Annotated in this window: 49 protein-coding genes and 2 riboswitches; of the genes, 13 read left to right on the top strand and 36 right to left on the bottom strand. The window is 40.0% G+C overall.

Translation table 11 applies throughout. The annotated features are described in order from the left end of the window. On the top strand, positions 1-249 hold a 249-nt coding region (locus BUB05_RS15510), incomplete at its 5' end, for an IS3 family transposase (RefSeq protein WP_139258038.1). A gap of 106 nt (positions 250-355) precedes the next feature. Here BUB05_RS15510 and BUB05_RS15515 read toward each other — a convergent pair. The 3 genes from BUB05_RS15515 to BUB05_RS15525 all read right to left on the bottom strand — a co-directional run bounded on the left by BUB05_RS15515 (position 356) and on the right by BUB05_RS15525 (position 4,153). Then, a complete protein-coding gene (locus BUB05_RS15515) occupies positions 356-1,333 on the bottom strand; it encodes an LCP family protein (protein ID WP_073050529.1) in 978 nt (325 codons plus the stop codon). 266 nt (positions 1,334-1,599) lie between these two features. Further along, positions 1,600-2,892 carry a tyrosine-type recombinase/integrase gene (locus tag BUB05_RS15520; RefSeq protein ID WP_073050530.1) on the bottom strand — a complete coding sequence of 431 codons (1,293 nt, stop codon included), beginning with the start codon at positions 2,890-2,892 and terminating at the stop codon, positions 1,600-1,602. Beyond that, positions 2,864-4,153: a hypothetical protein gene (locus BUB05_RS15525; protein ID WP_073050531.1), complete on the bottom strand. Its 1,290-nt coding sequence runs from the start codon at positions 4,151-4,153 to the stop codon at positions 2,864-2,866. Before BUB05_RS15525 ends, BUB05_RS15520 begins: the two co-directional genes overlap by 29 nt. Before the next feature lie 227 nt (positions 4,154-4,380). Between BUB05_RS15525 and BUB05_RS15530 the strand changes: the two genes are divergently transcribed. The 9 genes from BUB05_RS15530 to BUB05_RS15570 all read left to right on the top strand — a co-directional run bounded on the left by BUB05_RS15530 (position 4,381) and on the right by BUB05_RS15570 (position 9,431). After that, positions 4,381-4,785 (top strand): helix-turn-helix domain-containing protein, encoded by a 405-nt coding sequence (locus tag BUB05_RS15530; protein ID WP_073050532.1) that lies wholly within the window; start codon positions 4,381-4,383, stop codon positions 4,783-4,785. Further along, a complete protein-coding gene (locus BUB05_RS15535; RefSeq protein WP_073050533.1) occupies positions 4,785-5,162 on the top strand; it encodes a hypothetical protein in 378 nt (125 codons plus the stop codon). The genes BUB05_RS15530 and BUB05_RS15535 overlap by 1 nt, the downstream gene beginning before the upstream one ends. Before the next feature lie 21 nt (positions 5,163-5,183). Next, positions 5,184-5,387, top strand: coding sequence for a hypothetical protein (locus tag BUB05_RS18585; protein WP_139258040.1), 204 nt, complete (start codon positions 5,184-5,186; stop codon positions 5,385-5,387). A gap of 77 nt (positions 5,388-5,464) precedes the next feature. Continuing rightward, positions 5,465-6,352 carry a hypothetical protein gene (locus BUB05_RS15545; protein ID WP_073050535.1) on the top strand — a complete coding sequence of 296 codons (888 nt, stop codon included), beginning with the start codon at positions 5,465-5,467 and terminating at the stop codon, positions 6,350-6,352. A gap of 15 nt (positions 6,353-6,367) precedes the next feature. Beyond that, positions 6,368-7,675, top strand: coding sequence for a DnaB-like helicase C-terminal domain-containing protein (locus tag BUB05_RS15550; RefSeq protein ID WP_073050536.1), 1,308 nt, complete (start codon positions 6,368-6,370; stop codon positions 7,673-7,675). Positions 7,676-7,686: 11 nt separating this feature from the next. Continuing rightward, positions 7,687-7,896: a hypothetical protein gene (locus BUB05_RS15555; protein WP_073050537.1), complete on the top strand. Its 210-nt coding sequence runs from the start codon at positions 7,687-7,689 to the stop codon at positions 7,894-7,896. A gap of 36 nt (positions 7,897-7,932) precedes the next feature. Then, a complete protein-coding gene (locus BUB05_RS15560) occupies positions 7,933-8,418 on the top strand; it encodes a sigma-70 RNA polymerase sigma factor region 4 domain-containing protein (protein WP_073050538.1) in 486 nt (161 codons plus the stop codon). A gap of 27 nt (positions 8,419-8,445) precedes the next feature. Next, on the top strand, positions 8,446-8,934 hold the full coding sequence (locus BUB05_RS15565; RefSeq protein WP_073050539.1) for a hypothetical protein: 489 nt from the start codon (positions 8,446-8,448) through the stop codon (positions 8,932-8,934). Positions 8,935-9,212: 278 nt separating this feature from the next. Then, positions 9,213-9,431: a hypothetical protein gene (locus BUB05_RS15570; RefSeq protein WP_073050540.1), complete on the top strand. Its 219-nt coding sequence runs from the start codon at positions 9,213-9,215 to the stop codon at positions 9,429-9,431. Positions 9,432-9,624: 193 nt separating this feature from the next. Here the strand turns inward: BUB05_RS15570 and BUB05_RS15575 are convergent, their stop codons facing one another. The 4 genes from BUB05_RS15575 to BUB05_RS15590 form a co-directional block, all read right to left on the bottom strand. After that, positions 9,625-9,804 (bottom strand): hypothetical protein, encoded by a 180-nt coding sequence (locus BUB05_RS15575; protein WP_073050541.1) that lies wholly within the window; start codon positions 9,802-9,804, stop codon positions 9,625-9,627. Between the two features lie 40 nt (positions 9,805-9,844). Beyond that, positions 9,845-10,096 carry a hypothetical protein gene (locus BUB05_RS15580; RefSeq protein ID WP_073050542.1) on the bottom strand — a complete coding sequence of 84 codons (252 nt, stop codon included), beginning with the start codon at positions 10,094-10,096 and terminating at the stop codon, positions 9,845-9,847. Between the two features lie 335 nt (positions 10,097-10,431). Then, a complete protein-coding gene (locus tag BUB05_RS15585; protein ID WP_073050543.1) occupies positions 10,432-10,842 on the bottom strand; it encodes a hypothetical protein in 411 nt (136 codons plus the stop codon). A 362-nt stretch (positions 10,843-11,204) separates the two neighbouring features. Continuing rightward, entirely contained in the window at positions 11,205-16,838 is a 5,634-nt protein-coding gene (locus BUB05_RS15590; RefSeq protein WP_073050544.1) for an LPD38 domain-containing protein, read from the bottom strand. 928 nt (positions 16,839-17,766) lie between these two features. Between BUB05_RS15590 and BUB05_RS15595 the strand changes: the two genes are divergently transcribed. Continuing rightward, a complete protein-coding gene (locus BUB05_RS15595; RefSeq protein ID WP_073050545.1) occupies positions 17,767-18,231 on the top strand; it encodes a hypothetical protein in 465 nt (154 codons plus the stop codon). A 95-nt stretch (positions 18,232-18,326) separates the two neighbouring features. Here BUB05_RS15595 and BUB05_RS15600 read toward each other — a convergent pair whose 3' ends face one another. The 14 genes from BUB05_RS15600 to BUB05_RS15660 form a co-directional block, all read right to left on the bottom strand. Continuing rightward, on the bottom strand, positions 18,327-18,797 hold the full coding sequence (locus tag BUB05_RS15600) for a hypothetical protein (RefSeq protein WP_073050546.1): 471 nt from the start codon (positions 18,795-18,797) through the stop codon (positions 18,327-18,329). A 277-nt stretch (positions 18,798-19,074) separates the two neighbouring features. After that, complete coding sequence (locus BUB05_RS15605) at positions 19,075-19,260, bottom strand: hypothetical protein (protein WP_073050547.1); 186 nt, start codon at positions 19,258-19,260, stop codon at positions 19,075-19,077. A 39-nt stretch (positions 19,261-19,299) separates the two neighbouring features. Continuing rightward, a complete protein-coding gene (locus BUB05_RS18750; RefSeq protein ID WP_175548581.1) occupies positions 19,300-19,470 on the bottom strand; it encodes a hypothetical protein in 171 nt (56 codons plus the stop codon). 382 nt (positions 19,471-19,852) lie between these two features. Further along, entirely contained in the window at positions 19,853-20,302 is a 450-nt protein-coding gene (locus BUB05_RS15610; protein WP_073050548.1) for an MOSC domain-containing protein, read from the bottom strand. After that, positions 20,299-20,793: a cyclic pyranopterin monophosphate synthase MoaC gene (moaC, locus tag BUB05_RS15615; RefSeq protein ID WP_073050549.1), complete on the bottom strand. Its 495-nt coding sequence runs from the start codon at positions 20,791-20,793 to the stop codon at positions 20,299-20,301. The genes BUB05_RS15610 and moaC overlap by 4 nt, the downstream gene beginning before the upstream one ends. A gap of 1 nt (position 20,794) precedes the next feature. After that, positions 20,795-21,754, bottom strand: a complete 960-nt coding sequence (gene moaA, locus BUB05_RS15620; RefSeq protein ID WP_073050550.1) for a GTP 3',8-cyclase MoaA — start codon at positions 21,752-21,754, stop codon at positions 20,795-20,797. Further along, positions 21,751-23,670, bottom strand: a complete 1,920-nt coding sequence (locus BUB05_RS15625) for a molybdopterin biosynthesis protein (protein ID WP_073050551.1) — start codon at positions 23,668-23,670, stop codon at positions 21,751-21,753. The genes moaA and BUB05_RS15625 overlap by 4 nt, the downstream gene beginning before the upstream one ends. Before the next feature lie 11 nt (positions 23,671-23,681). Further along, positions 23,682-24,911 (bottom strand): molybdopterin molybdotransferase MoeA, encoded by a 1,230-nt coding sequence (locus BUB05_RS15630; RefSeq protein ID WP_073050552.1) that lies wholly within the window; start codon positions 24,909-24,911, stop codon positions 23,682-23,684. A gap of 89 nt (positions 24,912-25,000) precedes the next feature. Beyond that, a riboswitch (molybdenum cofactor riboswitch) is annotated at positions 25,001-25,110 on the bottom strand. A 185-nt stretch (positions 25,111-25,295) separates the two neighbouring features. Continuing rightward, positions 25,296-26,357 carry a butyrate kinase gene (gene buk / locus BUB05_RS15635; RefSeq protein ID WP_073050553.1) on the bottom strand — a complete coding sequence of 354 codons (1,062 nt, stop codon included), beginning with the start codon at positions 26,355-26,357 and terminating at the stop codon, positions 25,296-25,298. Between the two features lie 91 nt (positions 26,358-26,448). Then, positions 26,449-27,342, bottom strand: coding sequence for a phosphate butyryltransferase (ptb, locus tag BUB05_RS15640; RefSeq protein ID WP_073050554.1), 894 nt, complete (start codon positions 27,340-27,342; stop codon positions 26,449-26,451). A 161-nt stretch (positions 27,343-27,503) separates the two neighbouring features. After that, complete coding sequence (locus BUB05_RS15645; RefSeq protein WP_073050555.1) at positions 27,504-28,454, bottom strand: thiamine pyrophosphate-dependent enzyme; 951 nt, start codon at positions 28,452-28,454, stop codon at positions 27,504-27,506. A gap of 10 nt (positions 28,455-28,464) precedes the next feature. After that, a complete protein-coding gene (gene porA, locus BUB05_RS15650) occupies positions 28,465-29,646 on the bottom strand; it encodes a pyruvate ferredoxin oxidoreductase (protein WP_073050556.1) in 1,182 nt (393 codons plus the stop codon). Next, positions 29,646-29,960: a 4Fe-4S binding protein gene (locus BUB05_RS15655; RefSeq protein WP_073050557.1), complete on the bottom strand. Its 315-nt coding sequence runs from the start codon at positions 29,958-29,960 to the stop codon at positions 29,646-29,648. Before BUB05_RS15655 ends, porA begins: the two co-directional genes overlap by 1 nt. Then, a complete protein-coding gene (locus BUB05_RS15660) occupies positions 29,957-30,535 on the bottom strand; it encodes a 2-oxoacid:acceptor oxidoreductase subunit gamma family protein (protein WP_073050558.1) in 579 nt (192 codons plus the stop codon). Before BUB05_RS15660 ends, BUB05_RS15655 begins: the two co-directional genes overlap by 4 nt. A gap of 331 nt (positions 30,536-30,866) precedes the next feature. Beyond that, positions 30,867-30,950, top strand: a riboswitch (Fluoride riboswitch). A gap of 80 nt (positions 30,951-31,030) precedes the next feature. Between BUB05_RS15660 and BUB05_RS15665 the strand changes: the two genes are divergently transcribed. Then, positions 31,031-32,218 carry a cation:proton antiporter domain-containing protein gene (locus tag BUB05_RS15665; RefSeq protein WP_073050574.1) on the top strand — a complete coding sequence of 396 codons (1,188 nt, stop codon included), beginning with the start codon at positions 31,031-31,033 and terminating at the stop codon, positions 32,216-32,218. 109 nt (positions 32,219-32,327) lie between these two features. On the opposite strand, the gene BUB05_RS15670 is transcribed toward BUB05_RS15665, so the two are convergent. The 6 genes from BUB05_RS15670 to BUB05_RS15695 form a co-directional block, all read right to left on the bottom strand. After that, positions 32,328-33,110 carry a short-chain-enoyl-CoA hydratase gene (locus BUB05_RS15670; RefSeq protein WP_073050559.1) on the bottom strand — a complete coding sequence of 261 codons (783 nt, stop codon included), beginning with the start codon at positions 33,108-33,110 and terminating at the stop codon, positions 32,328-32,330. Between the two features lie 206 nt (positions 33,111-33,316). After that, positions 33,317-34,858 carry a sodium:solute symporter family protein gene (locus BUB05_RS15675; RefSeq protein ID WP_073050560.1) on the bottom strand — a complete coding sequence of 514 codons (1,542 nt, stop codon included), beginning with the start codon at positions 34,856-34,858 and terminating at the stop codon, positions 33,317-33,319. Positions 34,859-34,876: 18 nt separating this feature from the next. Continuing rightward, on the bottom strand, positions 34,877-35,074 hold the full coding sequence (locus tag BUB05_RS15680; protein ID WP_073050561.1) for a hypothetical protein: 198 nt from the start codon (positions 35,072-35,074) through the stop codon (positions 34,877-34,879). A 189-nt stretch (positions 35,075-35,263) separates the two neighbouring features. Continuing rightward, on the bottom strand, positions 35,264-36,727 hold the full coding sequence (locus BUB05_RS15685) for a trimethylamine methyltransferase family protein (RefSeq protein WP_073050562.1): 1,464 nt from the start codon (positions 36,725-36,727) through the stop codon (positions 35,264-35,266). Positions 36,728-36,754: 27 nt separating this feature from the next. After that, complete coding sequence (locus BUB05_RS15690; RefSeq protein ID WP_073050563.1) at positions 36,755-37,393, bottom strand: corrinoid protein; 639 nt, start codon at positions 37,391-37,393, stop codon at positions 36,755-36,757. Positions 37,394-37,595: 202 nt separating this feature from the next. Then, the gene (locus tag BUB05_RS15695) at positions 37,596-38,237 is read right to left on the bottom strand and encodes a cobalamin-dependent protein (RefSeq protein ID WP_073050564.1); all 642 of its coding nucleotides are present in this window, start codon (positions 38,235-38,237) and stop codon (positions 37,596-37,598) included. A 350-nt stretch (positions 38,238-38,587) separates the two neighbouring features. On the opposite strand from BUB05_RS15695, the gene BUB05_RS15700 reads away from it, so the two are divergent. Beyond that, positions 38,588-39,826, top strand: coding sequence for a PocR ligand-binding domain-containing protein (locus BUB05_RS15700; RefSeq protein WP_073050565.1), 1,239 nt, complete (start codon positions 38,588-38,590; stop codon positions 39,824-39,826). A gap of 77 nt (positions 39,827-39,903) precedes the next feature. Here the strand turns inward: BUB05_RS15700 and modA are convergent, their stop codons facing one another. The 9 genes from modA to BUB05_RS18755 all read right to left on the bottom strand — a co-directional run. Then, complete coding sequence (gene modA, locus BUB05_RS15705; protein ID WP_073050566.1) at positions 39,904-40,662, bottom strand: molybdate ABC transporter substrate-binding protein; 759 nt, start codon at positions 40,660-40,662, stop codon at positions 39,904-39,906. A gap of 26 nt (positions 40,663-40,688) precedes the next feature. Then, positions 40,689-41,486: an XdhC family protein gene (locus BUB05_RS15710; RefSeq protein ID WP_073050567.1), complete on the bottom strand. Its 798-nt coding sequence runs from the start codon at positions 41,484-41,486 to the stop codon at positions 40,689-40,691. A gap of 113 nt (positions 41,487-41,599) precedes the next feature. Further along, positions 41,600-42,337: an ATP-binding cassette domain-containing protein gene (locus BUB05_RS15715; RefSeq protein WP_073050568.1), complete on the bottom strand. Its 738-nt coding sequence runs from the start codon at positions 42,335-42,337 to the stop codon at positions 41,600-41,602. Positions 42,338-42,364: 27 nt separating this feature from the next. Further along, a complete protein-coding gene (locus tag BUB05_RS15720) occupies positions 42,365-43,153 on the bottom strand; it encodes a molybdate ABC transporter permease subunit (protein ID WP_073050569.1) in 789 nt (262 codons plus the stop codon). Position 43,154: 1 nt separating this feature from the next. Continuing rightward, a complete protein-coding gene (locus tag BUB05_RS15725; RefSeq protein WP_073050570.1) occupies positions 43,155-44,171 on the bottom strand; it encodes a molybdopterin-binding protein in 1,017 nt (338 codons plus the stop codon). Between the two features lie 18 nt (positions 44,172-44,189). After that, on the bottom strand, positions 44,190-44,993 hold the full coding sequence (yqeB, locus tag BUB05_RS15730) for a selenium-dependent molybdenum cofactor biosynthesis protein YqeB (RefSeq protein ID WP_073050571.1): 804 nt from the start codon (positions 44,991-44,993) through the stop codon (positions 44,190-44,192). 110 nt (positions 44,994-45,103) lie between these two features. After that, complete coding sequence (locus BUB05_RS15735; protein WP_073050572.1) at positions 45,104-45,301, bottom strand: hypothetical protein; 198 nt, start codon at positions 45,299-45,301, stop codon at positions 45,104-45,106. 182 nt (positions 45,302-45,483) lie between these two features. Further along, positions 45,484-46,860, bottom strand: a complete 1,377-nt coding sequence (locus BUB05_RS15740) for a pyruvate carboxylase subunit B (RefSeq protein WP_073050573.1) — start codon at positions 46,858-46,860, stop codon at positions 45,484-45,486. Between the two features lie 135 nt (positions 46,861-46,995). Further along, positions 46,996-47,413, bottom strand: a 418-nt coding sequence (locus BUB05_RS18755; RefSeq protein ID WP_342747114.1) for a molybdopterin-dependent oxidoreductase, incomplete at its 5' end; no start/stop codon positions are given.

Below are 47,413 nucleotides of genomic sequence, written 5' to 3' on the forward strand. Positions count from 1 at the left end.
CTTAATGACGCTGAAATGATCCAAAGCATGTCCAGAGTAGCTAGGTGTATTGATAATGGTCCTATGGAAGCCTTCTGGGGAATGTTAAAATCAGAAATGTACTATTTGAAGAAATTCAATACTTACGATGAGCTGGAAGCAGCAATTAAGGATTATATATTTTATTACAACAACAATCGATATCAGAAGAGATTAAACTGTATGACACCATTGGAATATAGACAATATCTCATGGATAATGCTGCATAAAAATACCGCCAACTAATTAGTTGACGGTACTAAATTTTTTGTTTTTTCTACTGTCTACTTGACAGGGGGCACTTCAGATTAGGATAACATGCTTTAAGTATCTTGGTTAATTCTCTTCTTCCGCTTTTTCAAAGGGAATATCGTACATCGTGTATATGAGTTCCTTAAGCTCTTCATCATCGGCGATGAAAAAGGATGTTTTGCCTATATACTCATCTGTTCCCGGCAAGGTGTAAAAGGTAACGTCATCCATGGACATCCCTGCGGCACCGGAGGCATATCCAACCATATCCGCCAGACCTACATCTGTCCTGAAGCAGCCGAATATTTCATCCACTATGAAGGGAAGTCTGTAGCTCAAGGCCTTGTCTATGGCCCTGTTCATGAATTCCTGCTGCTTCCGTATACGCTGCAGGTCGCCGTAGCTCACAGTACCGTCGCTGCTCTTTCTGAACCTCAGAAACTGTACTGCCTCTTCTCCGTCCAAAACCTGGTTCCCGGCCTTCAAATCTATGAGAAGGGGAGGCTCATCGTAGGGATCCTCGTAATACATGTCAAAGGGCACGTTTATTTCAACTCCATTGAGGGCGTCAATGACATCCTCAACACCTTCAAGGGTAACTATTGCATAATGGTGTACGGGAAGATTCATTGCATCTTCAACAGCCTTTACCAATCCTTCTATGCCTTCATCTCCGTACACTGCATTGATCTTGTATTCAGCTGGATCCTCAAAGCCGCTTCTGAAGCCTTCCTTATAGTAATATGTATCCCTTGGTATGGATATCATATCGACCTTGTTAGTATCCCTGTCATAGCTTGCGAATATGATTGTGTCCGTTCTCACATATTCCAGTCCCACCAGCAGGAAATTGACCCTGTTGCTGCTTGAAACGTATGCTTCATATGTTTCAAGGGTCACAAGATTCGAATCCTGATCGAATCCGTCAAGCCAATGCTCGTCGTAGTTTGGTTCCCTGTTGTTTTTCTCTTCAATTGTCTTATATGTACTATATACCTTCACTCCCGCTATGGACATGAACATAACCATGGCAAGAGAGAATACCTTCAAAAAATGTTTCATTTTTCCCTCCAATATATCATATTAAATAATAGTACATATTATACAAATTTTCAATTAAATTTTCCTTATGATTTGGCACTTTTTTGTGAATTTATAGTAACAATTAACGTTGATATCATGCGATATCAAAAGTTAATGTTGTTTTCTTATCAAATATCGAATGATAGTTTCGTAGGTCAGTAGTAGTCATTTAGTAATCATCAAAAAGTTTATACATTTTTTATGCATTATCCTTCTGATCTATTTAAATCAATGCGTTCATCTATTTAGCATTCGTGTTTAATACTCAATTCTTGGTCCGTATTGTCAGTAAATAATCTGTTCAATTTATCTGATGCTTCTCTGTCTTTTGAATTTAACCCATGAACATAAATATTCATAGTAGTTGTTGTATTTGAATGTCCCAATCTCATTGAAACTGTCTTTATATCTGTATTTTCACCTATCAACAGCGTCGCTGATGTATGTCTCAATGCATGAAATCCATAAACCGGCAAAAGCTTGTTTTTCTTATCCTTATCGCTCAACTTCTTATCCGCATTGATTCTCTTATTATATTTCTTTATTACATTCTTAAGCCAGTTTGTTAGAGTCGAATACCCCAATCCTGTTCCATCTTTCTTTGTCATCAACCAAGGAGTTCTGTTCCATTCATCATCCCACGAAGGCCCCATAAATGCCTTTTCTGCATTTTGACTTAACTTGTATTCCCTTAAAATTGGGTTGAGTGCACTTGGATATGAAATAACTCTTAATGAGCCTGCAGTCTTGGGAATCTTAGTGAACAACCCTTTTTCAGGAGTATAGGATCTAGCGGTATTAATATCAATCGTTTGTTCCTTGAAATCTATGTCATTCCAAGTCAATCCAAGAACTTCTCCCATCCTCATTCCACAAAACAGGGCAAGAAAGAAAGCAACTCTTCTCTGAAGCAACTCACCACTTATTTCATCCATCAATACACCAATCTGTTCTTCATTGAAATGCTTTATTTTTCTGTTTTTTAATTCTTCCAAACTCTTCTTGTGTTTAGGCACCTTTACTCTTTTGCATGGGTTGTCATACAATACACCCCAATAAACCGCCTGCTGCATAAGGGAACTCAATATCCCGAAAATTAACCCTATGGTACTGTCGGAATAACCACCCGTCTTTCCTTCTCCCTTTACACCATCTTCCATAAGGTTATTAAGAAATTGAAGAATATGAGTAGGTTGAACTTCATATAACTTCTTATGTCCAAGTACCGGAAGTATCTTGGTATCCAATCCGGTTTTATAGGCAGACTGGGATTTGTAGGAAAGTGTTGAATTAACATAATCCTTCATCCATCTTTCTGAAAATTGCTTGAGCGTTATGCTTCTATCAACGTACCTGCCACTTTCTACTTCCAACTCAAATTCTATTACAAGCTTTTGGAGCTTCTTGTCCCATTGTTTCTCAGACACATTTCCCGGCTTTTTAAATGACCTTCTTTGGGAAATTTTCTTGCCATCGATGTCATAACCACCTGAAACAGTCACCTGGTAACTATTCCCTCTTTTTCTTACGCTTGCCATTCATTTCCATCTCCTTTCTTACTTCTTTAATTAGTTCTTCAATACTCGCCTCATCATAATAATTCTCCAAAAGCCTTTCATCTTTAATTAATCTTTTATATACTTCAATGGAAATCACCCCTTTCTTTGCTTTATTCTTTAACAGGTTATTATTATCTTTCCATAACAAAAATCCCCTTTCTTTCTCATATGATATTACCTTATTATCTTCATCTCTATTGCCGTTATAATATTTTTTATACACTCTTGTACTCTCAACCTCGATGGGATCTTGTTTCTTTTTCTGGTTACTCTTTTTCTTCGCACCTTTGCCTCCAGGTCTGCACACATCACAAAACTTCTTTCCCGCATGCCCCTTCACTACAAAATACTTCCCGCAAGCAGGGTTTTGACACTTTTCAACTTTAATACCGAGAGACGCTATCTTAACAAGCTCGAAATAACATGCTTCGTCAATATCTACATCCAAGATTTCCACCTCCCTTAAATCATTAAAATACTTCGAATAATCTTCTTTCTCGTTAACATCATGTATATTAATATTTAGGTCGTATGTAACGTCATTTATGCCACTCGAAATCGAATACGTTGTTTTTATGTTCTTTTTTGCAAATGATTTATTAAAAAGTCCATATAAATAAATACTTTTCTTATCAACAATATTAAATTTATGTTGTTCCTTTCCTTTAGATCTTTTTCTCACATCATATGAAAAATCTAATATTTTTCTATATTTATCTGCAATATCTTTGCATTTTTTTAAGTTTTCAATTATTTGATTTAATACATCTTTTTTGAAGTCATGCCCAAAATCGAATGTTCCTCCGTAAATATCAGGAGTTTCAATACGAATTTTAGATATTCTACGATACTCTAACAATATTTCTCTAAATACATCTGAAAACTCCAGTAAAAAAACATGCTTTCTTATCAAATAAAAATAGAGCGTTGCGATATTAGCCTCTGCAACACCAATACAAGGCGGTTCAATAGCCAACGTATCATTTGCATGTTGAATTAATTCATCAAAATCAAGCTCAATAAAAGAAATTAACGATTCGCCAACGCCATAAAAAAATGGGAATAAATATTCATTAAGATTGCAATGCTTTCTTATTAAATCTAAGTCTTCCTCATTGTATCCATTTAGTTCAACTATAAATTTTTCAGGCTCCAAACCAGTTAAAGATTTATCCATTATTTCATAAATTTTATATAGTAAAATATTAATTTTCTTACTTCTGTCATAAACTAATTTCATAACCCCTCCGTTCTTGAAGTATATTTTTTTAATAGATTTCACTTAAACAATCATGTACTTGCTTATATAGTGACCTTATTATATCATGATAGCAAGATAAATATCAAGACGAATTTGAGTGATGTCAACGATGTACCGCTATTTACGTCACAATAGCTTATAACATCAATTGTTTCACGCTTTAAATTTGAAGTATACTTTATCAAAACTACAAGGATGGTGATGTCATGAACAGCAACCTAAAGCAAATCCTGGAGGAAAGAAAAATCCCTGGATGGAAATTGTCGCAATTATCAAAGATTCCCCCTTCAAAAATCTCAAAAATGAAAAACGGAACACTAGCAATTGGACCAAAGCAATTAAACCAATTGGCAAAAGCACTCAATGTCGAAGAGACTGATATTTGTCCCAGAGGCGCTTACTCAACCTATTTCCCCAAAAACAATCTAAAAACTATTAGAGGCGATAAGTCCCAACTAAGCCTTGCGTATGATACAGGCTTACACCCTGCTGTAATATCTCAGATTGAATTACGTAAAATCCCCGGAAATAAAGAAGCACGAAAAAAAATTGCCAAAGCATTATCAGTAAAAGTATCTGACATTTGGCCGGAAGATAAGGAGGAAGAATAATGCAAAGTAGAAACTTGAGTTATGAAGACATATCAATAATCACCGATAAAGTGGCTATCGAACTTATGCGAAGATTGGGACTTTCAAACAACCTACCCCCAGTAATAAAAGAAAGTGAAACGTCCGAATCAAATACAAGCTGCAAATCAATCAAAATAGTAGGCGTGAAAGAATTCAGCAAGGAGACAAACACACCTGAATGCGAAGTGAGAAGGCTCTGCAAGATAGGTGTAATAACCAGCAACCGGGCCGGCCACAGTGCGAAAGGTCGAATAATAATGGACCTCGAAACAGCCAAGGAAGAACTATACGATTTCTTGAGTGGTAAAACAAAGGTTCCCGGACCACCAAAAGGAAATCTCAGGAGAATTGATTAAACAAAGGCAGGTGATGCATTCATGGAAAAATTAGATCCTTCAGCAGAATACTTTATCCATGCACACTCAGAGCTCCTATTGAAATTAAATGCTGGTCCTCACTATGCATGTCAAGGCAATAAAGAAGCTCTTGAGTCAGAAATCAATTGCAGGCCTGATAGAAAATCCATTTACAAAGCATCTTGGAAAGAATACCAGGAAAAAGCAAGCAAAAGAAAGAGGTGATAGTATGACACAATATGTAATAAAAATCTTCATTCCATCAAGCGTTTTCAACGACGTTGGTATAGAAGGTGATTGAAGTGAATGAAGGATGGGCAGCAATTCAAAGAGCTTTAATTGATCACTGGTTATGGCAAGATAAACCCTTCACCAAAGGACAAGCATGGGTAGATATTATTCTGATGGTAAACCACGAGGACAATAAAGTTTTAATTGGCAATGATGTAGTACCTATTCCAAGAGGTGGCAGAATAACCTCTATCAGGAAATTAGAAAAAAGATGGGGTTGGTCTAATACTAAGGTAAAGTCATTCTTAGATTTATTAAAGAAAGAGGGAATGATTGATTATCAAAGCGACACTAAGAAAACAGTCATAACTGTTATAAATTACAGCATTTACCAATTTGATAAAAAAGAAAAAACATCACCCACTATTCCCGATACACCAATTGAAGGTGATAAAAAGCATCATGAAAACGACGCCAGTACAGGAGAATCAAACCTAGGCAGTGACAGCGATTCGACATCTAATGTTGCAGGGAAATCAAAGGAAAAACATCACGAAAACACTGCAAAAACATCTCGTGAACATACAAACAATAATGTTTACAATGATGATAAGTATAAAGATATATATGATTATTATTTATCTCTAGATTTAATCAATCACAGAAGCTATTCGGAAGACATGATAAAAGGAATGAAAAAAGCAGAAAAAGAGCTAAACCTTGATACCGAACATATGAAGCGAATGCTTAAACGGCATGAAGAAAAGGTTGAATCAACTAAAAAGAATGGTCAGTATGCCACAAGAAAAAGATCTTTAGCAGATTTCTTCGGACAACGAAAAAATAAAAGCACCAGCCTCATATGCTCTGATTATCTTGACGAACGATACGAAGAACAAGAACAGAAAAGAAATCGTAAACCTTTTGAACCAGAGTTTGTTTACATAGACGAAGACTAGAAAGAGAGGTGAAAAATGTTAGAAAAAGAAATACTAGGAGCTTGCCTGCTTGACACCAAAGCTGCAGACATAGCCATAACGGAACTTAATAAAAGCAACTTCACTGGCGAGAGCCAAGAGATATTTGAAGTGATATGCAATTTGAGAGAACAAGGCAAGGAAGCAGACGTAATAACCGTAAATACAATACTAAAAAACGCTCCCTATCTGTTCAAGCTAACGGATAATATAGCTACTACCAGACTAATCAAGCAGCATTGCAAAGACCTTAAGAAGCAAGTTCTCAAAAGAGATTTGCGGACCAAGCTTATTGAGATAGTCAACGCAAGTGAAGAGCTAGAGCCAGAAGACATAAAGACAAGACTTGCAGAACTGGACAAGGAAATCGAGGTTGAAGATATCCAAACAGAAATAAGGGACCTGGACCTTAAGCCATACAAAGGGATTGTCGAGGTTCAGAACAAGTTCATTTCAACTGGATTGCCAACAATAGATTATGCCTTGAATGATTTGGTCGGTGGATTAACAACTCTTGTGGCAGGCAGAAACAATGGCGGTAAGACAACTTTTTGTAATCAGGTGATTGCAAATGCAATAGACAAAGGCCATAAAGTTCTTGTTGTTAACGGCGAAGAAAAGCAGGAAGTTACAGTTAACAAACTGTATACGGCGGTTATAGGCAGGGATGAAGAACATTTTAATTCTATCAAAATAAATAGGCGTTTCAAGAAAGAGCCTAAGAAAGAAACGTTGAGGGCTTTGCAAAAATGGCATAGAGGAAAACTAAAAGTGTTCAGTAAGGGTGAAAGCAACCTGAAAACAACAGACCAGTTATTCATGTTGATGCGAAAAGAATTGAAAAAATCACAACAAGATTTAATAGTCCTGGATAATCTCATGAGCTTACTTACGGTAACGTCCGACACAGAAAAGAACGGCAAACAGGCAGAATTCATGCAAAAGTGCTGCGATATGGCGAAAGAAAACAATGTACATATAATCGTGGTGCTGCATCCTAATAAAACATACCGTAAGGGTGACGAAATGGAGAGCGAACAGATTGCAGGAACTTCGGACCTTGCCAATAAAGCGGATAATATCATCACCGTTATCAGAGAGTACGACGAAGGTAAAATAGTGAAAGGTATTAACGGTTACATTAAAGTCCAAAAGAATAGGGATTATTCGGATCTTCCGAAAGCGGAGGTTTACTTTGACCCGAATACTGGATTGCTATTGGAAAGAGAGTCAGAAACAGGGAAAGTGAAGGCTTATACATTCAAATGGCAACAATATTTAAATGCTGCTCCCTGGGACGATTAAAGGAGGTATCCATGGAAAAATACCAAGAAGAATACGATAAGCTCCTTGCAAGAGAAAAGAAAGCAGTAAACTGGCTTGATTCTCCTGAAAGGGCACCTGGAGAAATCGAAAAGCACTTACCAAACTATGAAAACATCCTGGACAATCTCAATATGCTGATATCTAAGCATAACATATCCGGGAAAGAAATCCTTCAAGGCTTCACCGAAGTCAACAGCTAAGTTGCAGCAATCCATGTATATCAGGAGGTTACTTGTTTGACTAGCAGAAAAAAGCTTGAAAAAGATTTTAAGAAAGTAGATCTCTTCCTGAGAAAGTATATTCCGATTACTAGAGAAATTAAATTCTGCCAGGAGCAACTTTATGAACTTGAGTCAGAGGATATGGATACCTTAAGAGCCTACAATCCAAGTGGAGTCAGGGTACAAACTTCAAATATTTTCAATGCTATTGAAGATGCTGTAATAAGAAAAGAAATTGCCACCGAGGAATTGAACAGTCAAATCATGAAACTGGCAAAGAAGAAAGACAAAATAGATAAATTCATTGAGTGGCTTAACTATGACAAATATATTGACCGTTACACAGTTATTAGAAAGTATTATTGTAACGATATGAGAACATCTGAAATAGCCAAGGATATGGGCATCACAATAAGTACTGTCAGTAAGATAAAGAAACTCGCAATACGTTACTTAATCAATGTTTACGATGATTCCAGAGAAGTATGGGACCTGATATAAGAAATTCAACAATAGAGGAGGAACAGCATGTGTGCTGCATTTAGACGCTCACAAGTCTATCTTAACGTTGAAGATATCCTGGAAAGCTATATTCTAATAATTGAAAGTATAGATTACTACATGCGGGTTATGGAAAAAATGAGAGAAGAGCTCGAATTATCAAGCTTTACTTCACTGGCCTGTAAACTCATAAAAATTCAAGCTTCTGATAGCAGTAATTCCATTATAACTCCAATTCTAAACCAGGTAAGCAAGCTGATTCAATTAGAAAGAAAGATAAATAAAAAACGACAGGAGATAGACACAATAATTAAATTTATGGAATGCCTGAAAGATGTCCCGGACCAGGATCAACTCGAAGTTATCAAACTTCGTTATGTTGAAGGTTTAAGAACCTGTGATATAGCCGAAAGATGGAATAAGGATTCTAGGATAGTTCGACGAAAGAAAGAGAAGGCAATACTTAACCTTCTGAAGGTTTATAATAAGCGCGGAGAAGAGTTTGGATTCAAATAGCCAAACACCATAAATTGGTATGTTGAATATGGCAGTAATACAAAGCATAATACTTAAAACTATGTATTGGGGAATACATATTCTATTCATATTTCCATAAGATTCTATTTGATATCAAATAGATGCAAATAGATTCAAAGCGATGGCAAAGCGACGTCACTTTGACGTCAAAACGACTCCTAGGCATTGAATTTACTACATTTCTTTATTGACATAAACCACAAATAGGCGTATGCTAAAAAAGAAGCAAAATTCATAAAAGGACTGGGTATATTAAAATGAAAAGAGAAACAATTGACGGACAGCAGTACATCGTCGAGAGAATCGGCGATACTAAGGTGATTCATGTAGGTTTAGAAGACTTGCCATTTGTAGACAAGCTTGTAATGACCGATGGGACTATTATTCAAAATATGAAGTTCGAACGAATAGCAGTGCCACCAATTCATGAAGTAAAGCAACAGCTTGAATCAAATAACAATCTACAGTATTCATAATTAACTAAAGCTCCCTTTCGAGGAGCTTTTTATATTGGAATTTTGTACATTCATGTTACATTTAAGCATCTATTTGTAACACAAATGTTACATAGCAAAATCGATGTTTTATTGTAATTTTCAACACTTTTAAGGATTCAGCTGTGACGAGACACCCCGGGTGTTGAACTAATTGGAATTATCGAACAGTTACTTACTCTACTTCCAAGAGAGGAGCTTCATTACCCTTGTGAGTAAAGATAACAACCTTGTCCATCTTCTCCTTTAAGCGACCATACATGGTCTTATCCGCTTCATTTTCGCTCATAGCTTCCAATGTCTTGCAACCTTCAAACAAAAGCTTATAATCCTCATATGTTAGTTCTATTTTCATTGCACATACCTCCGTTATCTGATTAGTTTACTCCCAAAATTTAAGGATAAATATTTAGCTCTATTCCTAGAAAATCTGCACCTAAAATCACAATTGTTCCTATGACTGCTGCAATTACTAGTAAAATAGCAAATAGCATTCCTGCGCCATTTACGAACAGTATTAAAAATGCAGATACTTTATTTAGGATTTTTACAAAAAGTCTTGGATTCTTCTCGTCCTCGATATTCATAGTAGTTATTACCCAAACTGCAAAAACAAAGAAACACAATAACCAAATTGCCCATCTCATATCGTCTACTCCTTTATTTTGTTCTTTCCTTTTCTTAATCTTTTCATAATATTTTTAAATGAATCTAATATGAATTGAAAGCCGCCTTAAGAGAAATTATATTTTTTGTGAGACAGGAAACGCATATATAACAAGGGGCCCTTTTACCCCCTACCTTTGTTTCTATGGGGAGCGATTGGGTACTTGTGTGTAGGTGAGAGTAAAGGTAAATCCTGCGAGCGCCGGTAATTTCCGCCTACCCCCCACCCCCTATCTTCCTTTTCTGATATGGGCTTCCTGTGGAAATAGTTCTCTCAAAAAATAAGCCAGGTGAACTTGATTCAAAGTCCCCCTTTTCATCTAAGCAGATTCATCCACCATTCCCGAGGTGGATCATACCACTCCAGTTGTTCCATCTGTTCTATCAGATAATTCAGAAGGTGGTCCCTTAACTCGTCCATGCTCTTGCAGACCTTCATCGATTCCAGGGTCAAAGGAAATAAATCTCGTTCCTCATCTTCCTCTGTGAACATTTCCAGTATCATTTTATAAGTCCAGATCGCTTCCATGGTATTGATATGCTCAATCGTTTGGGCCTTACTTCTGTTTTCCTTGTCCCAATCATCAAGCTCCTCTATTCTCTCCTTTATGACCTGCAGAATAGGAACCGTATCCCAATATTTACCAGGGAACTTTTCCATTATGTACTGATTCAAAGGATGCTGCATCACTTCTTCCAAGTCTTTTGGATAACTGTACTTCTTCATGGACTCACCTCATTCGATTTATTATCACCCATTTCCCGGTGAAACAACTTGTCACACCCCGAAAAGTTTTGTCGCAAAATTACATTTTTTAGACAAAACCGAATTTTGACAGTATATTTATACTTCTGCTTATTTAAGAAAAATGCCATGGTTCAAATTATATTTATACTATCAAAGTTGATGCATCATAGTATTTTCAACGTTTTGAACTCATGGCATTGATTCAGGGCTCAATTATTCTGTGCAATTTATAGATTTGTAAATATACACTCAATGTTGCTACTTAAGTATATTCTATCATATTTTTGAATATATGCATTCTTATTTCTGCATAAGTCATACAAATTTTATGCAATTTCTGCCTATTTCTTATGCTTTTCATAATATTCAATGGCTTTATCGGCATAAGCAACAATTTTCTTTCGGTAGTCTCTGATTTTCTTTTCCTTCTCTGCATCGGTGTAATTCTTACTTGCTTCTACTCTCTTAATCAGATCCCAATACTTGTTGATTCTGCTATACATTCCACTGAAATATGTCTGCGCTGCAGGATTGTAATCATCTGTCTTGATTCTCTCCGCCTTGTACAGGGTGCTTGCTTCATCCAGTCTTTCCTTAAGTTCATAGAAATCATTGACTTTATCATTGCTGTAAACGACATCCGTTGTAACCCTGCTTGTAATAACCTTCTTCACTGGATCCTCGGAAGGTGTTGTAAGCGGAAGAACTATATCTCCTACTATTCCTGACATCTGGTCTATAAGATAGTCAATGTTCTTCGGCGAACTGTACGGTCCAAGGATATTCGGCATAGCCTTCCCTATCATAATGGCAAACTTACTAGTCTTGTCATCGTACTGATAATCAAGAGGTTTGCTCTGCAGGTTATAAGGAACAATTGGAGCTCCGGTCCAGGATTTATTCATGGCCACTTCCATCAAGGGCCATCCAACAGGTTTGATTGGTGGAACGAAAACATTCATGAAACTATCATCAAGCTTTTCAAAGGCATCGTCTTCACCGGCCAAGAATCTTATCATTCTATCCTCAATAGTAGAAAACACAAAGGCAAGCTCTCTCGGTTTAGGTATCCTTATGAATTTGCCATCTGCATACTTGATTAACCAATAGTTGTCCCTAATTCCCTTTGAAACATTCTTGTAGTCATCATCATCCCTGTAATGCCATGCCAACATGATAGTCGGAAGAGTCAAGGTTACAAGCCCCTTGATTAGTGCTGCCTTCCTGGTTTCCTTGTCTTGTGTCATCCTGTACATTTTATCAAGGCCCTGAAGTCCGGCATTGAAGAAGGGTATCACCTGGAAGAAAGGATAATTCATAATTTGGCCTTTCTTCATGAAATTGAGTGTAACATCAGAGGACTCATAAAGGGCCTTTAGAACTGCATCCTGCTGCTTCATGCCTTTATCTATAGCCTGGTTATACATCTTGTAGAATTCAACCTGCCTTGGTGCGGACTCTATAGCATCGTTGAACTTCTCAAGGCCCATCAAGAGTTTATGCCCTTTCCCTGACTTCTCAAAGCCAAGCTTGTTGCGGACCTCTTTCATCATGTTACGCTGTGAACCTGATATACTGGAACCGAAACCACCACCAAGAATCCTGTATGTCTGATTAGCTTCATCATGGAATATAACAGACTTGAAGCTTTCCCCAAGCTCTCCAACATACTTCACTGGATTATTCTCATGTCCCTGGATGAATCCGGTCTGAATATCTCTTGGAAGGTTGGACAAGGTACCAAACACGGGGTTTCCTGATGTTATAAGGTCCGTGAATACTCTCTTAAGCTTCACCCAAGCCTTAAAGAATCCGTCAAGCTGCATAGGATTAAAGCTCGTCAAAGCTTCATGCAAAAACCTGTCGTTTATCTTATAGAAATGGACCTTGCTTTCACGATCTATTACAGTCAAGACTTCATCATCCTTGCTGTAGTTTGATGCCGTAAACCACTCAATCTGGTTGTCGATATATCTTTCCATGACATCTATAGGTGAATACTTGCCGTCAAGGTAATCTCCCATTATTTCATGTATCTCCGCCTGGTCATCTGCATTGTTCAGGAAATGTTGCTCGACATCCCCAAGTACGTTCTTTATCTCTTCTATGTCCGCTCCTGCTTCTTCAAGCTTATCAAAGAGCTTTTCCTTTGTTTTGTCAGTCCTGAAAAGAAGAGTAGCCAGTTCCTTGTCTGATAATCTAAGACCATGGTTCTGTGCTATATAATCATTCAAATAGCCTATTGCCATGGAGTTTTTAAGCTGCGTTGCATCATAAGTATGGTAATCCATGGGCCTGTTTATCTTGTGATAAAATTCCCCTATTCCTTCAACCTTCTTTGTGTACAGGTTGTGCATAGAAAGCATTACTTCCCTCTTAAGCTGTGCATCAACAATCTTGAACATCTGCAGGACCATACTTTCAAGCGGATTGTATGTATCGAAGCCGCTTCCCTTTTCGCTCAACTTCTGTATAGGTGCTTTCTGGCTGCCAATACCTTTCTTGTTCCCGGTCTTTACCAAGTTTCCATTAGGATCTATGGAATAACCTTCATCCACCCTGAACATTGGAACATAGTTGGGATACCTTTCAAGCATGTTCTCCCAAGCTTCTTCACTGATGAATCCTGTATCAACCATCCATGATTCCATGAACTTGTTCCACCACTCATGAAGTTCTTTGGCTGTTTCAACAAACTCGGGATGTCTGGCTTCTGAAGCTGCAATGTGTTCTTTAACCATTCCAATGGTAAACTGGGGAGAATAAACCCGATGCCCTTTCTCCATAAGGTCATATGCATGCTTGTTCTTCAGGTAGACTGCAAAATCTTTTTCGTTCTCAGATATCGGTGCCAGTATGTCAGCAAAGTTTCTGTTGTCTATGAGATTGGATTGAGGGTCTATCATGCCAGTTGCATTACCTGATTTCACACCGCCCACCATTGCTGCTGCTATCTGTTGTGACCTTGATGTGTGCAAGGCAAGTATATAAGGGTTCTTACTGGGATTCAATTCCTTTGCAGTCGCATTCTCCACGTACTTGGACAGGTTTAAAAGTCCCAATTTATCCTCAAACAATAGGCTGTGCAATCTCATTGAAAGATATTTCTTTTTATCCTTGAAGGACCTGTAATCCCCTTTATCTGTATAACTTTGAATCGTGCTTCCAATCATTTCCGTTATTCCTGCTGCAGTGAAGCTGCTCATATCCTGTTGAGTTGCCTGGACCGCTTTCAAATCCTCGCTATCCAACAAATCCTCAAAGATATCATAAAATGCCGGTCCGAATTCCTTAGCTGCTTCGGGATCTACTATGTACATCTTGAAGAATTCCGCAATTGCTTCACCTGGTAATTCCTTCTGCTTATAATTCTTAATGAATGCTGCAGGTAGGTTCTTGACCATTTCCTTCGTGGCTGCAGGGTTCGCTTCACTCAAATCATATTTACTGTCAAGGTGATGACCAATCTCGTGCATTACAACTTCAATGTCGTTGTCGTACTTGATTCTTACAGTCTTGGGAACAATCTCATAATATCCGGTTGCCTTTCTCTTCCTGAACTGCCTGCTGTCCACCGGAAGTTTAAAGTGGCTGGAAAGCTCCGATATCATTTGATTGAAACTCTTAATCTGTTTCTTATCTCCCTTTGCTGCAATGTTCTCCACCATTTCATGAAACATTGATTTCCCTGAATATCCATAGTTGTTCACTTCCTGGGCCTTGTCTACTTCCTCATTAACACTTGATTCAACTGTAATTGATGGTTTGATATCCTCAACGTTCTTCCTTGCCATCTTTGCCAGTTTCTTCTTTCCAATTGAAAACTCCTGCCCTTTTAGGTTCTGAACCCTTACAGTGGTTTCATCCTTCTCTTCCACGACATTCAACAGACCATACACATTCGTTTCAAGCCATCCATTTTCTACTTTTTCAATCTTATCTGCTTCCTTCATTGCCGCATCGGCCACATCATGCTGTTCAAGAGCTTCCTGTTTTCTGCTCGTTTCCATGTTCTGCAATGCTGTTTCTATTTCCTGGCTGCTTTCAATCTTCTTCCCTTCAATGACCATATCATCAAGCGATTTGAAAATACCATCAAACAAGGCTATCTCCTTGCTGTATTGGTCCCCTTTACCGTCCTTCTTCAAGGTTTCAATAATGGCCTGTCCCGCTTCCTGGGCTTCAATTATGTCATCATTGGCAAAATAACTGTAATCATTTGATATAACCACGTCATAAACCTGTCTGCCATATCTTGTGAGTTGAGCCATATTAACCTTGTCTATTCCGTCCAAGGCCATTTCCTTTATGGTCCCGACATCTGTGTTGGTAGCAATGCTTTTCAGGCTATCAACAAAGGCCTTGTTATCTTCAATATTTGCACCATCGGGTACCATTGAATTAACGGCAAGAACTTGACTTATATTTTCAGAAAGCTGCCCTTCTGTCTTTTTAATTTTATTATTCCTGCTTAAATTAGATCCTGTTTGAATGACATTGCCGGGACCTACCATGATAGGCATAGCCTTAAGGGTTTGCGTTGCAGTCTGAACAAGTCTAGCTCCATTCTCGGCAGTGAAGGGAGTATAATCCTTGTTACCCATCCTCTTTTGAGCAACAGTCTCACCTATGATATTAGTTGTTTCCTGGGCAACCTCTTCTGCTGTCTCCGATGCTATATCCTTGGCAAACTCTTTTAAGCCTGTCATGATAGTTTTCCCGGAGGTGTTTCTTATATACTTTTGTGCAACTTCCTCTGCCCCTTCACTTATACCTGCAGAAAGGACCTTTCCTACAACCGGAAGTTTCTTGGCGATAGTTCCAACCTGGGCAACTTCTATTCCTGCATTGGCAAGACCGACATATGTTGCAACCTGTGAAGCGATATCAGAAGATATTCCTTGCTCTATCATATCGGCATATGCAAAGCCGGCTTCCAGTTGATAACTTGCCATAGCAGAGCCCATGGCCGAACCCATCTTAAAACCTATTGCTGCCGCTCCGGGAACTGTTACTATTTCCTCCGGTGTTGCTATTTGTGGTCCCATTTGACCGCCAAGGGCTGCTGCGCTTCCTGCTCCTATAGCTCCGGCTAGACCTGTTTCCGCTCCACCCTTCATTGTTTCTACCATGAAAGGCACCATTTCTGCGGATGCAAGTCCCATCTGTCCAAGTAGGTTTTCATTGTCTTGATTAAATATTTCAGGATGAAGCTGTGCATAGTCCTTAACTTTTGCCCTCATCCATACCATATCGCTATCTTGCCCAGTCATATCCTTGTATGCTTCATAGGCATACTGGATATTAAGCTTGTTGAAATCATAAGTGTTTTTCACCTTATCTGAATATGACTGCTTTTCATTGTAATCCATCATTAAGTTCTTAACACTGTTCGGTGCATCCTGATAATCGTTGATGTCAATCTTGTAATTGGCTGCACTCGATACATTTGTAGTGGTTCCTGGACTGTATTTCTGCATTATTGCATCAGAGAGTGTTGTCTCTTTTTCCTTCTCTATTCCTGAATTCGCCCATTCCTGTGCCTTTGTTGCCCTCGGAGAACCAATTGCTTGATTGTTTACTCCGTCAATCTGAGACTGATTCACGCCCATGGCCCTTGCTGCTCTGGGATTGTTCTGCATAGTCTCTGTCGTTCCGATACTCCTATTATCGTCAAGATCTATACTTGGTATATGACTCTTGATAGTCTCCGATACACTTGAAATACCTTCTTTGAGTTTATCTACAAATGAAGTTTCTTCAGGCTTTTCTTGAACAACTGCCTTTGAAGTTCCATATTGCTCGTAGCCCTTGGGAAGACTTTCGTTGTATTTCTCACAATAATCTACTAAAGCATCTATTCCCTTTTCCGTTACCTTTGAACCGGTCCTTTCAACAAAACCGGTCCTTATACCACTTAAAACTTGCGCTCCTGGATGATTGTTATAATTGTATTTTGAAAAATCTGTACTCATTGCTTATTGCACCACCTTTCCGTTTATCGTCTCGGCAACATTTCCGCTTCGTCATGGTGCTTTTTCCCCTTCAAGATATCATTACATATCCAGATACACTAACACGCCTTAAAACCGAAATATTGACTTATTTTTCTTCTGATTCAATTATATCATTAAGAAGGCACAATTTATGCATATTTTCTTTGATTTTATTCACTGAAAAAAAGAATAATTGTCTATAAACTATTGAACACATCAGATGTAGGATAATATGAACGTCAAGTAATATTATTTGCACAACACAGAAGAATAGCTATATTACTCCATTTCAAGAAATACGCATGCATGTATAGTATGTAACCTCATTGGTGTTATCTCGTCTACCCTAGAAGAAAGCAAACGACACACCCAAATGTATAAATACACATACAAACAAGCAATATACACAAAATCCGCACTTTTTAGAATGAATCCCCATCTCTACGACTCAATCACTACAACCGTTCATTAAACTCATATCAAGCCATTCTACGGTACTCAGATAACACCAAACATAAAAAAGTACTCATCACCAAGTATAGGTTTGCATAATTTGCAAAACAGGACAACCTTAAGTCATATGAACTGCTGCAATTCAACCAATTCAAAACCATTTATACTAATTCACAGGCTAGAATCTCAACAGCATTATCACCCATATAGTGTCACAATAAACTAAAATTTTATGCTGCCTTTCCTGATGTTCCTGGAAAAACACCTCAATACTTTCAGATGATATTCACTTTCCAAACCTTCGAATATCTTTCAATAACTCATCATAATTTGCGTTTCTTTATTGTCATATGCCATATTGCTTGATATAATATTAATAACTCGGTTAATCAATATTCATTTAACAAAATGATTAAATTCATATTACTAAAATCTATCTTAGAAGGAGGTTGTTATGTACTCAATAACAATAACTGTAATTTTAATCATTTTTTACGGAATATCAAACTGGTTGGTATGGCAAGACCTTAAGGAAAACACATCCTTGCCTCGTGGTTCGTTTCCACGCAAACACGGATTTGCGGTAGGATGGTTTTTGAAGTTTTTAATCTTAGGGGAAATAATATCTCTCTGCATTAATTACGGATGGCTGCATTTAATAATTTTACCGATAGCCTGGTTCTTTGGTGGATGGACTGCAACTCTATTAGAACGAAAAGCATACATGAACCGAATGTTAGAAGAAATAAAAAAAATAAATATGTCTCGGTTAGATTCCGCTTATGACTATAAGTTAACAGTTATGATGCTAGATTTCCCGGAATGGTGGGTATCGTTAATGTCTACCGAGTTTAAAAGAGAACTTTTCAATAAAAGAGAAGAGTTAATGCGACATGGAATAAGGTTGGGTTTTAAGTAAATTGAGGATGAATGCAATGTTCATCCTCTTTGTTTGCCAACAATGCTCTGGTAAGGATTCTTTTACTTGAATATCCCAACACCTCAAAATATTATTTATAGCTCATTGTTTGATACATCATTGCTCTTCAAAGCTTTCTTAGACTTCTCTCTTCTATTCAATCTCATGCTTAGGATTAAGGAATGGCACAAAACAAACAACGATAAAACCGCTTGTATCAAATACGAAAAGAAAAAATCAACCGAAGCACTGTTAATATATGCTCCATATAGTACTAATCCCCGAAATGCACCGTCAAGCAGTAACCACAACACAATAATTATTGATGTAAGTTTAGAAGGTGCCATTATATAGCTAGCGACAAAGACACCAGTTATAACAAGCATAACAATACGACTTCCTTCAATTTGATTTCCAGGAAGAATAAAAGCATATACCCCTGTACAAACCAAGAAACCTAGATAGCCCTTTAATAGCGATAAATCCTTGTCTCTGTTCCTCTTCTCATTAAAATGATAGATAATGAGTATTATCAACAGACTTACTCCGACACTAATTAATACCATGGCAATTCTCCTTTCGATTTGAAATATAATAAAAACCCTGCTCAAATCTGAACAGGGCAATAAAACCTCTACAAAAAATATTTAAATACACCAACCCCAATTCAACATATCCCAATAACTATTTTATCACTTTCCATATCACCCTACAACTACAAATCAACATTTACTTATGAGGTTGTTACTTTTCATTCAACTGTCAAATTATCTTCAACCGAAATTGGCGAAGTGCTGCATTATCCGTTTTTCCAAAATATAAACTAAAACTATATCCATTTTCTCATAACCTAAACTTTTTCCGCTTAAATTCTTCAAGCTTTTCTTTCTTAAGATTCATAAAATGATCTACTGCTTTTTGAGTCAACATATGATCAATCGCTTTGTCTGGTTCCTTGTCAATCTCAACTTCTTCTGTTCTTATTACTTTCCCAGTCTTTAAATCTATTGTTACTTTAACACCTTGCATAATAGGCCCTCCCTTTATAAAAAACAGACCACATCATTTCTATTTTTTCAACTTCTTTAACTGCTCAGCATCAAGGCTTTTCAATCTTTGTATAGTCATTTCAACCAACACTTTGTCGATTCTCTTATCTGGTTCACTTTGAAGTTCGACTTCTCCTATCTTTTTTACCTTTAACGTTTTACGGTCAAGGGTAACTTCAACCCCTCTCATAGTATATCCTCCTTCAATAAAAATTGACCACCAGGACTTAAATGCAAATCCGGTGGTCGTACTCTTATTATACACTATTTTATTTCTTTGAATGTGATTAAAAATATGTCGTAGTAGTCATTTAGTAGTCATTTTGCATTTTTTGTAAATTTTTGACTACATGCCCAACCCATGAAACCGTGCTATATCAATACCGCTATCAATTCAACAAAATTGCCTCAATCAAATTTCAATTAAATTTTCCTTAACAATTTCATATTCCATGAAAATCAGATCATCCAAGCTTGAAGAAAGCTTCCCCAAAGCTTAAACCATACAAGCAATCATTTAAAAACAAAAGGAATTCTTCATTAATCAAAGCAAAAATCCGGAATACCGGATTTTAGTCTTCAAGTACCTCTATAACGTCTCCAGGCTTAATCTTTCCACCCTTCAACACTCTTGTAAATATTCCTTCCAGGGGCATGACGCACTTTCCTACCTGGTTTCTTATGGCACAACCTTCATGACACTCCTTCCCTATTTGTGTCACTTCCATGAGAACATCGCCAATCTTCAGTTTTGTTCCTACAGGCAGTTCGTAAAGTATAATCCCTTCAGTTGTAAGATTTTCTGCAAAAATCCCTCTGCAGTCGTCATAGCCCTTACCTTTGAGCATTTCTTCCATCTTCTTTACACTTTCATTTCCCAGAAGACTTACCTGCCTGTGCCATTTCCCTGCATGAGCATCTCCCTCAAGGCCAAATTCCTCTATGAAGTTTCCTTCATCTATTGTGGTCTTTGTGATTCCTTTCTTGTCGCTAATATTTACAGCTATTATCCTGCCTTTCATTTTCTATCCTCATTTACTTCCCTGTTGAAGTCTCCAGACTTGCCGCCGGATTTCTTCATCAGCTTCACATCGGAAATTATCATGCTTCTGTCTACAGCCTTGCACATGTCGTATATGGTAAGAGCTGCAACAGATACCGCAGTGAGAACTTCCATTTCTATACCGGTTTTTCCTCTTGTTGTTGCCCTGGCACCTATGTGTATGCAATTCTTTTCAACATCGGGCTCGAACTTCATGTCTATTCCGTTCATGAGGATATTGTGGCACATGGGGATTATATCCCATGTTTTTTTTGCTGCCATAATTCCCGCAACCTGTGCCGTTGCAATTACATCTCCCTTTTTATGCTTTCCACCGGTAATCATTTCAAGGGTTTTTCCATCCATGTATATGCAGCCATAAGCTTCTCCTATCCTGAGAGTATCCTCCTTGTCTCCCACATCAACCATTTTAGGTCTTCCATCTTCGTTAATATGCGTCAACTTTTCCATCTCAGCCTCCTATATTGTTCATATCCCTTGTTATGGGCTTGTAGTCCTTGTCGTTAATGTGGTGCGCCTTTGGCTTCATTTCTATCGTATCGACTATTATTTTCTTGATTTCTTCCTTGTCTCCAAGACCTTTCTTCACATCTATCTCCTTGTCTGAATGAAGGCAGGGCTTCAGCTTTCCATCGGCAGTAAGCCTCAATCTGTTGCAGGTGTTGCAGAAATGCTGTGATATTGGATTTATCAATCCTATTGTCCCCTTTGCTCCAGGCATCTTGTATGTCCTGGCCGGAGATCCGTCCTCATTCTCGAGAGGAATCAGATTCTCAAGTCTTTCAAGTACCGTTTCATTTGGTATGAATTTTTCCTTTGACCAGTCAGCCGCATGTCCTATGGGCATCAGTTCAATGAATCTTACATGGATGTCGTGGTTTAGTGTCAATTCCGCAAGGTCTTCTATTTCATCATCGTTGAATCCTCCTATGAGGACAGTGTTGATTTTTATGGGAGTCAATCCGTGATTCAGGGCAGCCTTTATTCCCTCGAGCACCCTTTCTATGTCTCCACCCCTTGTTATTTCCCTAAACTTTTCCACATCCAGTGTATCAAGGCTGATATTCACCCTGTTTAACCCTGCATCCTTGAGTTTCTCTGCATATTCGGCCAGAAGAATTCCGTTGGTTGTCATGGCTATGTCCTTGATTCCCTCAAGCTCGGCGGTTTTCTTCACAAGCCATTCTATGTTTTTCCTTACAAGAGGCTCTCCTCCCGTAATCCTTATCTTGTCGAATCCCATTTCTGCGGATGCTTCAATTATCTGATAGATTTCCTCCAGGGAAAGCATGTCAGGGTGGGTCTTCTTGCAGACTCCCTCCTCAGGCATGCAGTACATGCATCTCAGATTGCATCTGTCAGTTACCGAAACCCTTAAATATCTGATGTTCCTTCCATATGTATCCTTCATATCTTCACCACTTTTCCTGTATTTTCAAAGGTGTACCCTCCAAGCTCCTTCAATTCTTCCTTGAGTTTTCTGGATTTGATTACCTTCAAAAATGTTTTTATTTTCGGATTGTTCATTTCTTCCTTCAGCATTGCAAAGTCGTATTCCTCTTCGGCCAGGGGTATGAAGTCAAGGTTCATGGTTTTCGCTGCAGAATACACACCAAGGCCAACGTCTGCCGTTCCCGAAGAAACCGCTGCAGCCACCGCCATGTGGGTCGTCATTTCCCTTTCATATCCCGTTATATCGTTTCTGTCCATTCCTTCCTGCTTCAACCTGTAGTCTAGAAGCACCCTAGTGCCTGAACCCTTTTGCCTGTTGACAAAGGATACGTCATCCCTTGAAAGGTCCCTCAAAGATTTTATATTCCTGGGATTCCCCTTCTGTACCATGAATCCCTGCGTCCTTCCAAATCCCTTTACAAGAACAACATCAGTCCCTCTCAAATACTTCTGCAGTACGGGAACATTGTAGATCCCGGTTTTCTCGTCGAGAAGGTGGATTGGCGCCAGGTGGCATTCACCCTTTCTCAGTGCCATTATTCCGCCCATGCTTCCCGTATGGGCGGAAGACAGGTCAACCATTGAATCCATCATATGTATATGATTGTTTACTATGTCCATTACCAGGTCGTGGCTTCCTATGGAAACAACCGTATTCTCTATTTTAGAATAGTCCTTCAGCAGTTCTATCTGAACAAGTTCGCTTGCTTCAAAGCCTTCCTTCTCCTTGGGTATTACAAGTATTCCGTCGCATCTAACCAGGGACATTAGCACCCCTGCTCCTCTGTTGAGAGGAGTAGCTATAATCTTGCCTCCAAGTTTTCCCAGCTTCACCCGTACAAATTCCTTGTATTTGTAGGAGGATACAATCCTCTTTGACAGATAGGCCTGTATAACTGCTGGTTTTTCCCTATGAAGACTCATGAATTCCATGATTATTTCCCGGGCAATATTCCTGAACACCATGTATGCCGAAACGGGATATCCGGGAATTCCTATTACAGGCTTTCCTTTTACCTTCCCAAGAATGGCGGGCTTTCCCGGCTTGATTGAAAGGCCGTGGTAGCACACCTCTCCCAGTTCCTCAACTATGCTTTTAGTATAGTCCTCCGTACCGGCTGAAGATCCTGCATTGATGATAGTTATATCGTTTTTCTCAACGGAATCCATTACGGTTTTCTTTATTTCCTCATAGTCGTCCCTTACTACCTGGTACCTTGAAGGGATTGCTCCGCATTCAAGAGTCAATCCTTCAAACATCCTCGAATTGGACTCTATGATGTCGCCCCTTTTAAGTATTGTTCCCGGCTCCACTATTTCCGTCCCTGTTGGGATTATTCCTACTTTCGTCCTTGCATAAACTTGAATCTCGTCGATTCCTCCGTTTATCAATGATGCCAGGTCCACAGGTCTTATCTTATGGTTTGCAGAAACTATCATTTCTCCCGCCACTATATCCTCACCTACAGGCCTTACATGCTGCCAGGGAGATGCCGGTGTCATGATCTGAACCTCTTCTTCGCTTAACTCGTTAAGGTCTTCTATCATTATCACGGCATTGTATTCCCCGTCAATTGGATCTCCCGTGTCAACGACCTTGTAGTCCCTTCCCTTTACCAGGGTCAAGGGTTTACCCTCTCTGGCCCCAAAGGTATTTTCAGATTTCACTGCAATTCCGTCCATAGCCGATGCATTGAAGTTTGGAGATGAATATTTGGCAAAATATGGCCGGGCGGTAACTCTTCCCAGGGAATCCACAACACTTATTGTTTCAACCGGTTTGTTTTCAAGCTCTTCCTCGAACCTTTCAAGATATCCCTTCAGGGCAACCTCAAGGTCTGTATTTTCAAGATATATGTTTCTTTCCTTTTTCATGGCTACCTCCCTCATTCAGTATATACTCTTACGGTATTTCCTTTATTTATTCCTTCAGTCCCGGACTTTATTACTACATATCCTTCACTCCTGGAAAGCTGTGATATCGCTGCAGATTTCTTTATGAGGGGATTGAAAAGGTATTTTCCGTCCCTGTTCTCCAGAGTCCCCATAACATAGGTTTCCTTTCCCGGGGCTCCTGCCAGGCTGTAGGTAAGCTCTGCTTCAACAAAGGACTCAATGGCATCTTCCTTTTCAAGAAGTATCTTGAAAAGCTCCTTGCCGAATATTGTGAATATTATAGACGATGATCCAGGGTGACCGGGCAGTCCTATCAGCGCAGTGTCCCTGGCACAGGACATTATCGTAGGCTTGCCGGGCTTCACTGCCGCTCCGTGTACGAAAAGCCCCGGCTTCCCAAAGCTGTCCAGCACCTCTGCCGTAACATCCTTTATACCTGCCGAACTTCCTCCGGACACTATTACTATGTCCGCCCTGTCTATCCATTTTTCAACTTCATTGTAAAGGCTTCCCTCATCGTCATCGACTATGGTCTTGTGTATCACTTCACCGCCGTATTTTTCAATAAGGGCTCCTACAACAAAGCTGTTGATATCCCTTACCTCGCCGGGCTTTATATCTTCTTCGGGTCTTCTTATCTCGTCACCGGAGGATATGATTACAGTTCTCGGCTTTTTGAATACGGATATCTCTGATACTCCTATGGCACTTAAGGCACCTGTATCGAAGGCTGTAATCTTCCTGCCCTTTTTCACAATCACATCGTCTACGCTTATATCTTCACCGATGTATATAATATTTTCTCCGGGATGCATGGCCATGTTAACGGCAACGGTCTCTTCATCAAGCTTCTCAGTATATTCAATCATGACAACTGCATCGGCACCCTTTGGCAACATTCCCCCTGTGGGAACGTATACACAGGTATTTTCAACTACCTCCGTTTCAGCTTCAGTTCCCATTAGAACCTCCCCTGAAACATCCAGAAATACAGGCATGCTTTCCGAAGCCCCTCTCGTATCCGAAGACATGAGGGCATACCCGTCGACAGTAGATTTGTTGAAGTCCGGAATGTTGACAGAACTCTTGATGTCTTTGGCCGAGTACCTGTCCAGTGCTTCACTTATATGGACAATCTCTGTTCCTATATCAATGTCTCCAAAATATTCCTTCATCATTTCTCTAATTTTATAAGGTTCGTATGCTTTTAGAAATTTCATCATTCCTCCATCCAAGGTGTCCAAAAATTTACTTAAGGCCATTTTACTATTTCTCACAAGACAATTTCATACAAAAAAAAACCGTCCGTTTGGACAGTTATAGTTCTCCTTTCCAAACCGGGAGGCGCAATCTTCACAAATTGCACCCATAGGCTAAGTCCTCTCATTAAGACAATTTAGCTCGGAGTATTTCCATTTTACACCTTTTTTGGCTGTTTATCAATGTTTTTATTGCCAAACCAACGATTACTAAGCAATTGATAAACAAATCCGAATTATTCAATATTCACTTTTGCAAGAAAGGAGCTACGTTTTGACCTTATTAGACTATAAAAAAAGAAAAGCACTCCATACAATGGACATTGTGCTTTTCTGATCGCGATACTAATATACCTTTGCTTCCTCTTCACCTGTCAACACTCTCAAACCGCCTTCAGCCAGTGCTTCAAGCTCATCTTCCCCAGGGAATACAATGATATCGGCAATAAATCCTACCCTTTTTTCTATCCACGACACAAATTCCTTGTCGTAGGCTATTCCGCCGGTAATTACTATGGCATCCACCCTGCCTTCAAGTACTACGGAATAGGCTCCTATGTCCTTTGCCACCTGGTATGCCATTCCTTCATATATGAGTCGGGCATTTTCGTCACCTTTTTCGCACATGCCGCTGATGGCTCTGGCATCGTTGGTTCCAAGATATGCAGTTAGACCGCCGCTTCCCTTTATCATCTTCTTGACTTCATCAATGCCTGCCTCTCCTGAGAATGACAGTTTTACAAGATCACCTGAAGGCAACGTGCCGCTTCTTTCAGGAGAATATGGCCCCTCTCCGTCAAGGGCATTGTTTACATCAATGATTCTTCCTGCCTTGTGGGCCCCTACGGATATTCCTCCGCCAAGATGGGCAACTACAAGATTAACTTCTTCATATTTCCTGCCCAGTTCCCTGGCAGCCCTTCTGCCTACTGCCTTCTGATTAAGAGCATGGAAGATGCTCTTCCTTTCAAACCTTGGATGTCCTGCCAGCCTTGATATCGGCTCCATTTCATCAACCACGACAGGGTCCACAATGAATGACGGCAGATTCTCTTCACCGGCAATTTCATGTGCAAGGACTCCCCCAAGATTTGATGCATGCTCTCCCCTGGATGCGGACTTAAGGTCTTCAAGCATTTCAGGCGAAACTGCATATGTTCCTCCGGCTATGGGTTTCAGAAGTCCTCCTCTTCCCACTACTGCCGCAAGATCCTTCACCTCAATGTCGTTTTCCTTCAATGCATCCAGAATTATATTCTTTCTAAATTCAAATTCGTCTATTATCTTTTCATACTTGCCGAGTTCCTCCACCGAATGCCTCAATGTTTTTTCGAATATCATGCTTGTATTGTCAAAAACCGCAATCTTCGTGGAAGTGGAACCTGGGTTAATCACCAGTTGCTTCATCAATTATGCTCCTCCGCACTTGTTTTTCATTAAGCTTCCTTAGCTTCAATGTAAAAAGTATACTGTACTTCTTAAAATTCTCTCTATATTTTTATGAATGTATTGCAGCAAGTGCTATGGAATTTAGCTTTGCCTCTTCGGAATCAGCCCTTGAAGTCAACACTATTGGAGCCGCCGCTCCAAGAATAACACCTGCAGATTCAGAATTGGACATGAAGGACAGCGCCTTGTAGAGGATGTTTCCCGCCTCAATGTTAGGCATCAGAAGGATATCTGCATCTCCTGCAACTTCATGGTCTATTCCCTTGTGAATGGCCGCTTCCTTTGATATTGCATTATCAAGAGCAAAAGGTCCTCCTACGATACATCCCTTGATCTGTCCTTCCTCGTTGAGCTTAACAAGTTCACCTGCATCTACCGTATGGATCATGGCAGGATTCACCTTTTCCTTGGCGCATACCACCGCACACTTTGGATTGTCTATTCCTAGAGAGTGTGCAAATTCAACTGAATTCTCGAGTATTTCCCTTTTCTTGTCAAGGTCCGGTGCAATATTCATTGCCGCATCGGTAATTATCAACATCTTGTGGTATTTTTCAGCAAAGAAAACGGCTACATGACTCAGCGTCTTCCCGGTCCTCAGTCCCACTTCCTTGTCGAGAACGGCCTTCAGCAGGATTGACGTGTCAACCATTCCCTTCATCAGGAAATCCGCCTTTTTGGAGCTTACAAGTTCCACTGCCTTAAGGGATGCATCCTTTATATCCTCAACATCAATGACCTCTACACCATCAAGCTCAAATCCTATTTCCTCGGATATCTTTCTTATTTCATCTTCCCTACCTACAAGTATGGGCTTGACTATCCCCTTTTCCACTGCAGCCTTTACCGCCATAAGCACTCCCTTGTCGTTTGCCGCTGCAACGGACAGGGTTTTTTTCCCCTTGGACTTCACATGTTCAATAACTTCATTAAAATCTTTCACACTACACCTCTCATAACCCGATTTATAAAGAAAAAGGAGCCTGAACTCCTTTTCATATTACATTATATCATACTTTATTGCCATACTACATCTGTATATTATAGCTGCAGAAAATTATTTGACGCCTCTATCTTCCTTTAACAACAGCTGTGAAGCTGACGCTAAATAGCCACTCTACTTGCTTCACCACATTTCTGAAGAAGTTCTTCCCACTTCCTGTCGACTTCAGCCTGGAATTCTTCTATCATCCATTCATTCCCTTTCTGGAAAAGATGCTTGAACCTGCCCTGGGGCTTGAGGAATTCCTCTATCGGAAGCTTGTTCTTGGGCTTGTAGTTAAGTGTATATACTCCGTTCTCAACTTCAAACATTGGCCAGAAGCATGTTTCCACTGCAAGCTTCGTGATTTCCATAAGCTTTGGCGTGTCGTATCTCCATCCCCTGGGGCAAGGTGCCATTACGTTCATGAATGCAGCTCCCTCGGTATATATCGCCTTTTTAGCCTTTACATGAAGGTCTTTCATATTTCCCATGAATGTTGTCTGCGCCACGTATGGTATGTTGTGGGCTATCATAATGTCAGTAAGGTTTTTCTTGTTCTGCTGTTTTCCTGGAACAGCCGTTCCTGCAGGTGAAGTTGTAGTGTCTGCAAATCTTGATGTACCTGAAGATCTTTGGATTCCAGTATTCATGTATGCTTCGTTGTCATAGCATACGTAGGTGATGTCGTGGCCTCTTTCCATTGCTCCGGACAGCGACTGGAATCCTATATCGTAAGTTCCCCCGTCTCCACCGAATGCTATTGTCTTGAATGTGCTCTTGACCTTTCCTCTTTTCTTAAGGGCCAGATATGTCGCCGCCACACCGCTGGCGCTTGCTCCTGCATTCTCAAATGCACTGTGGAGCCATGAATCTTCCCAGGCAGTGTATGGGTATGGGAATGTAGCTGCCTCAAGACATCCGGTTGCATTCACAATCGCCGCCTTGTCATCCTCTTCAAGAGCCCTTAGCACTGTTCTAACCACTACGGGTGCTCCACATCCTGCACACATTCTATGTCCGCCTGAAAAACGTTCAGGTTTGTTCATTTCTTCCTTAAAATTATATTTCATCAGCTCACCCCTATCCTCTTACACCATGATATCTATATGTCTCCAGCTCTTGTCCGGAATCCATGCCGGACTTCAACTCTCCAAATACAGCCATTACATCTTCAGGTTTGAAGTCTCTTCCACCAAGTCCATAAATATAATTGACCATGAACGGTTTGTCCTTCATGTTGCACATGGATGCACAAATGTCGGCAAATACCGGTCCGCCAATGCCGGAAAGTCCTTCCGCCCTGTCCATTACTGCAACTATTTTTGCATTCTTGAGTTCCTTTGCTATTTCAATTGCAGGGAAAGGTCTGTATACTCTTATCTTTACAAGGCCGACTTTTTCCCCCTTTGCTCTCAGTTCATTCACTGCATATTTAGCAGTTCCCGCTGAAGAACCTATGATAACCATTATTCTTTCTGCATCTTCTGTTTTGTAAGACTCTATGATGTCGTATTTTCTGCCGGATATCTTGTAGAATTCTTCCTGTACGTCCTTGATTACATCCTTTGCATTCATCATTGCCTGAGCCTGCTGCCTCTTGTGCTCAAGCAGGAATTTAGGCGAATCGTATGGACCGAATGATGCCGTTGTGGTTTCGTCAAGCATATAGTCGATAGGCTCATAGTATCCTACAAAATCACTTACCGTTTCATCATCCAATAATTCAATGTTTTCCAGGGAATGACTTGTGATGAATCCGTCCTGGTTGGTCATGACAGGCAGTCTTACATCCACATGCTCTCCGATTCTTGTGCTCATGATGAAGTTGTCATAGGCTTCCTGGGCATTTTCGGCATATATTTGAATCCATCCCGTATCCTTTGCTCCCATGGAATCACTGTAATCGCAATTTATGTTTATAGGTCCTGTAATGGCTCTGTTGACAGCCGCCAGGGATACCGGAAGCCTCAGTGCCGACGCTATATGAAGCATTTCATTCATGAGAGCCATACCATTTGATGATGTTGCAGTTGCAACTCTTCCGCCTGCAACCGAAGCACCGATGCAGGCCGACATGGAACTGTGCTCGGACTCAACAGGGACAAACTGTGTATCAACTTCTCCATTGTTCACATATTGTGAAAAATACTGTGGTATTTCCGTAGATGGAGTTATTGGAAAGGCTGCTACAACATCCAGATTCATCTGCTTCATTGCATATGCTACAGCTTCGTTTCCTGACAATCTATCTTTAATGTTCATTATTCTTCCCCCTTTACATCATCTACAAATTCTATTGCATCGAAAGGACAAACCTCTACGCAGATTCCACATCCCTTGCAATGATCGTAATCAAAATCAAGTCTTTTACTGTCCTTGACAGGTATTGAAGAATCAGGACATACAGGTACGCAAAGCAGGCACTGCTTGCACTTGTCTTCAATGAATACAGGTTTTTTTACTCTCCAATCTCCTGTATTGAACTGTTTTGCCGATGCTCCTCCCTTTATGGTTCCTGCAACAGTTATATCCTGCCACTTTACGTTTTCATTTATATCAATTTTTCCCTGTTTCATATTCCTTGTACCTCCTCGAAGGATCTTTCAAGTATTTCCATGTTTCCTGCAACAACCTGGGGTTTTGTAGCAAACTTGTGTTTCAAGGAATCCTCCATGTTTCCCATGAATTTATCCTTTTCCATCAATCCCGACAATTTTATTAAAGCTGCAAGCATAGCCATGTTGGGGAAATTCTTGCCCAGGATTTCTTCCGATATTTTCCTTGCATCGATTGTACATATCTTTCCTTCATATCCATTGAGGAATCCTGCAACTTCTTGGGGGGTCTTGTGTGTATTGACAAGAATGCCTCCCTCCAGCGAAAGTCCCGCAGTAACATCGACGCTGCTCAAGAGAGTATCGTCAAACAAGGCTACAAAATCCGGCTCATAGATGTTTGAATGCACCATTATGGGATCATCGCTGATTCTGTCATATGCAGTAACCGGCGCTCCCATGCGTTCAGGGCCATATTCGGGAAATCCCTTGACATACTTGCCTGTAGTAAATGCCACATCCGCAAGAAGCAAAGCCGCCGTCTTGACACCCTGTCCACCTCTTCCATGCCATCTGAATTTCATCTCACTACTCATCCATTTCTCCTTTATAATTTAATTTTTATTGAATCGACAGATTTTTATCCGCTATTACCGCACATCATTCGCAATACCAAATATACCTAAAAGTTTCGAGCCGATATCAGCCTCAACTTTACATCATGCGCCAATGTCGAACGCCATCCTTATAAATTACATTATATCACAAATCCAGGCAAATATTAAATACAATTTTGTTGAACCACAATATTTTTGCATATAAAAGCTCAGGTACTCCGCCACAAAAGTCACTCATTCATATTGACATATATATTTCAATATGATAGATTTATCTGGAAAGATACAGCAAAATCGAATTGGACAGACAATAATATAAGGCGATGGAGTTCGCCAGGCAAGAAAACATAACAAGATTGCCTAACCGCCAAGTGCTAATGACTCCTGTTGACTTCTTTTTGTCGACAGGATTTTTTTGTAGGAAAAATACTAACAAGGAGATGCATGATATCACTCACGTCATGCGAAAACAAAATGGCTACAAGTTTAGGGATAATAATCGTACTGGGTTTGCTGGCAAACCTCATTTTTACAAAGTTGAATTTGCCGGGACTATTGGGAATGCTCCTTCTAGGAATAGCAATAGGCCCCTATGCACTGGACATGCTTGATCCGAACCTCTTGGAGGTATCTGCAGACTTCAGGCTCATTGCACTCATAATAATACTCTTGAGGGCAGGTCTTGGCATAAGCAGGGAAAATCTGAACAAGGTAGGAAAGACAGCCCTCAAAATGAGCTGCATACCCGGCCTGATGGAAGGCTTCACCATAGCATTCATAGCACAATATATCCTGGGGCTTTCCTTCATCGAGGGAGGCATCTTGGGCTTCATAATTGAAGCCGTATCTCCGGCTGTAGTGGTGCCATCCATGCTCTATTTTACGGACAGGAAGATAGGAACAAAAAAAGGCATACCGACCTTGATTATCGCCAGTGCATCTATTGACGATGTATTTGCGATAACAATATTTACAACCTTTCTGGGTCTGTACAGCGGAAACCATGTGAACATTGGAGTACAGATACTGTCAATACCTCTATCCATAGTCCTTGGAATAGTAATGGGTTTGATGATAGGTCTGATTCTTGTAAAGGTGTTTACAAACTACCACATAAGAGATACGAAAAAGGTCCTTGTTATCCTTGGATGCGCCATCCTTCTCAAGGCCATTGAAGAGCTTCTGAAAAGCAGGGTGGAGGTTGCCGCCCTTCTGGGGGTCATGGTAATAGGATTCATAATACTTGAAAAGATTCCTGAAGTTGCCAAAAGGCTGTCGGCCAAGTTCAACAAGATATGGATACTTGCAGAAATTCTCCTCTTCGTACTTGTGGGAGCCCAAGTCAATATAGGCGTAGCCTTCAACTCAGGCCTCAAGGGTCTAATTATCATTGCAATAGGCCTTGTTGCAAGGAGTCTTGGAGTGGTTCTTTCAACACTGGGCACCGACCTTAATTTCAAGGAAAGGCTCTTCTGTGTCGTTTCATATACTCCGAAGGCCACGGTTCAGGCAGCCATAGGCGCCATACCCCTTGCAATGGGTGTTAAGTCAGGAGAGCTCATACTGGCAATCGCAGTTCTTTCAATAATAACTACCGCCCCTCTTGGTGCCATAGGCATAAGGGCCACATCAAAAGGTCTGGAAGTTGAAGGCATGGAATAGTACTGCATACATAAAAATGACAAATATTTGTTATAAAAAAGAGATTCCCGAATTTGGAATCTCTTTTTTGAAATTACTTTCATTTGCACCTTAATAAAGGCTTACGAATTTATTTCTGCCCGAAATCAGGCTTTCTTTTTTCTACGAATGCTGTCATTCCTTCTGTTTGCTCTTCAGAAGCAAAGCAAAGGCCGAAGATGTCCTTCTCTATATACATTCCTGTTTCTATATCTGTTTCATATCCTCTGTTTATGGCACTCTTTGCATACTTGACAGCCATTGGACTGTTTGCAAGTATCTGATTTGCCATTTCCATAGCCTTGTCCATAAGCTCTTCCTGTGGTACAACCGCGTTCGCCAAACCGATTTTCTCAGCTTCCTCGGCACTTATCATCTTGGCTGTAAAGATAAGCTCCTTTGCCTTTCCTGTACCAACAAGTCTTGGAAGTCTTTGTGTTCCTGCAAATCCAGGTGTTATGCCGAGGCCTACCTCAGGCTGTCCGAATTTAGCCTTTTCACCTGCTATCCTGATGTCACAAGACATGGAAAGTTCACATCCGCCACCAAGTGCAAAACCGTTAACTGCTGCAATAACAGGCTTTTCCATCAGCTCTATTTCTCTGAACACTTCCATTGCCATGCCTGCAAATGTCCTTGCCTCTTCCGGTGTCTTGTCCTTCATTTCAACTATATCCGCTCCTGCTACAAAGGACCTACCTTCACCCGTCACTATCAGAACCTTTACTTCCGGGTCATTCTTAATTTCCTTCACTACCTGTGCGAGTTCACATATAGTCTCAGTATTCAAGGCATTTAGAGCCTTGGGTCTGTTGATTTTCAGAACTCCTATATTATTCTGCTTTTCAAAAACAATATTGTTGTAATTAGACATGCTATCCTCCTGTTAATTTGATTTGTTAATTATTATACACTACATTCTACTACTATGTACTTGCATTGTCCATAAAATAAAGCAATATTCAAATTATTTAATATATTTGTATATATTTATTGACAATATTATAAATTCCCATCACACAAACCTGACTAAAAAAAAGCATGGCATCTATAAGATGCCCTGCGATTTTATCATTTATTTCAAGCACTAACTTCCTGTTCATCAACTTCATAGTACATGTTTTCACCTTGTTCAAGAGCTTCGTAGAAGCTTTGGGATTCTTTTGAATCCTGACTTGTAGCAAGACTGACTACCACCATGAGAACCGTTGATGCAAGCATTCCAATCGCTCCATACCATGTATATCCTATTCCCCATACAAAGTATGTCATAAGTACAACTATAGTACCTACAATTGCCGAAATAAGCGCTGCCTGCTTGGTTGCCTTTTTCCAGTATATTCCGAATACGAGAATCGGGAACAACGGCATTACTATAGCGATGGAGAACATGATCATCGTAAATATAAGTTGAGGAGGGTTTATGGCAATCAATGTTCCTGCAATACCTATTGCAGCTATTACGCATCTGTTTACTATTACCTGTTTCTCCGGTGCAACCTTTATCTTGAAGGTATTCTTGATGATATCTTCAGATACTATGGACGATGCAACACTGAGGAATGCATTTGCAGTTGAAAGTCCGACTGCCGTTGCTCCAACAAAGAAACCGATCATCAATACTACTGCAAGGTCTGCATTATACGCCAATACAAAATTATTGATCATATACGGTATAATCAATTCCGTATCGCCTGTTGGAAGTCCCGGAGCCAGCGCTATTCCTACAAGACCAATAAGCATTGTTCCAGTCCATACAAATGCCTGGAGAGCAGGTGTAAGGTACGAAAGAGTTCTCTGTGTTTTAAGATTGTCTCCAAAATATCCTGATCTTACAAATACGTGAGGAAGCATAATGGTCCAACCTATTGCACAGGCAAAGGGATATCCAAATCTTCCACTGTATGGTACCCAGCCATCAGGTCCAGGATATGAGAAGAATGAAGCCGTATTGACCTTTATGGCGGAAACTGCATCAGATAATGATCCACCAAATCCAACTACGAGGCATGCTATTACTATAGCCCAAAGACCGCCTATAAATAAAAGTCCTTGGATAGTATCTGCAGTTGCAGCGGATTTAACTCCACCAATCGTTACAAATACAGTCATTATCAATCCTACTGCTATTACAACCATTGTATAGCTCATCTCCCCGCCGGTTGCAATGTTGGCAGCCTTGGCAATTGCCACTAGAACCGATGCAATATAGGGAAATGACGCTCCCAGGAATATGATTCCAAGTACAGTTCTTAGGGCAGGGCTCTTGAATCTTTCATAATAAAAGTCTGCAGGAGTTGTGAAATTTCTGATTTTATTAATAACCCATACCTTGTTCATTGTAAAATGACAAATTATTGGAAATAGTGCAATATAACTCATTTCAGACAACCAGTAACCCATGCCGCCTCTGTAATATGCTCCTGGTCCTGCAAAGAAAACCCATGTACTCATAAGGGATGCAATATAAGTCATAACCAGTATAGGCCATGGTATACTTGCAGTCAGTAGATTTTCAGAACCCGATTCTCTTCTTTCCTTCATTGTTACATACATTGCAATGCCAATAAGAAAGCACATATACAAAGCAAACGCAATCCAAATCGTTGATGATTTTAACATATCTATCCTCCGGAAATATTATTTTTTTAATTTGTAAATTTTATATACTCTGCCAAGTCCTACATAAACTGATATCCAAATAGGTATAATTGTCAGTCCAGCATGGAGAAACATTGCTCTCGAATCACCATATGCAGGTACATAAGGCAGGTTGTAGAGAAGATAAAAAGCAGTAACAACCAATAACCAGATTTTTTCCGTTTTTGTTATTTTCATAAAAACATCCTCCTTTTTGGGATACAAATATCCTCAATATTATTAAGTTGAATAATTTCGCAATTTGCTGCTTAAACGTTTTCACAAACGTTTTGAGATAATGTACCGATACATTCATTGAAAATATTGATTTTAAGAAAAGTAAAAGGGGAGAATAAATATTCTGCACTCCCCTTTACAAGTCGTGTCTTACAGTGTTGCAGTTTCCTTTACAAGTGCCTTGTGGGCTGTTTCAAGAACTTCCTTGACCGCTGCAGCCTTATCAGCGTCCAGCGAATAAGCTGCAGGATTCTTCATAAGCTTATAGTACTTATCTCTTGCAGAATCTTGAAGAGTCTTGCTTCCGTTCTCCTGCCACTTGGCAAGTCCGCCTCTATTAAACATGTCAGGTCTGTGTGCCTCTTCAAAGTGCCTCATAGTATGCTCGCTCATTATAAATCCTGGATTTTTATCCACTTCGTTCATAATCTCATCCCAATTCAAGGTCTCATCATTAATGTCAAGACCAGTTCTAAGTCTTTGGGCTATACCAAATATTTCATTGTCGATTATAAGTTGTACCGGGCTGATAGTCTTTGCAGTCTCCAACTGTCCAGCTCCACCGAGTACTGAAGCGTCAGACATTGCCATGGCATGTATAAGCGATGTTCTTTCAATCATATTCTGCTCATCAATAGCAAGACTGTCTGTTCCTGTTCCATAAGAATGCGCCCTAATATTGTAACCTTGCTCAAACAGCTGCATGCACATAAGTCTAGCCATTGTAATTTCAGTGTTTGATTGAAGAGTATATGTAGTCATCATATCCATTGAGAACAATAAGGTTGTAGCTATCACAGGAAGACCCGGTGACAATAACTGAAGCATTACTATCATCGCAAACACTTCCGCCGCAGACATGAATGCAGTACCTTGGGCTGTTACAGGCGTATTCGCTCCTGCCGTTGGAAGAGAACAAGGCTGTACGGGAAGACCTGCCTTTGCACATCTGTAAAGTATTTCCGCATCCATCCACTTGTAGTTCAAGCATGATACGGAACAAGCTATGAAGCTTACTATGGGCTTTTCCCTTAACTTATCCAATCCGCCTACTGCCGCTGCCGCCATGTCGATAAGATATTTAACATTTTCGCCTTCATATGGTTGAAGCCATATATGCTTTTCAGCCAGATTCAATGCTCTTTCAAGAGTATATACATCTACTGCATCTCCAGGAACTTCTTCTCCAGAAGTCGATGGCAGCGTGAAGTAGTCTATATTTTCCATCTGATTCGCCAAATGATACCATTCATCAACTTCCGACAGCTTTGTGAAGTGAGTGTCACCATCTATCGTCATGTAGTTCGGTGCACCTGTATTCGTTCTTGTATAGAACTTACCTTCAGGGTGGGGGAATTTAAGATCCCTTTTACCCGATGGCGAATAAAGTGTAAATTCCTTTGGAATAGATGCCACAGCCTTATCAATAAGTTCCTTTGTAAACTTAAGCTCTTTTTTATCCATATCGACTATACAACCAAGGTCTGAAAGCTCTTGAAGCATTTCATCATGATCAAGATGAATTCCCCTTTTTATAAGAAGCTCTTCCATTCTGCTCTTCATATGGTTGAGCTCTTCTTTAGTCATAACATCGTATTTGATTCTACCTTTCATAACTACCTCCCATTTATTTTAATTGATTTATTTGTTTACTACGTAATTTTTGGCCCATCTTGCAGCATCTGCAGCATCTGCAGTAAATGCGTCGGCACCGATCTTGTCAGCCCATTCCTGTGTTACGGGAGCTCCGCCAACCATTACCTTTACTTTATCTCTAAGTCCTTTTTCTTCAAGAGCCTTTATAATTCTTCCCTGCTCATTCATAGTCGTAGTCAATAGTGCAGAAAGACCAATTACATCAGGATTGTACTTTTCGATTGCATCTATATATTTATCCGCTCCACAGTCATTGCCCAGATCAATAACCTCAAGTCCCGAACTCTTCATCATAAGTCCAACAAGATTCTTGCCTATGTCATGCAGGTCTCCTTTAACAGTTGCAATAACAGCCGTTCCAATAGGCTTATTTCCGCTTGCTGTCAACATTGGTTGAATAATCTCAACACTTGTGTTCATTGCTTTAGCCGACATAAGTACGTTAGGTACAAAGACTTCTGCCCTTGCGAACCTTTCACCTACTTCGTTTATTCCCGGCATCAGTCCATCATTCAATATCGATACTGCATCGATACCTTCTTCTACGGCACTCTCCACCTTTGCTTGTGTTCCAGCAATATTTCCTGCTATAACTAATTCTGAAATTTCATTAAGAATTGACATATTACATCCTCCAAATATAATAAAAATTTATAATAAAAGAATTTAAACAACCAACAAACCGAGTTGAAAGTATTTGGTATGGAACAGATTTGAGCAGTAAACACATGTTTACTATTTTGTTGTAACTGCCGGTTGTTCATAGCATAATCCTTGATAATCAACCCTCTCTTGACAATCAAATCAATGCTACTCGTCAGTATATTTAAATTCTAATATTCTCCATTAACCTGATAGCCTTGTCCTTCGCATCAATTGCATCTTCTGCGAATACAACTTTGATTTCACTAGCATATCTATCCGTAATCGGTGCTCCTCCAATAAGAATGTAAACCGGCCAACCAAAATCCGTTTCATTGATGGTTTTGATAATATTTTTCATATTGTCCATAACGGTTGTCAGCATTGCAGAAAGAGCCACTATGGAGGCTTTGTTATCCCTGATCGCTTTGATGAACTCATCTTTGGCCACATTGGTTCCCAAGTCAACAACATTGAAACAAGAAGCCTGGAGCATTAGGGAAACCAGTCCTTTACCTATGTTGTGCACATCCCCTTCTACTGTACCAATAATTATGGTACCGTTAAGAGGAATAGCTCCACCGCAAACAAAGGGTTGTAGAAACTCAATGCTGGAATTCATAGCTCTTGCAGACATGAGTATTTGAGGAACAAACTTCTCCTCTTTTTCAAAATGGTCATTGAGCATATTCATACCCTTGCTCAGCCCGTCATTGATAATCTCATTGGCGTCATAACCCATATCAATGAGTTCCTGGCACAGGCCTACTGATTTTTGTGTATCTCCATTTAATATGCTTCTTGCTAATTCATTCAACAAATTCATCGTTCACCTCATAGTTCCAGATAAAGAATGTTAATAAAATAACTATCTCGCTATCTGTTTTTATTATACCTCATCATTATACTATATTTATATTGTATTTCTCCATAAATTGTATGTTTTTTGACATTATTTCAACATAATTGTTTTTTTGACAATTTCACAATTGAAATGCAAACGTTTTTTTGGTAAAATTATTACATATTTTGTATTAATTTCATCGAACACAACCGCTTCAAATCAAGCAATACTAGCACCATAGCTGATTTTCACAAATGTTTCTTGAATTTTTCTTGCTATTTCTACCAATTTTCAATATATTTTATATATCGATATCAATTAGAAGGTGAATTATGAATATATACGGAATAGATATAAAAAAGCTCAACAAAGCAATAGATGCATACAGTAGTTGCACTGATATCCCGGTAACAGTCTTCGACAAGGACATGAATATTGTAACCGAAAGCATGAAAGATAATAAATTCTGTAAATTCTTCCATATATATACGGAAGACAGTATATGCAAAAAAAACCTTGCTTTTTCGTCCAAAACTTCCTACACACTTGGAGAACCCTATATTTTCGTCTGTCCATCAGGTCTTTTGAATATTGTTGTGGCTATAATTGTCAACAGAAAATACGAAGGTTCCATTGTTGCAGGTCCCATCGCCATGGAAGTAATCACGGAAAAAAACATATGTAAAGCAATAGATCTAAACAGTGTTGATCCTTCACAGTACATGCCAATATCAATTTTTGTGAGAGATATGAAAATATTTTCCCTTGACAAGATTAATAAGCTTTCATTGCTCCTGTACAACAATATTCTGAGCCTTTACAGCAATATTGAAGATTATGAGTTTATGCGCAACAAACAGAAAATTCAAAACAACGCAGGTCGCAAGATACACGAAATTAAAAACAACATGGACAGTACCCCTAAGATCAAAAACATACGCGAAGAAATAATAAATAAAATTGTCAACAATGATACTGATGAAATAAAAGATTTATTAGATGATTTTCTTAATGATATACTGCAGTTGGATGCATGTAATTTCGAAATCATGAAGGTTAGAATATTCGAATTGTACCTGATGCTTTCAATGACTGCAATTAAAAACGGCATCTCCCTGGAACGAATTTTCGACTTGAACCTGACGTTTATTGAAAACCTCAACAAAGTTCAAAATATTAAAGATCTGTCTGAATGTTCTCAAGAAGTTGTTTCATTTTTCTGCGATAATATATTCACTTCCATATATTCAGGTAATTCAAAGATCATCAAACAGTCACTGTTCATAATAGAAAACAATTATATGAACAAGATCACTCTCCAAGATCTGGCAGATCACTTTAATCTTAACGTTTCATATCTTTCCAAGCTTTTTAAAAAGGAACTCAATGCATGTTTTTCTGATTATATCAACAGAATAAGAATAGAAAAAAGTCTGGGAATGATCAGAGACCATCAAATGTCAATATCTGAAATTGCTACAGCAGTTGGATTCAAGGATCAAAGCTATTTTACCAAACAATTCAAGAAAGAAATGGGCGAATCACCAAAAAAATACAGCATGAACATATAAAAGAAGAGATTTTCAGTTTATTGAAAACCCCTTCTTCATATATTGGCTTCCGGTTCTTTAATATTCCATGTTAAAACCTAGTATACAACCTTGAAGCCGTACTTCCCAAAAACAGCCTTGACATCTTCATTGGACAGCAACTCATCATACATTTTTGCAGCATTCTTGTTCTTTGAATCCTTCAGTAGTGCCACCCAGTAGGTTGCCTTTTCATTGTACTCATCTTCTATTTCGTACATGCTTACCTTGTTTCTTGTTGCCTCCGTAACATCAGTAACATATACAAGGCCTGCATCGGCTTCTCCCAGTGCAATTTTGGATGCAACACTCTTAACCGTTGATTCATTTGAAACAACATTGGATAATGCCTTTTCTGCATATCCTTCCACACCATTCTCTTCATATTTTGCCAGTATGTTTCTGGCATATTTACCGGCCGGTACTTCTTCAGCAGCAAGTATTATGCTTACATCCCCAGTCAGGTCCTCAAGTGATTTCACCTTTTCATTTCCCTTTGGAGTAATGAGTACCATCTTGTTTTCCAGTATTCCACTTCCTTTTTCTACAAATCCTCCCTCATTTAGGAGATTGTAGTTCTTCTCGTTGGCCGAAATGTATATGTCAGCCTCTGCACCGTTTTCTATCTGTATCCTCAGTCTTGTCGAACTGTCAAGATTCAATGTCATGCCATCTCCAAGAACGCTGTTTATTTCACCCATGCTTTCAGTAAGAGAGGCTGCAGAAAATACAAGTACCTTCTCGTCCTTTCCACACGATGTGAAAATCAACATCATCACCAATACTGCTGTAATAAATATATTTCTCTTCAGATTCATTTCCTTCCTATGCCCTTATCCTTTAATTATTTTTTCAGCTCGGCTGCTTTCTTGTCTTTCATGGTAATTCCTTGTCCGTCGTTTTTCACCATGATTATTTCAGCCAGTATTCCGACGGCTATGTCTTCAGGTGAATTGCCTCCTATTGCAAGACCTATGGGGGAATGGACCTTGTCTATCTTCTCCTGTTCGAGGCCCTTGTTCTTCATACTCTCGAACATGGTGTTTATCTTGTGCTTGCTCCCTATTACGCCTATATACTTGTATTCCTTTCTGATAAGCGACTCAAGAGCAACCTGGTCGTGGGCGTGGCCGTGGGTTGCAATTACTATGTATGAACTTGAATTGGTTTCAAGCTTACTGCATTCCTCCTTGATGTCTCCCAGAATCACCTCTGTAGCCTCCGGGAATCTGTCCCTGCTGGCTATGTCTTCCCTTTCATCAACAACAATTGTGTTGAATCCCGCATTTCTTGACAGCTTTTCAAGAACCCTTCCTATATGTCCTCCACCGACAATGACTACAGTTTTTTCCGGCTTCAACACATTAATGAATATTTCAACATATCCTCCACATGTCATTCCAAGGTCTTTTTCAAGGTCGAACCTGCAGGACTTGCTGATTTCCCTTTCTATGCATTCCTTTGCCAGCGATATTGACTTGAATTCAAGCCTTCCTCCGCCTACAGTTCCGGCAAAGGTTCCATCCCTTTTTACTATCATCATCTTTCCCGGCTCGGCAGGAGTGGACCCCACCTGATTCGTTACTGTAACAACTGCAACCGTTTCACCTGAATCGGCCAGCTTCAAAGCTTCTCTTATCATATCCTTCTCCTTTTAACATCCAATATGCATTTAGATTCAAATCATCACAGATAATTTATCAAGTTCTTGTATATATTATAACAAATCATCTCAAATCACATAATCGAAATCTTTCAACCCGCCTTTAAATCATCAGCTACACTATTGAAATTCAGATTCCTAATGAAAATTTTCGTATAGTCCTCTTCAGGTCTCTCAAAAAGGTCTTTACCTCTTCTTCTCTCTACAATATGACCATCTCTGACTATGAGGGCCTTGTCAGCCATCTCATATCCTTCATCAAGGTCATGGGTAACAAGTATACCCATTATATCCTTCTCTTTTATCAGTTTTTTAATGCTTCCTCTCAAACATTCTCTAAGTATATTGTCAAGACTCGAGAACGGCTCGTCCATGAGAATTATCTCAGGGTCAGTAATGAATGTCCTTGCAATGGACACCCTTTTCTGCTGTCCTCCCGATAGCTGGCATACCTTTTTGTCCAGATGGTCCCCGATATTCAGGATAGACACAAGATGTTCATAGTACCCCCTGTCATAGTCCTTACCTGCACCTATGAGTATATTGTCCCTTACATTGAGATGGGGAAAGAGATTGCTTTTCTGGGTTACATATCCTATGTTTCTTTGATAAGTCCTGATGTTTACACCCTCTTCCCTTGAATAGAGTGTCCTTCCATTAAGTCTCACAAATCCCTGATCAGGAGTCTTCGCTCCTGAAACCAGGTCAAGAAGAGTGGACTTCCCTGCACCGCTTTCTCCCATGACCACCATTATTTCTCCTGGCCTTACCTTAAGCTCGGCACTGAAGCTGAAGCTTCCAAGTCTTTTTCCTACTTCTATTTCAATCATTTTACACCTTCCTGTCCGATGAATCGGCTACCCTGCATTCTTAACTTTCCTAAACAATAACCGTTTGTGAACAACTTGCACTGTCACTGATATTCCTATGAGCAGCAGACCTATTGCCATGGACACGTTGATATCCGTTTCCATGGCTGAGAATATCGCAAGTGGGAGAGTCTGGGTTACACCCTTCAGATTGCCTGCAAACATTATGGTCGCACCAAACTCAGCCAGCATCCTTGAGAAACTCATTAGCATTCCCGTAAGTATTGAAGTCCTGCACATAGGCAGTATTATCTTCAAGAATATTTCAAGATCATCGAGACCCAGAGTTTCAGCGGATATTATTAGCTCCTCATCTATGCTCTCGAGTCCCACCCTATATGACTTGAAGAAGATAGGTCCTGCAACGAATATCTGGGCCAGACATACAGCCACTATTGTAAATGGTATCCTTATTCCAGCAATATCCAGATATCTTCCCACAATTCCCATCTTTCCGAAGGTTATGAGGAGTATCAGTCCTGCTACTGAGGGCGGAATCACCATGGGAATGTCAAATATGTCACTTATGAAGTCAATCCTCTTGTCATTTCTGCTCCACACATAGTATATTCCAGGAAGCCCAATGAGTACAACTGCAGCAATGCTTGCAATGGAGCTCTTCAGGGATATGCCCAAGGCAGCCAGCACTTCCTGACTGGTGAATATATATCCTGCATATCTTATGGATTCACTAACATATACTCCCATGGGCACAACATATATTGCTACCAGCATTCCAAAAGCTGCAATTCCAAGCTTTCTTAAAAGGCCATCCATCCTATTTCCCGAAATTGCAGTACGGGAATCTGCAGACATCGCAGTCCAGACACAATCCTCCGTGTCCCACAGATACCATGTCGTCCACCGTTATCCTGTCCCCTGCAAGAACTCTGGGAAGTATGAGGTCAAAGGTTGTTCTCTTGGAGTACATTACACATCCGGGAAGTCCCATGATTTCCCTGTCTCCATTGTATGCCATTAGAAACATTGCTCCCGGCAGCGAGGGTGCTCCGTATCTCACTATTTCAGCTCCCGTATTCTTTATTGCCGTGGATGTCATGTCGTCCGGATCCACAGACATTCCTCCCGTGCATACCACTATGTCTTTCCCGTTTCCAAGGAATGTCTTTATTGCATCCTCTATCATTTCCAGTCGGTCATCCACTATTACCTGATCTATTTCACCGGCAACATATTCTGCAAACTTTTTCTTTATTACAGGACCAAAAGCATCCTTTATCCTACCCTTGTATATCTCGCTTCCAGTCGTCACTATTCCTACGCTGACATTTCTGTATGGCACGACTTCAAAAAGGTCCCTGCCCTGGAGTATCTTTTCAACCTTTTCTATCTTGTCTTCGTCTATTACAAGAGGAATGATCCTTGTTGCGGCAAGCTTTTCTCCCTTTCTAACAGGGGTATTGGTGTGAATGCTGGCTATAATGACCTGGTCAACGGAATTTATTTCCTTCAGCAAGTCCTTGTCTATCTTGTACAGTCCGTCGATTTCCGCTGTGAAGCTTATCTTTCCTTCCTTGATTTCTGAAAAGGCGACATTTTTTCCCATTGATGCTTCCTTAATTCTCGTAGCAGCATCATTCTCATGAAGCCTTCCTTCAACATCCTCCCATACGTAAATATTTTCCTTTCCTATGGATAGAAGAACCGGAATGTCTTCCTCTTCTATTACATGCCCTTTCCTGAATACTGCATCCTTGACCTTTCCCGGTATTATCTGGGTCATGTCGTGACAGAGTACCTGCCCCACTGCATCCTCTACTCTAATTACTTTCATTAATTCATGCTCCTTGATTTATTCCTTATCCTTCATCTGCAGGTGGAGTATTGCTTCCAGCACTCCTCCTCCTACTGCTCTTGCCTTGTCCGATATTCCATAGCAGTTTTTCACTTCGTTCCTGGGATCCACATCTCCTATCTTCATTCCCTTGAATACGTGAGTCTTGTCTGCTATCATTCCTCTTATTACACCTTTGATCTTTGATCTAATCTCTTTTCCTTCAACTTCCGCTATTACTTCATCCTTCTCAACCAATGATCCTATATCACAAAACACCTTTATTTCTCCGTTTCCGGAAGAATATATGACCCTTTCCACCGTATATCCTCCAATGTTACCGGGAGCTCCAGTATTTGCCTGAGGCTTGCCTTCATAGATTACCCTTCCAAGATTGTGGCCCCTGTTTGTCTCTATGACGGCATCTACATCAACACCTGCTTCAAAACCCGGACCAAGAGCTATTACTATGTCGGCCATTGACTTGTCTGTACCAAGATTTTTCTTGGCCAGGATTGCATCTATTAAAACCTGAGGTTGAATTATATCTATCATTTCACCTTTGGGATCAATGACTACTGGAATTTCACCCTTAAAGTGTGCATCATCCACCTCCTCCAACGTCCTGCAAAGTCTTGCTGTAGTTCCCTCAATTGTTACAGTTCCGTCAAATACACACTGTGAATAGGACACCGTCCTCCTTATGGCAGTGGGATTCTCAATCTCAAGAACAATCACCTTGAAACCTGCCTCATGAAGCCTCTTGATGGTCCCCGAAGCGACATCGCCTCCACTCCTTACTATTACAATTTCTCTGTACATAACATCAACTCCTCATTTTATATTTACTCTATCAATCTATTTGTACTTGTTCGGCTCGTTTTAATTACATTTAATACTTCTTAGTGAATGAAAATCATATGGCTGTGCGGTTATGTCATTGTTTGACTACCGCCATAACCAGCAATATTGGGGAGTGCAAATAAAAAACCCTCCCATAGATAGGGAAGGTCCGCGTATGCAAAAACTAGCCTGCAACAATACATGATTTTGCAAACTTCAGTCTGTAGTCCTTCCCTGCCTTTCTTGATCTTGTCAAACGCAGCAGTACCTAGTGGTTCATCGTCCATATCTCAGCTCCCGGGTTTATGGATTAGCCCCGTTCACAGCCCTGATATTTTCTCCCGCAAAAGGAAGAGCATAGCTCCGCGTTATTAAATTTTATATAAAATACGTTTATTTCCAGTATATGTTCAATTATACATTGAAACCGTCAAAATTACGTCGAAAACCGTGATATTTGAAAACATTTCTATAGGGGATATCCTATCCCATCCTTGACCATGTCAAGATCCACCTTGTACTTTTCAGTATTCCTGTATTTGAAATACTTTAGCGACTGCTCCGGATAGATTATATAAGAGAGCAGATCTTCTTCACATTCGTAAAGGTTTCCAATTTCCCTTTTCTTTGCCTTAATATCTATTTCCTTGATTTCTATGTCTTTCGAATCAAAGGCATCCATCTTTTCAAGCAATTCCTTGCTGATTTCACCTTCCGGTTTTCCATAAAGCCCTAATAGATAATTCTTGACTTCCTTGAAAAGAACCTTGTATCTTTCATTGTTGATAACATTGAGAACAGCCTGGCTGCCTACAATTTGACTTGTTGGAGTTGCCAGAACGGGATAGCCAAGGTCTTTCCTCACTGCAGGAACCTCTTTCATGACCTCGTCAAATCTGTCCGCCATGCCCATGCTTTCAAGTTGATACACCAGGTTTGAGATCATTCCTCCCGGAATCTGGTGTTCCAGGACCGATGCATCCATCTGATACCTGTCGATATTTATCGTCCTTTTTCTTTTTAACTCAGTTAGCATAACATTTGCTTCTCTCACTGCGTCCATGTTGAGCCTGTGGCTGTAGTCGGTTCCCTTAAGGGATTCCACCATGGCTTCCAGAGGCGGTTGAGACGGACCTCCTGCAAAAGGTGCAATTGCACAGTCTATGGTTTCGACGCCGACTTCAATTGCCTTCTGGTAGCACATTGCTGCCATATAACTTGTACAGTGGGCGTGGAATTGAACAGGAGTCTTGCCTGCCATTTTCACCAATTCTGCAAGTATCTTTCCCGCATCCGATGGATGCATGATTCCACTTGGATCCTTTAAGGCTATGGAGTCAACCTCAAGCTCCAGAAGCCTTCTGCAAGTCTTTACATAGTGGTTTATATCGTGGACGGGACTCTTTGTATAAAGTATGGCTCCTTGAACATGCTTTCCGGTTCCCTTTGCTATCTCTATGGATTCCTCCATGTTTCCTACGTCGTTGAGGGCATCAAATATTCTGAATATATCCATTCCATTTTCGGCCGACTTCTCTATAAACATTTTCACAACTTCAGTAGGGTAAGGCTTATATCCCAGTAGGTTTCTTCCTCTAAGAAGCATCTGTGTAGGCGTATTCGGAAGAGCCTGTTTTATTTTTCTAAGCCTTTCCCAGGGATCTTCATCAAGATATCTCAAGCAAACATCAAAGGTTGCTCCTCCCCAGACTTCCATGGACTTGAAGCCTATTTTGTCCATGACTTCAGCTACAGGAAGTATTTCTTCCAGCTTCAACCTTGCCGCTATAAGAGACTGCTGGCCATCCCGAAATGTAGTTTCTGTAAAATTTACCATTTTACTCATATCTCACTTACTATCCTTTCAAATTTAAGATTTTCAGAACACAGAGTCCTTCAAACCATTTAAACCTGCATCTGCCGTCCAATTCAACGGCAAATGCAAGTTCCATGATGTCAATCTTTATTGTCTGTCAATTTCTTACAGAAAACCTAGCACGCCGTCGAGAACCTCCACATTGTCCATTCCTGTCTTAGAAGCGATGGCAGGATTTACAGTTCCTGTCGTGTTGTCTGTCCTTGTTATTGTTCCACAAGACTCTGCAAGTGATGCCATAGGTATCACAAGGTCTGCCGCTTCAGTGTTCACCGTGTCGAAGATATCCATTACAGCAAGGTACTCGGGCTTCACATCGAGTCCGTCAACGTCCTCTCCTACGATGAGGAGTCCCTTGATCTGTCCAGCCTTCACAGCTTCGATTATCTCTTCTGCATCAACGTCGAATCCTGCATCAAGGGCACCCTGGGTATTTACGCTGTCCTTGAGGGTGATAATTCCCCTGTATGGCTTCTCAAGCTTGTCTGTGAGTTTTGCCACAGTGTAGATGAGCTCAAGCTCC

This window comes from Dethiosulfatibacter aminovorans DSM 17477, assembly GCF_900142005.1.
GTDB lineage: Bacteria > Bacillota > Clostridia > Tissierellales > Dethiosulfatibacteraceae > Dethiosulfatibacter > Dethiosulfatibacter aminovorans.

Excerpts from the sequence above, each read along its gene's own strand:
- BUB05_RS15565 (WP_073050539.1), top strand. The coding sequence starts at position 8,446 with ATGTGTGCTGCATTTAGACGCTCACAAGTCTATCTTAACGTTGAAGAT.
- BUB05_RS15645 (WP_073050555.1), bottom strand. The coding sequence starts at position 28,454 with ATGAAATATAATTTTAAGGAAGAAATGAACAAACCTGAACGTTTTTCA.
- BUB05_RS15660 (WP_073050558.1), bottom strand. The coding sequence starts at position 30,535 with ATGAGTAGTGAGATGAAATTCAGATGGCATGGAAGAGGTGGACAGGGT.
- BUB05_RS15570 (WP_073050540.1), top strand. The coding sequence starts at position 9,213 with ATGAAAAGAGAAACAATTGACGGACAGCAGTACATCGTCGAGAGAATC.
- BUB05_RS15725 (WP_073050570.1), bottom strand. The coding sequence starts at position 44,171 with ATGAAAGTAATTAGAGTAGAGGATGCAGTGGGGCAGGTACTCTGTCAC.
- BUB05_RS15515 (WP_073050529.1), bottom strand. The coding sequence starts at position 1,333 with ATGAAACATTTTTTGAAGGTATTCTCTCTTGCCATGGTTATGTTCATG.
- BUB05_RS15630 (WP_073050552.1), bottom strand. The coding sequence starts at position 24,911 with ATGAAATTTCTAAAAGCATACGAACCTTATAAAATTAGAGAAATGATG.
- yqeB (WP_073050571.1), bottom strand. The coding sequence starts at position 44,993 with ATGTACAGAGAAATTGTAATAGTAAGGAGTGGAGGCGATGTCGCTTCG.
- BUB05_RS15685 (WP_073050562.1), bottom strand. The coding sequence starts at position 36,727 with ATGAAAGGTAGAATCAAATACGATGTTATGACTAAAGAAGAGCTCAAC.
- BUB05_RS15740 (WP_073050573.1), bottom strand. The coding sequence starts at position 46,860 with ATGAGTAAAATGGTAAATTTTACAGAAACTACATTTCGGGATGGCCAG.
- BUB05_RS15575 (WP_073050541.1), bottom strand. The coding sequence starts at position 9,804 with ATGAAAATAGAACTAACATATGAGGATTATAAGCTTTTGTTTGAAGGT.
- BUB05_RS15585 (WP_073050543.1), bottom strand. The coding sequence starts at position 10,842 with ATGAAGAAGTACAGTTATCCAAAAGACTTGGAAGAAGTGATGCAGCAT.
- BUB05_RS15610 (WP_073050548.1), bottom strand. The coding sequence starts at position 20,302 with ATGAAAGGCAGGATAATAGCTGTAAATATTAGCGACAAGAAAGGAATC.
- BUB05_RS15605 (WP_073050547.1), bottom strand. The coding sequence starts at position 19,260 with ATGCAAGGTGTTAAAGTAACAATAGATTTAAAGACTGGGAAAGTAATA.
- BUB05_RS15735 (WP_073050572.1), bottom strand. The coding sequence starts at position 45,301 with ATGGACGATGAACCACTAGGTACTGCTGCGTTTGACAAGATCAAGAAA.
- BUB05_RS15535 (WP_073050533.1), top strand. The coding sequence starts at position 4,785 with ATGCAAAGTAGAAACTTGAGTTATGAAGACATATCAATAATCACCGAT.
- buk (WP_073050553.1), bottom strand. The coding sequence starts at position 26,357 with ATGAAGCAACTGGTGATTAACCCAGGTTCCACTTCCACGAAGATTGCG.
- BUB05_RS15595 (WP_073050545.1), top strand. The coding sequence starts at position 17,767 with ATGTACTCAATAACAATAACTGTAATTTTAATCATTTTTTACGGAATA.
- BUB05_RS15680 (WP_073050561.1), bottom strand. The coding sequence starts at position 35,074 with ATGAAAATAACAAAAACGGAAAAAATCTGGTTATTGGTTGTTACTGCT.
- BUB05_RS15715 (WP_073050568.1), bottom strand. The coding sequence starts at position 42,337 with ATGATTGAAATAGAAGTAGGAAAAAGACTTGGAAGCTTCAGCTTCAGT.
- BUB05_RS15530 (WP_073050532.1), top strand. The coding sequence starts at position 4,381 with ATGAACAGCAACCTAAAGCAAATCCTGGAGGAAAGAAAAATCCCTGGA.
- BUB05_RS15555 (WP_073050537.1), top strand. The coding sequence starts at position 7,687 with ATGGAAAAATACCAAGAAGAATACGATAAGCTCCTTGCAAGAGAAAAG.
- BUB05_RS15695 (WP_073050564.1), bottom strand. The coding sequence starts at position 38,237 with ATGAATTTGTTGAATGAATTAGCAAGAAGCATATTAAATGGAGATACA.
- BUB05_RS15550 (WP_073050536.1), top strand. The coding sequence starts at position 6,368 with ATGTTAGAAAAAGAAATACTAGGAGCTTGCCTGCTTGACACCAAAGCT.
- BUB05_RS18585 (WP_139258040.1), top strand. The coding sequence starts at position 5,184 with ATGGAAAAATTAGATCCTTCAGCAGAATACTTTATCCATGCACACTCA.
- BUB05_RS15700 (WP_073050565.1), top strand. The coding sequence starts at position 38,588 with ATGAATATATACGGAATAGATATAAAAAAGCTCAACAAAGCAATAGAT.
- BUB05_RS15580 (WP_073050542.1), bottom strand. The coding sequence starts at position 10,096 with ATGAGATGGGCAATTTGGTTATTGTGTTTCTTTGTTTTTGCAGTTTGG.
- BUB05_RS15690 (WP_073050563.1), bottom strand. The coding sequence starts at position 37,393 with ATGTCAATTCTTAATGAAATTTCAGAATTAGTTATAGCAGGAAATATT.
- BUB05_RS15665 (WP_073050574.1), top strand. The coding sequence starts at position 31,031 with ATGGCTACAAGTTTAGGGATAATAATCGTACTGGGTTTGCTGGCAAAC.
- BUB05_RS15590 (WP_073050544.1), bottom strand. The coding sequence starts at position 16,838 with ATGAGTACAGATTTTTCAAAATACAATTATAACAATCATCCAGGAGCG.
- BUB05_RS15520 (WP_073050530.1), bottom strand. The coding sequence starts at position 2,892 with ATGGCAAGCGTAAGAAAAAGAGGGAATAGTTACCAGGTGACTGTTTCA.
- BUB05_RS15655 (WP_073050557.1), bottom strand. The coding sequence starts at position 29,960 with ATGAAACAGGGAAAAATTGATATAAATGAAAACGTAAAGTGGCAGGAT.
- BUB05_RS18750 (WP_175548581.1), bottom strand. The coding sequence starts at position 19,470 with ATGAGAGGGGTTGAAGTTACCCTTGACCGTAAAACGTTAAAGGTAAAA.
- moaA (WP_073050550.1), bottom strand. The coding sequence starts at position 21,754 with ATGAAGGATACATATGGAAGGAACATCAGATATTTAAGGGTTTCGGTA.
- BUB05_RS15670 (WP_073050559.1), bottom strand. The coding sequence starts at position 33,110 with ATGTCTAATTACAACAATATTGTTTTTGAAAAGCAGAATAATATAGGA.
- BUB05_RS15710 (WP_073050567.1), bottom strand. The coding sequence starts at position 41,486 with ATGATAAGAGAAGCTTTGAAGCTGGCCGATTCAGGTGAAACGGTTGCA.
- BUB05_RS15600 (WP_073050546.1), bottom strand. The coding sequence starts at position 18,797 with ATGGTATTAATTAGTGTCGGAGTAAGTCTGTTGATAATACTCATTATC.
- BUB05_RS15525 (WP_073050531.1), bottom strand. The coding sequence starts at position 4,153 with ATGAAATTAGTTTATGACAGAAGTAAGAAAATTAATATTTTACTATAT.
- moaC (WP_073050549.1), bottom strand. The coding sequence starts at position 20,793 with ATGGAAAAGTTGACGCATATTAACGAAGATGGAAGACCTAAAATGGTT.
- modA (WP_073050566.1), bottom strand. The coding sequence starts at position 40,662 with ATGAATCTGAAGAGAAATATATTTATTACAGCAGTATTGGTGATGATG.
- porA (WP_073050556.1), bottom strand. The coding sequence starts at position 29,646 with ATGAACATTAAAGATAGATTGTCAGGAAACGAAGCTGTAGCATATGCA.
- BUB05_RS15720 (WP_073050569.1), bottom strand. The coding sequence starts at position 43,153 with ATGGATGGCCTTTTAAGAAAGCTTGGAATTGCAGCTTTTGGAATGCTG.
- BUB05_RS15625 (WP_073050551.1), bottom strand. The coding sequence starts at position 23,670 with ATGAAAAAGGAAAGAAACATATATCTTGAAAATACAGACCTTGAGGTT.
- BUB05_RS15675 (WP_073050560.1), bottom strand. The coding sequence starts at position 34,858 with ATGTTAAAATCATCAACGATTTGGATTGCGTTTGCTTTGTATATGTGC.